General features: G+C 39.3%; 46 protein-coding genes and 2 tRNA genes. 23 read left to right on the forward strand and 25 right to left on the reverse strand.

What is annotated here, in order from left to right:
* Positions 1-83: 83 nt before the first annotated feature.
* The 3 genes from RM549_RS16900 to RM549_RS16910 form a co-directional block, all read right to left on the reverse strand.
* The gene (locus RM549_RS16900; protein WP_311686955.1) at positions 84-1,544 is read right to left on the reverse strand and encodes a glutamate synthase subunit beta; all 1,461 of its coding nucleotides are present in this window, start codon (positions 1,542-1,544) and stop codon (positions 84-86) included.
* A gap of 3 nt (positions 1,545-1,547) precedes the next feature.
* Positions 1,548-6,071, reverse strand: a complete 4,524-nt coding sequence (gltB, locus tag RM549_RS16905; protein ID WP_311686957.1) for a glutamate synthase large subunit — start codon at positions 6,069-6,071, stop codon at positions 1,548-1,550.
* 325 nt (positions 6,072-6,396) lie between these two features.
* A complete protein-coding gene (locus RM549_RS16910; protein ID WP_311686958.1) occupies positions 6,397-7,539 on the reverse strand; it encodes an acyl-CoA dehydrogenase in 1,143 nt (380 codons plus the stop codon).
* 90 nt (positions 7,540-7,629) lie between these two features.
* Between RM549_RS16910 and RM549_RS16915 the strand changes: the two genes are divergently transcribed.
* The 8 genes from RM549_RS16915 (at position 7,630) to RM549_RS16950 (ending at position 13,521) form a co-directional block, all read left to right on the forward strand.
* Positions 7,630-8,694 (forward strand): anhydro-N-acetylmuramic acid kinase, encoded by a 1,065-nt coding sequence (locus tag RM549_RS16915; RefSeq protein WP_311686959.1) that lies wholly within the window; start codon positions 7,630-7,632, stop codon positions 8,692-8,694.
* A 57-nt stretch (positions 8,695-8,751) separates the two neighbouring features.
* Positions 8,752-9,978, forward strand: a complete 1,227-nt coding sequence (locus RM549_RS16920; protein ID WP_311686960.1) for a Glu/Leu/Phe/Val dehydrogenase dimerization domain-containing protein — start codon at positions 8,752-8,754, stop codon at positions 9,976-9,978.
* 134 nt (positions 9,979-10,112) lie between these two features.
* Positions 10,113-10,814, forward strand: coding sequence for a MotA/TolQ/ExbB proton channel family protein (locus RM549_RS16925; protein WP_311686965.1), 702 nt, complete (start codon positions 10,113-10,115; stop codon positions 10,812-10,814).
* 1 nt (position 10,815) lies between these two features.
* Positions 10,816-11,208 (forward strand): ExbD/TolR family protein, encoded by a 393-nt coding sequence (locus RM549_RS16930; protein WP_311686967.1) that lies wholly within the window; start codon positions 10,816-10,818, stop codon positions 11,206-11,208.
* A 1-nt stretch (position 11,209) separates the two neighbouring features.
* Complete coding sequence (locus RM549_RS16935; RefSeq protein ID WP_311686969.1) at positions 11,210-12,034, forward strand: energy transducer TonB; 825 nt, start codon at positions 11,210-11,212, stop codon at positions 12,032-12,034.
* The gene (locus tag RM549_RS16940) at positions 12,035-13,255 is read left to right on the forward strand and encodes a bifunctional folylpolyglutamate synthase/dihydrofolate synthase (RefSeq protein ID WP_311686971.1); all 1,221 of its coding nucleotides are present in this window, start codon (positions 12,035-12,037) and stop codon (positions 13,253-13,255) included.
* Between the two features lie 67 nt (positions 13,256-13,322).
* Positions 13,323-13,397, forward strand: a tRNA-Val gene (locus RM549_RS16945).
* Between the two features lie 49 nt (positions 13,398-13,446).
* Positions 13,447-13,521 (forward strand) — tRNA-Val (locus RM549_RS16950).
* A gap of 126 nt (positions 13,522-13,647) precedes the next feature.
* Here RM549_RS16950 and RM549_RS16955 read toward each other — a convergent pair.
* Positions 13,648-14,316: a DUF8692 domain-containing protein gene (locus RM549_RS16955; RefSeq protein ID WP_311686973.1), complete on the reverse strand. Its 669-nt coding sequence runs from the start codon at positions 14,314-14,316 to the stop codon at positions 13,648-13,650.
* Between the two features lie 183 nt (positions 14,317-14,499).
* On the opposite strand from RM549_RS16955, the gene RM549_RS16960 reads away from it, so the two are divergent.
* Positions 14,500-15,669 carry a PQQ-dependent sugar dehydrogenase gene (locus RM549_RS16960; protein ID WP_311686975.1) on the forward strand — a complete coding sequence of 390 codons (1,170 nt, stop codon included), beginning with the start codon at positions 14,500-14,502 and terminating at the stop codon, positions 15,667-15,669.
* A 167-nt stretch (positions 15,670-15,836) separates the two neighbouring features.
* On the opposite strand, the gene RM549_RS16965 is transcribed toward RM549_RS16960, so the two are convergent.
* From RM549_RS16965 to RM549_RS17000, 8 genes are all read right to left on the reverse strand, one after another.
* Complete coding sequence (locus tag RM549_RS16965; RefSeq protein ID WP_311686977.1) at positions 15,837-16,418, reverse strand: DUF1989 domain-containing protein; 582 nt, start codon at positions 16,416-16,418, stop codon at positions 15,837-15,839.
* A 21-nt stretch (positions 16,419-16,439) separates the two neighbouring features.
* Positions 16,440-17,345, reverse strand: coding sequence for a non-homologous end-joining DNA ligase (gene ligD / locus RM549_RS16970; protein ID WP_311686979.1), 906 nt, complete (start codon positions 17,343-17,345; stop codon positions 16,440-16,442).
* Positions 17,338-17,949 carry a DNA polymerase ligase N-terminal domain-containing protein gene (locus RM549_RS16975; protein ID WP_311686981.1) on the reverse strand — a complete coding sequence of 204 codons (612 nt, stop codon included), beginning with the start codon at positions 17,947-17,949 and terminating at the stop codon, positions 17,338-17,340. Before RM549_RS16975 ends, ligD begins: the two co-directional genes overlap by 8 nt.
* A gap of 16 nt (positions 17,950-17,965) precedes the next feature.
* Positions 17,966-18,583, reverse strand: coding sequence for an FMN-binding negative transcriptional regulator (locus RM549_RS16980; protein WP_311686983.1), 618 nt, complete (start codon positions 18,581-18,583; stop codon positions 17,966-17,968).
* A 3-nt stretch (positions 18,584-18,586) separates the two neighbouring features.
* Positions 18,587-19,288 (reverse strand): guanitoxin biosynthesis heme-dependent pre-guanitoxin N-hydroxylase GntA, encoded by a 702-nt coding sequence (gene gntA / locus RM549_RS16985; RefSeq protein ID WP_311686985.1) that lies wholly within the window; start codon positions 19,286-19,288, stop codon positions 18,587-18,589.
* A gap of 270 nt (positions 19,289-19,558) precedes the next feature.
* Positions 19,559-19,825 carry a SemiSWEET family sugar transporter gene (locus RM549_RS16990; RefSeq protein WP_311686987.1) on the reverse strand — a complete coding sequence of 89 codons (267 nt, stop codon included), beginning with the start codon at positions 19,823-19,825 and terminating at the stop codon, positions 19,559-19,561.
* Between the two features lies 1 nt (position 19,826).
* Positions 19,827-20,351 (reverse strand): DUF421 domain-containing protein, encoded by a 525-nt coding sequence (locus RM549_RS16995; protein ID WP_311686989.1) that lies wholly within the window; start codon positions 20,349-20,351, stop codon positions 19,827-19,829.
* 36 nt (positions 20,352-20,387) lie between these two features.
* The gene (locus RM549_RS17000) at positions 20,388-21,236 is read right to left on the reverse strand and encodes an SDR family oxidoreductase (protein WP_311686994.1); all 849 of its coding nucleotides are present in this window, start codon (positions 21,234-21,236) and stop codon (positions 20,388-20,390) included.
* Positions 21,237-21,462: 226 nt separating this feature from the next.
* Here RM549_RS17000 and RM549_RS17005 point away from each other — a divergent pair, with 226 nt between their 5' ends.
* Together RM549_RS17005 and RM549_RS17010 are read left to right on the forward strand one after the other, a co-directional pair.
* The gene (locus tag RM549_RS17005) at positions 21,463-22,203 is read left to right on the forward strand and encodes a glycerophosphodiester phosphodiesterase (protein ID WP_311686996.1); all 741 of its coding nucleotides are present in this window, start codon (positions 21,463-21,465) and stop codon (positions 22,201-22,203) included.
* 191 nt (positions 22,204-22,394) lie between these two features.
* Positions 22,395-23,609 (forward strand): BaiN/RdsA family NAD(P)/FAD-dependent oxidoreductase, encoded by a 1,215-nt coding sequence (locus RM549_RS17010; protein WP_311686998.1) that lies wholly within the window; start codon positions 22,395-22,397, stop codon positions 23,607-23,609.
* On the opposite strand, the gene RM549_RS17015 is transcribed toward RM549_RS17010, so the two are convergent.
* Complete coding sequence (locus RM549_RS17015; RefSeq protein WP_311687000.1) at positions 23,606-24,082, reverse strand: TspO/MBR family protein; 477 nt, start codon at positions 24,080-24,082, stop codon at positions 23,606-23,608. The two genes, RM549_RS17010 and RM549_RS17015, sit on opposite strands and share 4 nt — an antisense overlap.
* Positions 24,083-24,175: 93 nt before the next feature.
* Between RM549_RS17015 and mvaD the strand changes: the two genes are divergently transcribed.
* The 10 genes from mvaD to RM549_RS17065 all read left to right on the forward strand — a co-directional run bounded on the left by mvaD (position 24,176) and on the right by RM549_RS17065 (position 33,652).
* Entirely contained in the window at positions 24,176-25,267 is a 1,092-nt protein-coding gene (gene mvaD / locus RM549_RS17020; protein ID WP_311687002.1) for a diphosphomevalonate decarboxylase, read from the forward strand.
* A 111-nt stretch (positions 25,268-25,378) separates the two neighbouring features.
* Positions 25,379-25,561, forward strand: a complete 183-nt coding sequence (locus tag RM549_RS17025) for a DUF2442 domain-containing protein (protein ID WP_311687004.1) — start codon at positions 25,379-25,381, stop codon at positions 25,559-25,561.
* Positions 25,558-26,496 (forward strand): mevalonate kinase family protein, encoded by a 939-nt coding sequence (locus RM549_RS17030; protein WP_311687006.1) that lies wholly within the window; start codon positions 25,558-25,560, stop codon positions 26,494-26,496. Before RM549_RS17025 ends, RM549_RS17030 begins: the two co-directional genes overlap by 4 nt.
* 12 nt (positions 26,497-26,508) lie before the next feature.
* Positions 26,509-27,414 carry a geranylgeranylglycerol-phosphate geranylgeranyltransferase gene (locus RM549_RS17035; protein ID WP_311687008.1) on the forward strand — a complete coding sequence of 302 codons (906 nt, stop codon included), beginning with the start codon at positions 26,509-26,511 and terminating at the stop codon, positions 27,412-27,414.
* 102 nt (positions 27,415-27,516) lie between these two features.
* A complete protein-coding gene (locus RM549_RS17040; RefSeq protein ID WP_311687010.1) occupies positions 27,517-28,368 on the forward strand; it encodes a pseudouridine synthase in 852 nt (283 codons plus the stop codon).
* 488 nt (positions 28,369-28,856) lie between these two features.
* Positions 28,857-30,260: an arginine decarboxylase gene (locus tag RM549_RS17045; protein WP_311687012.1), complete on the forward strand. Its 1,404-nt coding sequence runs from the start codon at positions 28,857-28,859 to the stop codon at positions 30,258-30,260.
* 59 nt (positions 30,261-30,319) lie between these two features.
* Positions 30,320-31,195, forward strand: coding sequence for an agmatinase (gene speB, locus RM549_RS17050; protein WP_311687014.1), 876 nt, complete (start codon positions 30,320-30,322; stop codon positions 31,193-31,195).
* Positions 31,188-32,159, forward strand: a complete 972-nt coding sequence (locus RM549_RS17055; RefSeq protein ID WP_311687048.1) for a deoxyhypusine synthase family protein — start codon at positions 31,188-31,190, stop codon at positions 32,157-32,159. The genes speB and RM549_RS17055 overlap by 8 nt, the downstream gene beginning before the upstream one ends.
* A gap of 103 nt (positions 32,160-32,262) precedes the next feature.
* Positions 32,263-32,859 carry a hypothetical protein gene (locus RM549_RS17060; RefSeq protein WP_311687016.1) on the forward strand — a complete coding sequence of 199 codons (597 nt, stop codon included), beginning with the start codon at positions 32,263-32,265 and terminating at the stop codon, positions 32,857-32,859.
* Between the two features lie 127 nt (positions 32,860-32,986).
* Positions 32,987-33,652: a lipid-A-disaccharide synthase N-terminal domain-containing protein gene (locus RM549_RS17065; protein ID WP_311687018.1), complete on the forward strand. Its 666-nt coding sequence runs from the start codon at positions 32,987-32,989 to the stop codon at positions 33,650-33,652.
* On the opposite strand, the gene RM549_RS17070 is transcribed toward RM549_RS17065, so the two are convergent.
* The 5 genes from RM549_RS17070 to RM549_RS17090 all read right to left on the reverse strand — a co-directional run bounded on the left by RM549_RS17070 (position 33,612) and on the right by RM549_RS17090 (position 40,180).
* Positions 33,612-34,997 (reverse strand): MptA/MptB family glycosyltransferase, encoded by a 1,386-nt coding sequence (locus tag RM549_RS17070; RefSeq protein WP_311687020.1) that lies wholly within the window; start codon positions 34,995-34,997, stop codon positions 33,612-33,614. The two genes, RM549_RS17065 and RM549_RS17070, sit on opposite strands and share 41 nt — an antisense overlap.
* 49 nt (positions 34,998-35,046) lie before the next feature.
* The gene (locus RM549_RS17075; protein WP_311687022.1) at positions 35,047-36,513 is read right to left on the reverse strand and encodes a cellulose synthase family protein; all 1,467 of its coding nucleotides are present in this window, start codon (positions 36,511-36,513) and stop codon (positions 35,047-35,049) included.
* A complete protein-coding gene (locus tag RM549_RS17080; RefSeq protein WP_311687024.1) occupies positions 36,513-37,217 on the reverse strand; it encodes a glycosyltransferase family 2 protein in 705 nt (234 codons plus the stop codon). The genes RM549_RS17075 and RM549_RS17080 overlap by 1 nt, the downstream gene beginning before the upstream one ends.
* Positions 37,218-37,292: 75 nt before the next feature.
* Positions 37,293-38,879 (reverse strand): 4Fe-4S binding protein, encoded by a 1,587-nt coding sequence (locus RM549_RS17085; protein ID WP_311687026.1) that lies wholly within the window; start codon positions 38,877-38,879, stop codon positions 37,293-37,295.
* Between the two features lie 14 nt (positions 38,880-38,893).
* Entirely contained in the window at positions 38,894-40,180 is a 1,287-nt protein-coding gene (locus RM549_RS17090) for an NAD(P)/FAD-dependent oxidoreductase (RefSeq protein WP_311687028.1), read from the reverse strand.
* A gap of 97 nt (positions 40,181-40,277) precedes the next feature.
* Here RM549_RS17090 and RM549_RS17095 point away from each other — a divergent pair, with 97 nt between their 5' ends.
* Positions 40,278-40,985 (forward strand): DUF547 domain-containing protein, encoded by a 708-nt coding sequence (locus RM549_RS17095; RefSeq protein WP_311687030.1) that lies wholly within the window; start codon positions 40,278-40,280, stop codon positions 40,983-40,985.
* Positions 40,986-41,119: 134 nt separating this feature from the next.
* Here RM549_RS17095 and RM549_RS17100 read toward each other — a convergent pair whose 3' ends face one another.
* The 7 genes from RM549_RS17100 to RM549_RS17130 all read right to left on the reverse strand — a co-directional run bounded on the left by RM549_RS17100 (position 41,120) and on the right by RM549_RS17130 (position 45,990).
* Positions 41,120-41,677 carry a transposase gene (locus tag RM549_RS17100; protein ID WP_311687032.1) on the reverse strand — a complete coding sequence of 186 codons (558 nt, stop codon included), beginning with the start codon at positions 41,675-41,677 and terminating at the stop codon, positions 41,120-41,122.
* A 171-nt stretch (positions 41,678-41,848) separates the two neighbouring features.
* The gene (gene arsM, locus RM549_RS17105) at positions 41,849-42,817 is read right to left on the reverse strand and encodes an arsenosugar biosynthesis arsenite methyltransferase ArsM (protein WP_311687034.1); all 969 of its coding nucleotides are present in this window, start codon (positions 42,815-42,817) and stop codon (positions 41,849-41,851) included.
* A gap of 3 nt (positions 42,818-42,820) precedes the next feature.
* On the reverse strand, positions 42,821-43,633 hold the full coding sequence (locus RM549_RS17110; RefSeq protein WP_311687036.1) for a purine-nucleoside phosphorylase: 813 nt from the start codon (positions 43,631-43,633) through the stop codon (positions 42,821-42,823).
* Positions 43,634-43,640: 7 nt separating this feature from the next.
* On the reverse strand, positions 43,641-44,255 hold the full coding sequence (locus RM549_RS17115) for a TIGR04282 family arsenosugar biosynthesis glycosyltransferase (protein ID WP_311687038.1): 615 nt from the start codon (positions 44,253-44,255) through the stop codon (positions 43,641-43,643).
* Between the two features lie 15 nt (positions 44,256-44,270).
* Positions 44,271-45,326: an arsenosugar biosynthesis radical SAM (seleno)protein ArsS gene (gene arsS / locus RM549_RS17120; protein WP_311687040.1), complete on the reverse strand. Its 1,056-nt coding sequence runs from the start codon at positions 45,324-45,326 to the stop codon at positions 44,271-44,273.
* A 73-nt stretch (positions 45,327-45,399) separates the two neighbouring features.
* Entirely contained in the window at positions 45,400-45,735 is a 336-nt protein-coding gene (locus tag RM549_RS17125) for an arsenosugar biosynthesis-associated peroxidase-like protein (RefSeq protein WP_311687042.1), read from the reverse strand.
* A gap of 75 nt (positions 45,736-45,810) precedes the next feature.
* The gene (locus tag RM549_RS17130; protein WP_311687044.1) at positions 45,811-45,990 is read right to left on the reverse strand and encodes a hypothetical protein; all 180 of its coding nucleotides are present in this window, start codon (positions 45,988-45,990) and stop codon (positions 45,811-45,813) included.
* A gap of 589 nt (positions 45,991-46,579) precedes the next feature.
* Here RM549_RS17130 and RM549_RS17135 point away from each other — a divergent pair.
* Positions 46,580-47,599: a helix-turn-helix domain-containing protein gene (locus tag RM549_RS17135; RefSeq protein WP_311687046.1), complete on the forward strand. Its 1,020-nt coding sequence runs from the start codon at positions 46,580-46,582 to the stop codon at positions 47,597-47,599.
* Positions 47,600-47,693 lie beyond the last annotated feature (94 nt).

The raw sequence follows: 47,693 nt of genomic DNA on the forward strand, positions 1-47,693 counted from the left end.
CAAATCATTTTTATTTGTCTAAACGAAAAAAGGATCAGCGGTTAACTGATCCTTTTACAATGTATTGCAGAATGTCTTTGTGCTTACACCGCTGGTAAATCCCCTTTTCCTTTTGTAGGGAGTTTGGTGCTTCCCATTAGGAATTTATCTACGTTATATGCGGCTTCGCGTCCTTCGGAAATTGCCCAGACTATGAGTGATTGTCCTCTACGCATATCACCGGCAGCAAAAACGTTTGGTACGTTAGTTTGGTAACTTTCGTCGCCTTTTATATTAGTCCTGTTATCCAGATCAAGACCTAATTGTTCGCTTAACGTTTTTTCTGGTCCAGTAAATCCTAAAGCCAATAATACAAGGTCACATGGCCATTCTTTTTCTGAATTTGGTACTTCCTGAAGTTTAGGTCTTCCGTTTTCACCTTTTACCCACTCTATTTTTACTGTTTTAAGGGCTGTTAGCTTTCCTTCTTTGTCTTTTACAAATTCTTTGGTAGATATACTCCAGTTTCTTTCGACTCCTTCTTCGTGAGAAGAACTTGTTTTTAAGGTGAAAGGCCAGTATGGCCAAGGATTCTCTACAGTACGATCTTTAGAAGGCATTGGCATAATTTCAAAATTGGTCACAGATTTTGCTCCGTGACGGTTAGATGTACCAACACAATCAGATCCTGTATCACCACCACCAATTACAATCACATTCTTCCCTTCGGCATGTAATCTTTCTATGGGTTCGGCCAGACCGTCTACTACTTCATTATTTCTCTTTAGGAATTCCATTGCCTGTACAACTCCTTCGGCATCTGCACCTGGAATTGGTAATGGTCTTCTTTGAGTCGCGCCACCGCAAAGTACGATAGCATCGAATTCTTTTAGTTTTTCGATTTCATAATTGACACCAACATTAGTGTCTGTCAGGAACTCTATCCCTTCTGCTTTAAGAACTTCCAGTCGTCTGTCTATAATATGCTTTTCCATTTTAAAATCCGGAATACCATATCGTAATAATCCTCCAACTTTTTTATCCCTTTCAAAAACTGTAACAGTATGTCCCGCTCTGTTTAACTGCTGTGCTGCGGCTAAACCTGCAGGGCCAGATCCTACTACAGCAACGGTTTTCCCCGTCCTGTGTGTTGGGGGTTCCGGTTTGATCCAGCCTTCTTTAAAGCCTCTCTCCGGAATGTACTTTTCAATCATTTCTATGGCAACAGGAGGTTCTATTATTCCCAGTACGCAGGCAGATTCGCATGGTGCGGGGCATAAACGTCCTGTAAATTCGGGAAAGTTATTGGTACTGTGCAGGATTGTGTTCGCCCTTTTCCACTCGTTCTTATAAACAGCATCGTTAAAATCTGGAATAAGATTTCCTACCGGGCAACCACTGTGGCAAAACGGTATCCCGCAGTCCATACAGCGTGCACCCTGCTCATTTAGATCCTCGTTATCAATTTCTTTTGTAAACTCTGTATAACTCTTAATTCTTTCCGGAATATCATAAGTTTCCTCTTCGACCCTTTCGTATTCTAAAAACCCTCTTAATTTTCCCATTTCCTAAGCCGTTTTAAGTTCTTTTTCCTTCTTCTTCATTTTTTCTTCTTCAATTATTTGTAGTGCCCGTTTGTATTCTTCGGGCATTACTTTTATGAATTTGTTTTGGTTTTCTTCCCAATTGTCCAGGATTTCTTTTGCAAAATCACTTTCAGTATATCGGTAATGGTTTTCGATAAGCTGAAGTAATTCCTGCTTATTTTCTTCAGAAGGCTCTTCAAGATTTACCATTTCCATATTGAAATTATTCGGGTCCTGAACATTATCTGGGTTATATAAGTAAGCAATCCCGCCACTCATTCCGGCAGCAAAATTTCTACCTATACTACCAAGGATAACTGCTATACCACCTGTCATATATTCACAACCGTGATCTCCAATTCCTTCTATTACCGCTTTGGCACCAGAGTTTCTTACGCAGAAACGCTCCCCGCCAATTCCGTTAATATAAGCTTCCCCGCCTGTTGCTCCATAAAGCGCAACGTTACCAATAATGACATTTTCGTTAGATTTAAAAGTAGCTTCCTTAGGTTTTCTGACTGATAATGTAGCTCCTGAAAGACCTTTCCCAAAGTAGTCATTGGTGTTTCCAATAACATTGAGGGTTAAACCTTTTGTAGCAAAAGCTCCAAAGCTTTGTCCTGCAGATCCTGTGAAATTGAGCGTAAGCGTATTTAATGGAAGTCCGTTCTCTCCATGAATTTTCGAGATTTCATTACTTAATATTGCTCCTGTAGTACGGTTAATATTACTAATCGGGAAGTCCAGGCTCATTTTTTCTTTTCGGTATATTGCCGGATGTGCCTTGTTCAGAATTTTGAAATCCAGAACGTTTTCCAGGTTGTGATCCTGCTTTTGTGTACAGTACAGCGGCATATCTTCGTCAATTTTAGGCTTGTAGAGAATTTTTGAAAGATCTATTCCCTGTGCTTTATAATGTTCTATAGCCCTGTTCATATCCAGCTTCTGGCTTTGCCCTACCATTTCATTAATAGTTCTGAAACCAAAGTCTGCCATGATCTGGCGTAATTCCTGGGCAACGAAGTACATGAAGTTAATTACATGCTCCGGAGTTCCTTTAAAGTTCTTCCGTAGTTCCGGATCCTGGGTAGCGATACCAACAGGACATGTATTTAAGTGACAGGCACGCATCATGATACACCCGGAAGCTACAAGAGGAGCTGTTGCAAATCCAAACTCTTCTGCACCAAGGAGACATGCAATTGCAACATCTCTTCCGGTTTTCAACTGTCCGTCACATTCTACAACAATCCTGTTCCTAAGGTTATTTAGCAATAAAGTTTGCTGAGCTTCGGCAATTCCTAATTCCCATGGAAGTCCAGCGTGTCTTAAAGAAGTCAAAGGAGAAGCTCCTGTTCCACCATCGTATCCTGAGATAAGAACCACATCTGCTTTCGCTTTTGCAACTCCCGCTGCAATTGTACCAACGCCAACTTTAGAAACCAGTTTCACATTTATTCTTGCTTCACGATTGGCATTTTTAAGGTCGAAAATGAGCTGTGCCAAATCTTCAATAGAATAAATATCGTGGTGAGGTGGAGGGGAAATTAAACCTACATAAGGAGTAGAGTTTCGGGTTTTCGCAATATCGGGGTTAACCTTGGCTCCCGGTAGTTGCCCACCTTCTCCTGGTTTAGCACCCTGTGCCATTTTTATCTGAATTTCCTGCGCACTGCTCAGGTAATTTATTGAAACTCCAAAACGTCCTGAAGCAACCTGCTTAATGGCACTGTTTCTCCAGTTTCCATCAAGGTCCTTATTAAATCTGTCCGGGTTTTCACCACCTTCACCAGAATTACTTTTTCCCTTCATCCGGTTCATGGCGATTGCCAGGTTCTCATGTGCTTCTTTGCTAATAGAACCAAAAGACATTGCACCGGTTTTAAAACGCTTAACAATCTCTGTCCATGGTTCTACTTCATCTATAGAAATAGGATTTAAATCGCGGAATTTAAACATTCCCCTTAGGGTCATAAGACTTTCTGTCTGTTCGTTTATAGAAGTGGCATACTCCTCATAACTCTTCGGGTTGTTCTGCTTTACGGCTTGCTGAAGTTTTGCTACGCTGGTTGGATTAAACATGTGACGTTCTCCATTTCTCCTCCAGCGGTAATCTCCTCCTATTTCAAGATTTAAACCTATGTCTGTATTTGGAGGGTTAAAAGCAGCATCAAATCTTTTCTGAATTTCTTTTTCAACTTCATAAAGTCCAATACCCTCTATTCTTGTTGGGGTGTTGGTGAAATATTTATTTACGAATTTCTCGTTAAGACCAAGAATTTCGAAAATCTGTGATCCACGATAAGAATGCAGCGTAGAAACTCCAATCTTATTCATAATTTTTACAATACCTTTTCCAATAGCTTTGTTGAAATTCTGCACTGCTACTTCGGGATCTTCAACCGGAATGGTTTTGGATTCTGAAAGGTTGTAGATAATTTCATTAACCATGTACGGGTTAATAGCACTTGCACCGTAACCAAAAAGTAGTGCAAAATGATGCGGCTCCCGAGGCTCTGCAGATTCTATAATGATTCCGAAAGATGATCTTCTTTTATATTTCTTTAAACTGTGATGAACAAAAGAACATGCAAGCAGCGAAGGGATAGGTGCCAATTCTGGTGAAACATTCCTGTCTGAAAGAATAATAGCATTACAGCCGCTATCTACTGCAATCTTGATCTCCTGGATAATTTCATCCAATCTTTTTTCAAGCCCATTCATTCCTTTTTCTGCTTCATATAAAATTGAAATTGAAACAGTGTGAAAATCGGGATGTTCTATATACTTGATCTTGTCAAGATCTTCGTTGGAGATTACAGGATTCTGAATTCTCAGTTTCTTGCAATTCTCCGGGATAATATCAAAAATATTCCTGTCTGCACCTATGGCAAGACTAATGTCTGTTACAATTTCTTCCCTGATTCCGTCTAAAGGCGGATTGGTAACCTGGGCGAATAACTGTTTGAAGTAATTAAAAAGTAACTGAGGCTTTTCAGAAAGTACAGCTAACGGAAGATCTGCACCCATAGAGCCAATTGCTTCCTTACCTGCAGTGGCCATTGGAGTTATAATGGTACTAATATCCTCCAGTGTATATCCAAAGAGCTTTTGTCTTTTAATAAAATCTTCTTTCTCTACAGGAGTCTTGTTTCCTGTATAAGGAACTTCTGCTAACGGAAGAAGGTTTTTATCCAGCCATTTCTTGTACGGAAGTTTAGAAACAATACTACTTTTAACTTCTTCATCACCTAGAATTTTTCCTTCGTTCATGTCTACAAGGAACATTCTTCCCGGTTCTAAACGTCCGTGAAGCTCAACATTTTCCGGCTTTATATCAATTACTCCTGTTTCTGAAGACATGATTACGTAGCCATCTTTGGTAAGTGTATATCTTGAAGGACGCAATCCATTTCTGTCCAGTAGCGCTCCAATATAATTTCCATCTGTAAACGGAATAGAAGCAGGGCCATCCCAGGGTTCCATAATACAGGCGTTGTATTCATAAAAAGCCTTTTTGTCTTCAGACATAGAAGGGTTTTTTTCCCATGCTTCAGGAACCATCATCATAATAGCTTCCGGAAGAGATCTGCCGGTTTGAAGCAGTAATTCCAGGGCCATGTCCATAGATGCGGAATCTGATTTTCCATCCAGCACTATTGGGGTAATTTCTTTTATATCATCACCAAAAATTTCACTTTCAAAAAGCTCTTCCCTTGCTTTCATTCGACTTACATTTCCACGTAAGGTATTAATTTCACCGTTGTGGCACATATACCTGAACGGCTGGGCCAAATCCCAGGTAGGGAAAGTGTTAGTGGAGAAACGTTGGTGTACCAAAGCAAGTTTGGTTACCAGGTCTGGATCGTTTAGATCCTGGTAATAAGTGTTAATATCCTGAGGCATTAGAAGCCCCTTATAAATAATAGTATTGGTAGACATACTGGATAAGTAGAAATATTCTGCTTCCGCCAGTCCGGATTTGTATATTTTGTGTTCTGCAATTTTTCTTGCAGCATAAAGTTTCGCATTAAAAATTTCCGGGGAAATTTCTTCTCCTTTACCAATAAAAATCTGTTCTACAGTTGGTTCAGATAAAGTAGCAATACTACCAAGGCAATTGCGATCAACCGGAACTTTTCTCCATCCAAGGATGCTTAATCCCTGGCGGGTAATTTCCTTTTCAAAAATCTCCTTACATATTCTCTGTTGATTTACAGATTTTGGCAGGAAAGTCATCCCTACAGCATAAGCCTTAAATTCGGGTAAATCAAAATCACAAACTTTCTTAAAAAAATCGTGTGGTATTTCTATAAGTATACCTGCCCCGTCACCTGTTTTGCCATCTGCACTTACTGCGCCCCTGTGTTCAAGCCTAATAAGTATATCAAGGGCTTTGTGTATAATATCATTTGTACGCTTCCCCTTTAAATTACATATAAATCCTGCTCCGCAATTATCGCGCTCAAACTCTGGGGAGTAGAGTCCCTGTTTTTTTGGTGTCATATCCGTCCTTCCTTAAATTAATATTACAAAAATATCTAATTAAGTAAAGAAAATAAAGAGAAGTGACTAAAACAAAATAAGAAATTCTGTATATGGAATTAAAATCCAATTAAATGATAATTTGATATTTATAGAAGCCTCGTGTTATGAGATTCATAAACTTTTCATAATAATTTCGGAAAGAAAAAATAACTGTTTTTGAAGAAATAGCGTTGATTCGCACGATCTATTCCACTTGCTTCTCCTGAAATTTCTGGTAAAAAGTTTCCCGCTTTACGACCAAATGAATGGTTGCAAAGCGGGAGAATTTTAATTACTGAATTGTTTAATCACGAAGGATACTGCGCGAAATCACAATTTTTTGAATTTCTGAAGTGCCTTCGTATATCTGTGTTATTTTCGCATCCCGCATAAGTCGCTCTACGTGGTATTCTTTTACATAACCATTTCCACCATGAACCTGAACCGCTTCCACAGATACATCCATTGCTGTTTTGGAAGCAAAGAGTTTGGCCATAGCACCGGATAAATCATAATTATTTCCGTTGTCTTTGTCCCAGGCTGCTTTCATCACCAGGTGCCGTGCAGCTTCTATGCTCGTATGCATATCTGCAATTTTAAAAGCAATGGCCTGATGATTACAAATTTCGGTTCCAAAAGATTTTCTTTGTTTGGAATACTTTTTTGCAAGTTCGTAAGCGCCCGAAGCGATCCCAAGAGCCTGGGCTGCAATGCCAATTCTCCCGCCAGATAACGTTTTCATAGCAAATTTAAAACCGAAACCATCTTCTCCAATCCTGTTCTCCTTAGGTACTTTTACGTCGTTAAAGTTTAGTGAATGTGTATCACTTCCTCTAATTCCGAGTTTATTTTCCTTTGGACCTATTTCAAATCCTTCAGAGCCTTTTTCAACTATAAAAGCGTTAATTCCTTTATGCTTTTTTTCACGATCGGTTTGAGCAATAACAATGTAAACATCGGCAGAATTTCCGTTGGTGATCCAGTTTTTTGTTCCGTTGAGGATATAGTGATCACCTTTTTCAATGGCTGTTGTTTTTTGGGAGGTGGCATCACTACCTGCTTCGGGTTCTGATAGGCAGAAAGCCCCGAGAGCTTCTCCTGTTGTCAGCTTTGAGAGATATTTTTCTTTTTGTTCCTTAGATCCGAAGGTGTCCAGGCCCCAGCAGACCAATGAATTATTTACCGACATAACCACAGAAGCAGATGCATCTATTTTTGAAATTTCTTCCATGGCAAGAACATAGGCTATCGTATCCATACCGCCGCCGCCGTATTCAGGGGAAGCCATCATCCCGAGGAAGCCAAGTTCGCCCATCTTTTTCACCTGCTCTTTAGGAAACTCCTGCTTTTCGTCCCTCTCAATAACGCCGGGCAGCAATTCTGTTTTTGCAAAATCACGCGCTGCCTCACGAATCATAAGATGTTCTTCTGTTAATTGGAAATCCATATATAATTTTTTTAAGAAAAGATCATTTTTAATACTCAAAGATAACTTTTTGATATTATTTTTCTCATAACATTGAGTATTTTTACGAATATGAAAAAATCGGATTACAAATTGCTAGGAGTCATGTCCGGCACCTCTTTAGATGGGATCGATGTCGCCGTTGTGGAATTCAGTTTCCATGAAAAAATCAATTATAAAATTCTGAAGGCTGAAACTATTCAATATACACCTTATTGGAAGAAAAAACTAAGTGAAGCTATAAATTTTTCTGAAGCAGATCTTCAAGAGTTGAACCTTGAATACACCAGTTATCTTGCAGAGGTTCTCAATAATTTTATCGAAAAGAATAAAGTTGAAGGTCTAGATGCCATTTGCAGTCATGGGCACACCATCAAGCATGAGCCCCAAAAAAGGTATACCCTCCAAATTGGCAATTATCGGCAATTAGCCGAGTTGACTGGCCATACTGTGGTATGTGATTTCCGGGTTCAGGATGTGGAATTAGGTGGCCAGGGTGCACCTCTCGTACCTATTGGTGATCGCTTACTTTTTCCGGAATTTGATTTTTGTCTAAACCTTGGTGGGTTTGCGAATATTTCTACGGAAGTGAATAATCAGAGAATCGCTTATGACATTTGTGCGGTAAATACTGTTTTGAATTTTTATGCTCAAAAACTGGATATGGAATATGACGAAGGTGGTAAAATAGCAGCTTCAGGAGAGTTTAAAGAAGAGCTTTTTAATGAATTGAACCGTCTTAGTTTCTATTCTGAAAAACCACCAAAATCTCTTGGAATGGAATGGGTTAATTCAGAAGTATTTCCGCTTCTGAAGCAATATGAAGATCATATTCCTTCCTTGATTCACACGTACAGCAAACACGTGGCTTTTCAAATTTCCGAAGTTGTAAAATATTCCGAAGGAGTTAAGGTTTTGGTTACAGGAGGAGGAGCGTTTAACGATTTTCTGATTGATGAACTTAAAAAGATCTCCAATGCCGAATTTGTTCTTCCTTCCGAAGCGCTTATAAATTTTAAGGAGGCGTTGATATTTGCCTTTTTAGGGGCATTGCGTTTGAGAGGTGAAAATAACGTATTAAAATCTGTCACCGGAGCGGAAAAAGATCATTCTTCCGGAAGAATATATAATCCATAGAGTAAGATTCGGAATTTCTTTTAAAAAAGTAAATTGGTATCGAATAAAAATCCCACAATGAAAGAATTACTAAAAGTTTATGAAAGCAAAGAGCCTGAAATCGTGTTCAACTGGAAAGATTCAGAAACAGATGCTGAAGGTTGGGTGGTGATCAACTCGCTGCGCGGTGGAGCTGCGGGTGGAGGTACCAGAATGCGCCTGGGACTGGATCTTAATGAGGTTTTATCCCTGGCAAAGACCATGGAAGTGAAATTTACCGTTTCAGGACCTGCTATTGGCGGTGCCAAGTCGGGTATAAACTTTGATCCTAAAGATCCACGTAAAAAAGGAGTGCTCGAACGTTGGTATAAAGTAGTCTCCCCGCTACTAAAAAGTTATTACGGCACAGGAGGGGATTTGAATGTGGATGAGATACATGAAGTTATCCCGATTACTGAAGATTGCGGAGTGTGGCATCCACAGGAGGGTGTCTTTAATGGCCATTTTCGACCTTCGGAAGCAGATAAAATAAACAGAATAGGTCAATTGCGACAGGGAGTAATCAAAGTTCTTGAAAATGTTCGGTTTTCACCAGATGTTAGCAGGAAATATACGGTTGCAGATATGATTACAGGTTTTGGGGTTGCTGAAGCGGTAAATCACTACTATAAAATATACGGGGGCGATATTTGCCAAAAAAAGGCAGTCGTTCAGGGATTTGGAAATGTAGGTTCTGCCGCTGCTTATTACCTCTCGCAAATGGGCGTGAAGATTGTCGGGATTATAGACCGGGTTGGTGGCCTTATAAACGAAAACGGATTCAGTTTTGAAGAGATTAAAGAATTGTATTTGACAAAAGACGGAAATGTGCTGAGGCATCCGGAGCTTATCTCTTTTGAAGAAATAAATAACAGGATCTGGAACCTGGAAGCTGAAATTTTCGCGCCTTGTGCCGCTTCAAGGTTAATTACCAAAGATCAAATAACAAGGATGATCAATTCCCGGCTGGAAGTAATTTCCTGTGGGGCAAATGTTCCTTTTGCCGACAAGGAAATTTTCTTTGGTCCAATTATGGAATATGCCGATGAGCGGGTAAGTGTAATTCCCGATTTTATTTCAAATTGCGGAATGGCCCGTGTTTTCGCCTATTTTATGGAACGCCGGGTGCAGATGACAGATGAAGCAATTTTTAATGATACTTCCATGACCATAAAAAATGCCATTCAGAATACATTCGACAATAATAGCAGCAGGAAAAATATCAGTAAAACCGCTTTTGAAGTTGCTCTAAAGCAATTAGTTTAGAACAATAAATGAACTGTTGACAAGAATTGTTGGTACTCTCCTTTAAAATATTAGAAGCTGCCTTTAATTTTGCTAAATTTGGCGGCAATTAAATTTCTTTTATCACGTTACATTAAAAAACCTAATTAAATAGTATGTTAAACTTTTTTCAGCAGGACGGTGTTGCAGATGCAATGCAGGAAGCAGAACCGATAGTAGAAGAAAAAACCCTTTCGTTATTTGATTTAATGTTTAGCGGAGGCCTTGCAGGTACCGTAATCATTGTGATCCTTTTTGTTCTTCTTTTTGTTGCAGTATATATTTACTTTGAAAGGCTCTTTGCAATTAAATCTGCAAGCGAGGTAGATAAAAATTTCATGTTGCAGATAAAAGATAATGTACTTAACGGCAATATAAAGGCAGCTAAGATGCGCTGTTCACAGACGGACTCTCCGGTGGCGCGCTTAACTGCAAAGGGAATTTCCAGAATTGGAAGTCCGTTGGAAGATATTAACACGGCCATTGAAAATGCAGGAAGGCTGGAAGTTTATAAGCTTGAAAAGAACGTGAGTATCCTCGCAACAATTGCAGGAGCAGCACCTATGATAGGGTTCCTTGGAACAGTAATAGGTATGGTAATTGCTTTTCATGAACTGGCTACCAGTAGCGGACAAGCACAAATGGGAGCACTGGCAGAAGGTATTTATACTGCGATGACAACAACAGTTGCCGGTCTTATTGTAGGTATTATTGCTTATATAGGCTACAACCATCTTGTGGTGAAAACAGATAAAGTTGTACACCAGATGGAAGCTACAGCGGTAGACTTTCTGGATCTTTTAAACGAACCTGCTTAATATGAATTTAAGAGGAAGAAATAAAATTAGTCCCGAGTTTAGTATGAGCTCAATGACAGATATTGTTTTTCTGTTATTGATATTCTTCATGCTAACCTCGCCGGTAATAACTCCTGAAGCTTTAGACCTTATCCTGCCAAAAGCGAAAGGCAAAACAACCAGTAAACAAACACTGGCGGTAAGTATTACTAAAGATCTTCAGTTTTATATAAATGACGAGAGGATTAGCCAAAGCTCTTTGGAGAGTATTCTGAAAACCAGGCTTTCGGGAGAAGAGAATCCCACCATTATTTTAAGAGCTGAAGAAGGCGTTCCTATAGAGAAAGCTGTAAATGTAATGGATATTGCAAATAGAAACAGTTATAAAATCGTATTGGCGGTAAAACCTGAATAAAATGGCAATGTTAAACACAAAACACGAAAAGAAGTCCCTGACGATCACGGTGATCCTGCACGTGTTGTTGATATTGCTATTGCTTTTCTTCGGATTCACTTACCTGGATCCGCCACCGGAAAATGGGATCGCCATTAATTTTGGTACATCTGAGGTTGGTTCGGGAACCGAGCAGCCAACAGAGCCTGTGAAGTCCGCTCCCCAAACTTCGAGTCCGCAGGTAACTCCTCCGGAACCTGAAATAAAGGAAGAAGTGGTAACTCAGGATATTGAGGAGGCACCGGTAATAGAGGAGAAGAAGAAAAAAATTACTACTCCGGTAGAAACTCCACCAGTAGAAAAACCAAAGGAGAAAGAACCACCTAAAAAACCGGAACCAAAACCAGACGAGTCTACCACCAATGCGATGAACAGCATTTTCAACGGTCCGGAAAGGGATGGAACACAAACCGGAGGCCAGGGAAATGATAATGTTGCCGGGGATAAAGGGGATCCCAACGGAGATCCTAATGCCAGTAAATTTTACGGCAGCGGCACAGGTCTCGATGGGGATGGGAATTACCGCCTGGGAGGTAGAAGAGCCGAGAATAAAGCAAAGATTACCCCAGATTGTAATGAATCAGGAAAGGTCGTGGTGAGAATAGAAGTAGATCGATCTGGTAGAGTTATTAGTGCAGACCCCGGAAAGCAGGGGACTACGAACAGTCATCCGTGCCTGATGAATCCAGCCAGGGAAGCCGCTTTGGCAACCCGGTTTAACAGTGATCAGGAGGCGCCTCCAAAACAGGTTGGTACTATTATATACGATTTCCAATTATCTGAATAAGTGAAGACCTATAACGAAACTGTTGAGTGGATGTTTCGGCAGTTGCCGATGTACCAGCGCATAGGGAAATCGGCTTTTAAAAAAGATCTTACCAACACGCTTAAACTTTCGGATCATTTAGGCAACCCTGAAAAGAAATTCAAATCTGTTCATGTTGCCGGGACCAATGGAAAAGGTTCCAGCAGCCATATGCTCGCATCTGTTTTTCAGGAGGCCGGATACAAAGTAGGCCTTTACACTTCGCCACATCTAAAGGATTTTCGGGAACGCATCAAAATTAACGGAGATCTGATTGATCAGGAAGAAGTGGTTCGTTTTATTGAGGAAAATCAGAACTTTCTGGAGGAAAACCAACTCTCTTTTTTTGAAATGACTGTGGGAATGGCTTTTGAATGTTTCGCGCGGCAACAGGTAGATATTGCTGTTGTTGAGGTAGGGATGGGAGGAAGACTGGATTCTACCAATATTATTACTCCGGAAATTTCCCTTATCACCAACATAGGCCTGGATCATACAGCTTTTCTGGGGACAACTAAAGCAGAGATTGCAGGTGAAAAGGCCGGGGTCATTAAAAAAAATATTCCGGTGGTAATTGGAGAAAGGGAAAAAGAGACTCAGCAGGTGTTTTTTTCTATAGCAGAAGAAAAGCAGTCGGAGTTATTTTTTGCTGAAGATTTTAAGTTTCCGAAGTACGAAATAGATTTAAAGGGCAATTATCAGAAAAAGAATTTAAGATCTGTCCTCGCGGTAATTAAGGTTCTTAAGGAGAAGGGCTGGAAGATTCCTGATGCAGCTGTTTTAAGAGGCCTGTCGCATGTAAAATTAAACACAGGACTCCGCGGAAGATGGGATGTTTTACAGCAAAAGCCGAAAGTTATTCTGGACACTGCACATAATGAAGAAGGACTTAAGGTGGTGTTTACTCAAATTAGAAAAGAAATATTTAATCAATTACACATTGTTGTGGGTGTTGTAAACGATAAAGACTTAGCTAAAGTGCTGCCGTTATTTCCGGATAATGCAGTTTTTTACTTTTGTAAACCGGATGTTCCAAGAGGACTTGAAGCTGAAATTTTACAGGAAAAAGCGAAGGAATTTTCCCTGGAAGGGAGAGTATATAATTCGGTTACAGATGCTTACGAAGCCGCTCTGGAGCTGGCTTTAGATGAGGATCTGATTTTTGTGGGAGGTAGTAATTTTACTGTCGCAGAAATAATTTAAATTTTTAAAGAAATTGTTTTGGTGAATTGAAAAAGTAGCCTATATTTGCATCCGCAATCAAGAATAAGGGCGCGTAGCTCAGTTGGTTCAGAGCACTTGGTTTACACCCAAGGGGTCAGGGGTTCGAATCCCTTCGCGCCCACAACAAGTAAAGGCTTCCGATTTCGGGAGCCTTTTTTGGTTAAAATAAAGGGTGATTAGCTCAGTTGGTTCAGAGCACTACCTCGACAAGGTAGGGGTCACTGGTTCGAACCCAGTATCACCCACAAATAAATTTTACGAAACCCTACAGACGCTAAGTTTGTAGGGTTTTTTTATATTTAGGGGCGGAATGAAATGCTTTATTTATAACTGTATAATAACGAATATACTGTTATTCCTAAATTATTTGGTTACATAGGAACCAATAGATAATTAGAAGGCAGCCAGGAAAATATATAGACGAGAATAAAACTTGCTGTAACTAATTCCCCTCCATCTTCAATGATCCCTACTAAAGGATAAATACCTGGATATGGCCTAAGTAGGGTTCCGGTGATATCTACACAAACTCCAAAAAAAATAAGAACGGCAAATAAAAGAAAGAGATGTATTGAAAATTTTCTAAAAATTTTCCCGCCCATAATATAATTGTAAAGCAGCCAGCCTGTAATAATAGTGCCGATAACTGCAAAAAAAACAAGCTCTCCAGAATCCTGTTGATTTAGCCCCAGGAAGGTGATCTCCAGAAAAGTACTTATGTGGTAACCTAGTTTCTCATGTATGGAAAAGGCGTCATCGCAAAGCAGGTAAGCAAACAATAAACCCCAGCTAAGGTATCTACGGTTATCCAGATTTTTAGAGAGGGAAATGAGTAAAATTACAATTCCCAGCCATTTAAAATAGCCATAAATTTCAGCATAACCCATATCCTCCTTTAAGGAAAATAGGGGGTTACTAAGATAGTGCGTATAAAAATTTAAAAGGTGGTTAGCCACAAAAACCAGATCAAGGAGGATTAATGTCTTAAGAAGAAGTGCGGTTTTCTTTTGAGAGAACGCTTCAGAAGAATTGAAGGTCATAATTATAATTCAATAATAGATTATCCAAATATAATATTTAGATCAAGGTTATTATAACTTTTAAGCAGCGATGGTGTTTAACTGGTTCTAAATTTTTATAATCTCCTTAACCCGGCATTAACGGTATTTAGCAGGAGGATGTTTTAACTTCAGCTTTTTAATCAGCTACAAGAAATACTACCAATGAAAAAAATTATTTTACTACTTGCCATTCTTTGTACAGCTTTAATCCAGGCGCAGGACAAAGGTGTAATTTCAGAAGAAAAAGTAGGGCACATCTATAAGCCCGAAAGAAAGGAAGCTACAGAATCCCGAATTAATTCCCTCTCCAAACCCGAAGGTTTTAAGATCACGAAATTTGCTGAAGGTTTAGGCGAACCAAGAATGCTTGCCGTTAGTGAAGCGGGAAATGTATATGTAACCCGTAGGGCAGGTGATGTGATGATGTTTAAAGATGCCGATAAAGATGGTAAGGCAGAATTCCAGGAAACTGTAGTGACTAAAGAAGGAGCCCATGGTATTGCCATTAAAGACAATACATTTTACCTTATTACCGTAAACGATATTTTTAAAGCTGAAATTAATAATGACGGTTCTATAGGTGAACTGGAGAAATTTGTAGAGAATTTGCCTGATGGCGGGCAGCATCCTAACCGCACAATCCGCTTTGCACCAAATGGCGAATTATTTGTTTCTGTGGGAAGTACCTGTAATGCCTGCCCCGAAACCCGCGAAGAAAATGCCACAATGCTGCGTGTAGATCCTGAAACCGGCGAAAGAACAATATTTGCAAAAGGACTTCGGAATACTATTGGGTTTGACTGGCATCCGGAAAGTGGAGCTCTTTTTGGAATGGATCATGGAATAGACTGGCTGGGTGATGATGATCAAAAAGAAGAATTAAATAAAATTGAAGAAGGTGGGAATTACGGTTGGCCGTATGTTTATGAAGACGGAAAAGCCAACAAATCTGATGAGCCACCAAACAATTTGTCATGGGAAGAATATGCAAAGGAAACCACCTTTCCACAAATGTTATTTACAGCCCACAGTGCTCCAATGGACTTTATTTTCTACCGTGGAGATATGTTTCCTTCAGAATACAGGAATAAAGCTTTACTGACTTTTCATGGTTCATGGAATCGTAAACCGGCTTCTGGATATAAATTGATGACCGTGGATTTCGAAAATGGAGAGGCATCACAATCCGAAGACTTTATTACAGGATTTTTAACTGAAGAAGGAACTGCCAGATTTGGGCGTCCTGTTGGATTGGTGGAACTTCAGGATGGTTCGGTATTATTTTCTGATGACCAAAACGGAATAATCTACAGGATTTCTTACCAAAAATAGAATTCGCTAAGTCGATTAATAAAACTTGCTTTTATCCATTTTGGGCGCTGTCGCAAACTTTAAGCTTCAGGTTCTTTAATCCCCTGAAGCTTCCTTAATTTTAGTTGCTATGCCTCAAAAAGCTAACCTTCAAAAATGTCAATTATCGGCATTGATGCCGAAAAAGCTTAATCGGTTACTTCGTAATGGATGGGCTTAAAACTTCCGTTGTTGCTGTCTTCTGCAGAGCAGGCAGTGAGGGCCACGATAAGATCCATTTTTGCTTCAAACAGAACAAAATCCCCGGCCTTGCTTAAAGGAGGATCTACGCTTAATTTCCCGTTCTTATCAAACTGAACATTCATAAAGATATTAAAGGCAGTAGGGACATCATCTGGTTCGATATCGAACTGGCGAAGGTTCGTGTAAAGATTTTCGAAGCAACTGGGATGATAATCGGGATTATTGTACATGATCTGGAACGTTTCAGGGCTGCAGGGAGCCAGTAAAAAGTCATTTCTACCGTTGGTGTCCTCCAGGATTTCCATCATTTTCCGGCTTCGGTTACTCCAGAGGAAATTTCCGCTGGAAATAAGAATACTTTCTTCAAAATCGAGGGTTTTTCCGCTGGAAATCTTTTCGCGCTTATCTTCAGCATTAAATAATACCATATCACTAACCTGCTGGCCTTCGGGATCTGTAACTTTAAGTCGCTGTCCTTTTTTTATTCTGAAGGCTGCCCCGGTTTGTTTTTCAATTACTTTAGTCATTCGTTTTTTTATTTTTTTCTATCAGCAATTCGCTGAAGGTTTTTTTTGCAGATTTAAGGGTGGTCGCTTTTTTGGCAATTTTCGACCATGGATCTTCTTTCCTGGCCAGTCTCTAAAGATATTTTTTAAATTATATTTTTGAGCAGAATCTAACGAATTTAATTCGTCCCAATCTATAGGAGTTGCGATGGGAGCGCCTTCTATTGGTCGTACGGCGTAAGGAGCGACCGTGGTTTGGCCAAATCCGTTTCGCGCCACATCCAGAAATATTTTATTTTCCCGTTTGTTCTTTCTTATTGCGGTAGTATAGTCTTCCGGAAACTGACCTTCCAAATATCCCGCAATTTCCTGGGCAAAATCCCTTACTTCATCAAAGTTCTCTTCAGGTTTCAGCGGAACAACTATATGCAAACCCTTTGAGCCGGTGGTCATTAGAAAAACCGGAAGCTTTAGCTGCTTTTCCAGTAAACTGCTGATTCTTTTTGCTGCAGTTTTAACTTCGGAAAAGTCATCTCTGGAAGGATCGAGATCAAAAATCATCCTGTCGGGATACTCTGGTTTATCCTTTTTGCTCAGCCAGATATGCGGAGTAATGCAAGCCTGATTCGCCAGATAAACCAGGGTTGCGGTATTATTGCAGATCACGTAATTTGTGGTTCCGCCTTCCTGTTTTTCTATTTCTAAAGTTTCTATCCATTCAGGAAAATAATCGGGCGCATCTTTCTGAAAAAACTTCTGGTCTTCAATTCCGTTGGGAAATCTTAACATTGTTATTGGACGATCCTGAAGATGGGGTAGCATAACTTCAGAAATCTTTTCATAATAATCGATTATTTCCCCTTTAGTAACTCCGGACTTCGGGAAATAAACTTTATCCCGGCTGCTAATCCCGAATTGGTGCTCTCCTTTGTACGTTTCTTCAGCCATTTTTTTCAGAGTCTTTCCTGATTTCTTCCATGCTTCTTCCGGTAAGTACAGAATTCTTCTCTGTACTCGTGGGATTTCTACGCGCATCTGCATCGGAGTCTTTCACCTTCTTGAGCAGCCAGTTTTCGGTTTTGCCCTTCTTTAATCGGATAAGCGAATATGCACCTTTTAGTTTCTTGCCTTCAAGAATAACAGTAGCACGACCTTTCTCCAGTTGTTTTTCCATGGGAATGGAATTTCCCTTTTTATCTGTTTTTTGGGATTTATAGGTGCCGGCGTCCCAAACCATCACCGTTCCACCGCCGTACTGATCTTCGGGAATTCCGCCTTCAAAATCAGCATATTCTAGCGGATGATCTTCAGTTCTTATCGCAAGTCTTTTCTCATCGGGATCGGTAGACGGGCCTTTGGGTACAGCCCAGCTTTTTAAAACTCCGCTCACCAGCAACCGGAAATCATAGTGCAAATTTGATGCGTCGTGCTTCTGAATAACGAAAATTGGCTTTTTTGTACCTCCTTCAGAATTTTCGCTTCCGAAGGGTTCCGAAGAAATATCAAAATCCCGCTTCTCGTGATATTTTTCCAATAATCCTTTTTCTGCCATCGTTCCGGTTTTTTTATTAGCTCATCTTATTTTCCTTTTCGATATCTTTTTTCAGCTGAAGGTTAACAGGATCGCCGCTTTCCTGGAGGTGTTTGGTAACCGACTTTAGATCGTCTTTTTCAAAACCCTGGTGAAGTTTGGCAATAGCCTCAATTTTTACCGGCTCACACCAGAAACCTGTAATCAAAGGCAAATGATCCTGAAGCATCTTTTTTGGCAGATCTTTATAAAAAACAGGATTTTTCTGATCCTTTTCAAAATGTGCTACCAGCTTTTCCAGGGACTCTTCCAGTTCCTGATTTGTCTGAAGTTTTAGGGTTACATTTACATGTACGGCAGAATAATCCCAGGTACTAATATCTGTATCTTTATACCACGAAGATGAAACATAGCCATGAGCTCCCTGGAAGATCATCAAAGCTTCAGCGCCATCCTTTAAATATTGATATTGTTCACTGTTATAAGCAATATGGGCATAAAGAAGAAAATCATCTTCATTACCCTCTATAAGCACAGGGATATGAGTGGCTAATAATCGTTCGCCCTTCAGGACAAAAGTGGCAAAAGGATGTGCTTTTATAAACTTGTAAATATATTTTTTGTCACGTTTTTTGTAACTGTCCCGCTGGTACATGTTTTAATTTTTGCTGTTAAGAAAAGGACATTTCCACTCTTCTCCAACCTTTCTTCCACTATATTGCCTGGCTTCGCTGTTTACACCAAAATCACGCAGCATTGGATTAATACTTCCCTGTAGCTCGCTGTCGCGTTCTCTAATTTTATTTCTTACCGTGTGGTAAGTGCCCATTTCCCGGAGTTTCTCAAACTGCCAGTGTAAATTAAAGGCTATTGCCGGATAAGGCGTTTGTCTCGCCATCCTGGAACTGTTGGGGTGAAGCCCCACAATATAAAATGCCCTTCCTCCAAGGCTAAAGCTAAAGTTTCCATCCTCTGGATCGTCACTTACGTTTTTATCCCAGGCGGTATCATCTACTTTGTGAAGAAAATTTAGTTGCTGCCAGAGAAGTTTTTCGAATTCCTCTTCGGTGTATGATTCATTGCCTTTAAAGGCTGCAAGAAAAGTGAAGAAATCGTTCGATTCGAAGTCATATTTTGCAATATATTTTTTCAAATCTTCAAGAATTTCTTTTGCCGCCTCTTTTGAGCCAAAATTATTATAGGCATGAAAATCTACATGGTCCATACTAAAAACCGTTTGAGCCATCACGCATGGATGATCGTCTGCAATTATAAAATCATGAAAATCTTTTTCCAGATCCTTTTCAGAATTATCAGTAACAGGTGGATTTTTTTCTATTTTTTCCTTTTTCACCAACATAAAATTGAACTTTTGCTAAATTTAATTGTTAAACTGAAAATTGAAAAGTCTTTAAGAATTTATTAGTGCTTATTTATGGAAGATTAACTCCTAAAAACCTTTGCCGTTAAGTTTTTGGCGATTACCGTTACTTTTAACGGGAGTCCGAGAATGAGTGTAGTTGTAAGGGAGGTGTATTTCACAGGCCCGGTCAAGGAATGAAGAATTAAAGGAAATCCGTTTTAAAATTTTTTATGTTTCCTGTCTCTCGCTTCTTGTCTCAGTTTAAACTTACTTCTTCTTTTTCCGATATCGAAGCATCAGGTAGAGCATAAACGAATTTAATGCAAGCGAAGCACCATTTGTTACAATTATCGGCAAATCATCTTGTGTTATTCCGTAAATCACCCAAAGTCCAACACCAAGCATTAAGGTGGCAAACATTCCCGGTGAGACGTCGTCTACTTCTTTCGTTTTCCAGGCTTTGCGTATCTGTGGGATCACCGAAGCTGTTGTGCAAATCCCGGCTACGATTCCTAAAACATCAGTCCACTCCAAATTATTTTCGCTTTACGTCCTTAATAAGCCAGTCTTCAAAAACCTCATTTTCGTCCTGACTGTGCAATACAGAAATATCCCCGGTAGTCTCAAAAATTACTGCCCTTACCTGTGATAGATTAAGCACATTTGCTTCTCTTAATTTTGAACGTAAATCACCTTCAGTTACCCTGGCTTTTTTAAGGTTGTCCTGAAGAATTTGCTTTCCGTCCATCAGCAGCAAAGGAGAGTTATCTACATGATTGCTTACCACCTTAAATCTCCGCAGGAAAGCAACAGAAATTTGCAATGAATAAATCGCAGCCAACCCAACAATTCCCTGGATAAGCGGAACAGAAGTCGTCAAGAGCGTCGAGGCAATGATGGACCCGACAGCCACCGTCATGGCAAAATCGAAACTGGACATCTTGGAAAAACTACGTTTTCCAGCAATGCGGGTAAAAATAATTACTGCTCCATAAATACCAACTGCAGTTATACATATTGCTACCAGTGATTCCCAGGAGCTGCCGAACCATTCTTCCATCAGTTTAAATTTCTATCAAGTTACAACAAAGAAAAATTATCCTCCAATTTGCTCACCTCCGTTAATATGGATGACCTGACCCGTCATATAGCTGCTGTCTTCTGAAGCTAAAAACACGTAAGCCGGTGCGACTTCAGAAGGCTGTCCGGCCCTGCCCATCGGAACCTTTTTTCCGAAGTCCTTTACATCGTCGAAGGTTGAGGGAATTAACGGAGTCCAGATTGGCCCCGGCGCAACAGCATTTACCCTTATTTTTTTATCTACCAGCATTTGTGAAAGCGACCTGGTAAAAGTGGTAATGGCACCCTTGGTACTGGAATAATCCAGCAGGTGACTACTGCCGCGATAAGAAGTGACAGAGGTGGTATTTATCACGCAGTCGTTCTCTTTAAGATGCTTAACCGCTTCTTTTGCTATAAAAAAGTACGGATAAATATTCGTTTCAAAAGTTTCCTTTATCTGCGCTGTGGAAACATCTTCTATGTTACTCTTCGGAAATTGCACCGCGGCATTGTTCACAAGGATATCCAGCTTTTTAAATTCTGAAACGCACTTTTGTAAAGCTTTTTTGCAGAAGGATTCATCTTTAAGGTCGCCTTCAATAATTAAACATTTTTGCCCCTCGTCTTCCACCATTTTTTTGGTTTTAAGAGCGTCCTCATCTTCTGCGAGGTAAACAATGGCAACATCAGCACCTTCCCGGGCAAAGTGTACGGCAACACTACGGCCAATTCCGCTGTCACCGCCAGTAATAAAAGCTGTTTTTCCTTTCAGTTTTTCGCTTCCTTTGTAATTGTCCCTGATAATTTTTGGCTCGGGATTCATTTTATGCTGATCTCCCGGCTGAGATTGATCCTGTTCGGGGAAATTTGTTGATTGTGTCATATTTTTAATTTTATTCTGAATTATAGCAACATGCCTTTTTTAAGAGCAGGTCGATATTTTCCAATTTTCGACCTTCTCTTAAATTTCTCTCCAAAGCTAAACCCGAATTTAAGAAGTGTTCCACCAAAAAAAATGTTAAGCGGTACTAAGTCTTTCTAAAACATCGGTGGCAGATTCAGGAACTTCAGTTTCTTTTATTTAGAAGCTAATTGAATACCTTTGCGGAATGGATTCAGTATTAAAAATCGGACATCGAGGTGCTAAAGGGCATTTAGCCGAAAATACGCTCGAAAGTATTCAGCTGGCGCTGGATTTTGGGGTTGACATGATTGAAATTGACGTGCACAGGTGCAATTCCGGGGAAATTGTGGTGATTCATGATTTCACGCTAGACCGAACTACTAATGGCAGTGGTGAAATTGCCAATAAGGATTGGAGTACGCTGAAAGAGCTGAAAGTAGCGGGAGCTTATAAGATTCCGTTGCTGACTGAAGTGCTGGATTTAATCGAAGGAAAATCTGCGATAAATATTGAGCTGAAAGGTTCAAACACGGCTGAAGCTACCTGCAAAATTGTTCAGGATTATGTTGAAAATAGAAACTGGAATTATTCGGACTTTATTATTTCAAGTTTTCAGGTAAACGAACTTTTTGAAGCCAGGAAATTCAGCGAAAAGATTCCGATAGGCGTTTTAAGTAAAGCGAGTATTTCCGAAGCTATTAAAATCGGGAAAGAATTAAATGCGTTGGCCATCCATCCTTCTATAGGAATTGTGACGAAAGATAAGATCCTGCAAACAAAAAAAGCAGGTTTTAAAGTGATTGTCTGGACGGTAAACGAACCCGATGCTATTGCCAGGATGCAGGAATTTGGTGTCGACGGGATTATTTCAGATTATCCGGATAGGTTAGTAAAGGTTCAATGTTTAAAGTTAAAAGGAAAAGTTAAAAGTGAAAAAAAAGCCTAAATATGGGAAAAATTGAGAGATTTTTCTAAAAGATTGCGAGCCTTTGGCGAGCAATCGAACTGATAACTGATAACTGATAACTGATAACTGATAACTGATAACTGATAACTGATAACTGATAACTGATAACTGATAACTGATAACTGATAACTGATAACTGATAACTGATAACTGATAACTGATAACTGAGTATGCAGTATGATATTTTAATAATTGGAGGAGGGGCCGCGGGTTTTTTTGCGGCTATAAATGCTGCAGAAATGAATCCCGGGTCGAAAATTGCCATTTTGGAACGTGGAAAAGAAGTACTCTCTAAAGTACGGATTTCCGGCGGTGGCCGCTGCAATGTTACTCACGCCGAATTTCTTCCGAAAGAGCTGGTGAAAAATTATCCGCGGGGAGAAAAGGAACTCCGTGGGCCTTTTCATCAGTTTATGACGGGAGATACGATCGCCTGGTTCGAAGAAAGGGGTATTAAGCTGAAAATAGAGGAAGATGGGAGGATGTTTCCGGTTTCAGATACTTCAGAGACGATTATCAACTGCTTTTTATCAGAAGCTGGAAGGCTCAAAATTCAGGTTCACAAAAGCGAAGCTGTAAAAGCAATTATGTGGAAAGATTCACTCTGGGAAGTCGGCACTCAAAAAAGCACATTATCGGCCTCTAAGGTTCTTATAGCCACGGGAAGTAATCCAAAGATCTGGAAACTTCTGGAAAAGCTCGGTCATAGCATTTCACCCGCGGTTCCCTCACTTTTTACTTTCAATATTAAGGACAAAAGAATTGCTGATCTTCCGGGAATTTCCACACATGCCGAAGTTAAAGTGCAGGGAGGAAAACTTCAGGATGAAGGTCCCGTTTTGATAACACACTGGGGATTGAGCGGACCTGCAATTTTGCGATTATCGGCTTGGGGGGCACGGGAACTTCATGACCTGGATTACAATTTTAAAGTTGAGGTAAATTGGTTACCCGGATTTTCTTCCGAAGAAATTCTAGAGAAAATGAAAGCTATAAAATTTGAACTTGCAAAGCAGCAGGTGCTAAAAAATGCCCAATTTGAACTTCCGAAGCGATTATGGCAAAACCTGGTGATTGCCGCCAACATAGAACCTGCCGCGACCTGGGCAGACCTTAATAAAGAGGAGCTGGTTGGGCTTTCGCAGCAGCTTACTACCGCTGTTTTTGAAGTAAATGGTAAAAGTACATTTAAAGAAGAATTTGTGACTGCCGGCGGGATCGATCTTAAAGAAGTAAATTTTAAAACCTTTGAAAGTAAGCTTCACAATAACCTGTTTTTTGCAGGCGAAGTTTTAAATATTGATGCGGTTACGGGAGGCTTTAATTTTCAGAATGCATGGACGGGAGGCTTTCTCGCTGCAAAAGCAATGACTTCTAAAACTTAATTAAGCCTCCAGATTTCAAAATTAATTATCGCAGCAAAAAGTACCCAAACGGCATAGGGAACCATTAAGTAAGCCGCACGGTCACTTATAATTTTAAACCATTTTATAGTAATAAGCACCAGGATAAAAAGTGCAATTATGTCGAGTAAAGCCAATAAAGGCTGATGGAGTCCAAAAAATAAAATGGACCATGAAGCATTTAGTAATAATTGAAACCCAAAGTGGTAAAGCGCCACTTTTACCCATTTATGGTAAAAACCTTTGTGCCAAACAATCCCGGCGGCGATGCCCATAAGAATGTACATAAGTAGCCAGACTGGCCCAAAAATCCACTCCGGCGGATTGAATGATGGTTTGTCCAGCTGCGAGTACCAATCTGTAATTCCGGTTTGCGTGGCCAACGAAGCTATAAACCCAAAAAGCAGGCAGATTGCTACGGTTATAGAACTTCGTATGATTAAATTCTGGCTCATGCTAATGGTATTCTTTACTAAAATAGAAATTTATTTGAATTTCTTCTTTATACACTGCCAACATAAAAGATTATATTTGTTAAAATTTTCAAGATGACGGAAAAGGATTTTGTTCCGAAGAAATATTCAGAAATTATTGAGCAGGGAACTGTCTCCTGGCAGGCGCCAAGTAATATTGCTTTGGTGAAGTATTGGGGTAAAAAGGAGCATCAGATTCCCGCAAATCCATCGGTAAGTTTTACACTGAAGAACTGTAGGACAATTACCAAACTTGATTTCTCAAAGAAGGATGGTCAGGAAGATTTCGAGTTCGAAGTTTTTTTTGAAGGAAATAAAAAAGAAGATTTTAAACCGAAGATCAGGACGTTTTTCGAAAGAATTGTGCAATACTCTCCTTTTCTGAAAGACTACCAATTCGAAATACATTCAGAAAATACTTTTCCGCATAGTAGCGGAATTGCTTCTTCCGCAAGCGGAATGAGTGCACTGGCGCTGTGTGTTATGAGCCTGGAGAAAAAGCTAAATCCGGAAATGTCTGAAGATTTCTTCAGAAAAAAAGCATCTTTTTTGGCGAGGCTGGGATCGGGAAGTGCGTGCAGAAGTATTGAGGGTGATCTTGTGGTTTGGGGCAAGCATAAGGAAATCAAAGATAGCAGCGACTTGTTCGGAGTAAATTATGCTGATGAGGTTCACGATAATTTTAAAAACTTTCAGGACACGATTCTCCTGGTTGACAAAGGAAGGAAAGAAGTCAGTAGCAGTGTTGGTCATAATTTGATGCACGGTCATTCTTTTGCTGAAGCCAGGTTTGCGCAGGCTAATGATAATCTTGCCAAATTAAAGCCAATTTTTGCTGAAGGTGATCTCACGAAGTTTATCGAAATTGTGGAAAGTGAAGCCTTAACTTTGCATTCGATGATGATGAGCAGCCGCCCATATTTTATGCTTATGAAACCCAACACCCTGGAGATCATTATTAAGATATGGGGCTTTAGAAAGCAGACGGGATTACCGGTTAGTTTTACACTTGATGCCGGTGCGAACGTGCATGTACTCTACCCGGAAAAAGATAAAGTGAAAATTTTTGAATTCATTAAGAATGAGTTGGTTGCGTATTGTGAAAATGGGCACTATATTTGCGATTCGGTAGGAAGCGGAGCGAAGCAATTGTCAGAGGAAAATTGACAACGGATTATTGCGGGGTTCTTAGAAAAGAATGAATAAAGTTTTGGATTCAAATATCAAAATTGCGCAGGTTTTCTTTAGAGATGAAAAAATTTTCTTTCTTTTGGAAGATTGCAGAGAGATTGGCACACCCCTAGCTGGTACCCAAAACTGGAAAAAGCTACGGAAGCCGAGCGATTAAATTTTTCCATATCACCTGGAGGTTACGGGGTGCATTGGGAAGCGCTTGATGAAGATCTTTCCGCTTACGGAATGCTTTATTACGGGGAGGAATTAAATACACAACTTACATGAAAGGACCTTTATTTTATTCTAAAATTCTACTCTTTGGTGAGTATGGGATCATCAAAGATTCCAAAGGTTTGTCTATTCCTTATAATTTCTACAATGGTGCTTTAAAGGTATCGGAAGAACCTTCTGAAGAAGCTAAGAAATCCAATAACAATCTAAAGAATTTTGCCGGCTACTTAAAAACGCTGGAGGAGAAGCTTCCTGAGCTTGTTCATTTTGATCTTGAAAGTCTTAATGCAGATATAGAAAAAGGAATGTACTTTGATTCCAGTATTCCGCAGGGCTATGGAGTAGGGAGTAGTGGTGCTCTTGTTGCCGCGATCTATGATAAGTATGCGACAGATAAAATAACTGTTCTTGAAAATTTAACCCGTGACAAGCTTTTAAAACTGAAGAAGATCTTTGGTGAAATGGAATCGTTTTTCCACGGAAAATCTTCAGGGCTGGATCCGCTGAATTCTTATTTAAGTATTCCTATTCTTATTAATTCCAAAGATAATATTGAACCGGCGGGCATTCCTTCTCAAACAGAGAAAGGAACAGGTGCCGTATTTTTGCTTGATAGCGGTATTACCGGTGAGACCGGGCCAATGGTGAGTATTTTTATGGAGAATATGAAGCAGGAGCCTTTCCGGAAAATGCTAAAAAATCAATTTGTTAAGCATACCGATGCCTGTGTGGATGATTTCCTAAAGGGTGATGTAAAATCGCTTTTCACTAATGTTAAAAGTCTTTCCAACGTAGTTTTGGATAATTTTAAACCAATGATTCCGGCTAAATTTCATAAAATTTGGAAACAGGGAATTGACACTAACGATTATTACCTCAAACTTTGCGGTTCCGGCGGTGGTGGCTATATATTAGGCTTTACTGAAGATATAGAAAAAGCAAAAAAAGCCCTTAAAGGTTATAATTTAGAAGTAGTTTATAACTTCTAAAATTCTATTTACATGGCGGCCTTAATGAACAAACGCTTTTTGTTGAAGCTGCTAAGTTTGTTCTCGGTAGTACGTGGTTACAACATTTTAATTGTGGTAATTGCACAATATCTTACTTCAGCATTTATCCTTGCACCCGAGCTTCCTTTGAGACAGGTGCTTTTTGATGATAATTTGTTCTTTTTGATCCTTTCTACTGCAACAGTTATTGCTTCGGGGTATATCATTAATAATTTTTACGACAGCGAAAAGGATCTTATAAACCGGCCAAAAAAAACAATGTTGGATCGTGTTGTGAGTCAGCGTACCAAACTTTCTGTTTATTTTATCCTGAATTTTGCGGCAATATTTTTCGCCAGTTATGTGTCATTTAGGGCTGTGGTTTTTATTTCACTATACATTTTTGTAATCTGGTTTTATTCCCACCGGCTTAAAAAAATCTTGTTCTTAGGAAACCTGGTGGCTTCCATTCTTACCATTACTCCTTTTTTTGCAATTTTTATCTACTATAAAAATTTTGAAACGGTTATCTTCATTCACGCTACCTTCCTTTATTTAATGATCGTAATGCGGGAACTGGTGAAAGACCTGGAAAATATGCCGGGCGACATGGCACAGAATTATCGTACCATCCCGTTGGTGTATGGCGAGAAATGGAGCAAATTTTTCCTGGCTATCCTCACAGTGATAGCAATATTTCCAATACTTCTTTTAACCACAAGGTTCGAAATAGGCTACATGGATTATTTTTTTTATGTTTCTTTCCTGCTTTTGGTCCTGTTTCTCTTGTTTCTTTACTTCAGCAGAGCAAAATGGCAATATTTATTACTACACAATATTCTAAAATTAATAATTGTTGCGGGAGTTTTCAGTATCCTTCTAATAGATATAGACGAAGTTCTCAGCAGGGTGTTCTAGAAAATCTCTCCGGAAGAAAAACGAAATATTTCCAGTTTAAAACTTTTAAGAATACTTTAGTTAACTCACAATCTAACCAGTATCTTTGCAAAAAATATCAGTATGAGCAGGAACGACAAATCTTCAGGAGGAAAAATGAGTGGAAGACAAGGTGGTGGTGAACGAAAGAAATCTTATTCCAGGGGAAATGCTCCCGTTAAAAAGAGTACAGAGGCTAAAGAGAAATCTAAATCTTCTTCAGCTTCCGAAGGAATTCGTTTAAATAAATACATCGCTAACGCTGGAGTCTGTTCAAGACGTGATGCCGATATTTATATTTCTTCCGGAAATGTTACTGTGAACGGAAAAACCGTAACCGAAATGGGTTACAAGGTTCAGCTAAATGATGATGTAAAATTTGACGGGCGCAGTTTAAATCCGGAAAAACCTGAATATTTTCTACTGAATAAACCAAAAGGCTTTTTTACTACCGGAAGTGTGGTGAAAGGAGGACGTACCGTAATGGACATTATGAGTAAGGCTTCCAAGTCTAAACTGGATCCTATAGGGAAGCTGGATACGCAGGCCATGGGTCTTTTGCTTTTTACAAATGACGGTACTTTGGCTAAAAACCTGGCAAAGCCAAAGAACGGAATCAGGCAGATATATCATTTAGAACTAAATAAAGTCCTTAGCCAGGAAGACCTGGAGAAAATAAGGGAAGGTGTTTTTGTGGATAAGACAAAGCTAACTGTCCAGGATGTGAGTTATGTAACCGATAGGCCTAAGAATGAAGTCGGACTGGAAATAAAGAGCATAAAACCACATATCGTTCAGAAGTTGTTTAAAACCCTTGGCTATGAAATTGTGAAAATGGACAGGGTGGTTTACGGCGGACTTACAAAAAAGGATTTACCAAGAGGACACTACCGTTCCCTCACACAACAGGAATTAATCAACCTAAAAAACCTTTAGTTAAAAATCCTGTAGGTCGATAATTGTCATTTTAATGCATCATTATTAAAGTTTAAATTCTAAATTTTAAATTGTTTTAATCCCGATAATTGATATTTTGAGAGGTCATTCAAATTTTAAAATGCAGAATTCAGAATTTTTTCATTACAGAACACAATAGAGGTTGATAATTGCCATTTCTGAGCACTGCTTTGGGGCGATGATTTCAGTTTAAAATAATTCCTTTTAGATTATTTACTTTTTATACATTTGCATCAGTTTTATTTCAATATAAAAGCTAAAACTACTGATGACTAACATTTTAAAGGATTGAGAATTCTCTTTTTCATCCAGAAAAATACTTTCTATGTATGGAACCCGGTTTCGCGTAAAGCGGAACACTGCGGCAGTTTATACACTCAAATTTTTCTTAACAATAATTTATAAATCTATTTTCCCGGTACTATAAATTAATGCCTAATTTTTACTTTTAAAATTAAATCTACCCATTGAATACTAAGTACAGCGATCTCATAGACCAAACCTATTATTTCCCACAAGAGGAATTTAAATTAGAAGAAAACAGTCTGCATTTTCACGATATCGATCTCATGGAACTTGTTGAAAAATACGGTGCACCCTTAAAATTCACCTATTTGCCCAAGATTTCTGAAAATATTGGCCGCGCTAAAGCATGGTTTAAAGAAGCGATAGAAAAGCACGACTATAAAGGCAAGTACAATTATTGCTATTGCACGAAAAGTTCACATTTTGAACATGTTCTAAATGAAGCCCTTAAAAATGATATTCATATCGAAACCTCTTCGGCCTTTGATATCAATATTGTGGAAAAACTGAAGGCTTCAGGAAAAATTACCGATGATACGTATGTGATTTGTAATGGATTTAAGAGGGACCAATATATTTCCAATATCTCAGGTTTAATCAATTCAGGACATAGAAACTGCATCCCGATAATTGACAATTATGAGGAAATAGATCTTCTTTCAGAAAATATAAACGGCGATTTTGAAGTCGGGATTAGGATTGCTTCAGAAGAAGAGCCAAAATTTGAATTTTATACCTCCCGGCTTGGGATTGGCTATAAAAATATTGTTCCGTTTTATAATCAGAAGATTAAGGACGACGAGCGGGTAAACCTAAAAATGCTGCACTTTTTTATTAATACAGGAATCCGCGATACGGCCTATTACTGGAACGAGCTCAACAAATGTTTAAAGGTGTATACCAGCCTTAAAAAAGTATGCCCAAGCCTGGATAGTCTTAATATTGGCGGAGGCTTTCCTATAAAAAACTCCCTGGCGTTTGATTATGACTATGCCTATATGGTAGATGAAATTATTAATCAGATCAAACTTGCCTGTGAAGAGGCAGATGTGGATGTACCGCATATTTTTACAGAATTCGGTAGTTTTACCGTAGGCGAAAGTGGCGGTGCTATTTATGAAATTCTTTATCAGAAGCAACAAAACGATCGTGAAAAATGGAATATGATAAATTCTTCATTTATCACCACACTTCCTGATACCTGGGCAATCAGTAAGAAGTTTGTGATGCTGGCGGTTAACCGGTGGAATGAGGAATATGAGCGCGTACTCTTAGGCGGATTAACCTGCGACAGCGACGATTATTACAATTCTGAACAAAACACCAATGCGATTTACCTTCCGAAGTTTAGGAGGGACAAGCCGCTTTACATCGGATTTTTCAATACAGGCGCCTATCAGGAAACCATCGGTGGCTTTGGAGGCTTGCAACATTGCCTTATTCCGCAGCCAAAACATATCCTTATTGACAGGGATGAGAATGGAGCACTTACCACCGAAGTATTCAGCAAACAGCAAAATGTAGAAGATATGCTGAATATATTAGGTTATGCTTCAGGCAATTGAATTAAAAATTTATAACTTAGTTCTCATAAATTTCAGTTTAAAACAATCAACAACTAGCAATGAGCAAAAAGAATTACGCAGGCATACCAGATAAATACGCACGTATAGACGATGCAAAAGTGGTATTAATTCCTGTTCCTTATGATGGGACCAGTACCTGGCAAAAAGGAGCAGACAAAGGTCCTGATGCATTTTTAGAAGCTTCAGAAAACATGGAGCTTTATGATATCGAAACCCGGAGTGAGGTTTACAAGAAAGGAATTTATCTTGCACCCCCGGTGACCGAGGATTCTTCTCCCGAGAAGATGGTTGAGGCGGTTTATAAAACCACTAAAAATTACATTAAGCAGGATAAATTTGTCACCCTTTTTGGTGGTGAACATTCTATTTCCATAGGTTCTATTCGTGCTTTTAACGAATCTTTTGAAGAATTAACCGTTGTACAGTTTGATGCTCATGCAGATTTGCGGCCCGAGTATGAAGGTTCTAAATGCAACCATGCCTGCGCTGTTCACGAAGCAAGTAAAAACACTAACCTTGTGCAGATTGGAATCCGCTCTATGGATATTTCTGAAAGTGATCATATGGATGAGAATCAGGTTTATTTTGCACACGATTTATATGAAGATTGGCAGGATGATGCTATTGGCCAGATGACGCCAAATGTATTCATTACAATAGATTTGGATGCTTTTGATCCATCTATTCTACCTTCTACAGGAACTCCGGAGCCGGGAGGTTTGTTCTGGTACGAAACGCTGGAATTCCTGAAAACAATGTTCAAAAAGAAAAATGTTGTAGGCTTTGATATTGTAGAGTTGAACCCAAATGAAAGTGATAAATCCTCAGATTTCCTTGCGGCTAAACTTTATTATAAAATGTTGAGCTACAAATTTAAATATGCAAATTTTAACGAAGAAGACGAAGATGAGTAAAGGAGCGATCTCCCAGTTTATAGAAAAATATTATTTACACTTTAATTCCGCAGCGCTTGTAGATGCTGCTAAAGATTACGAAAAGCAGCTCGAAAGCGGTTCCAAAATGCTGGTTTCACTGGCAGGAGCAATGAGTACGGCCGAGTTGGGTAAAATCTTTGCTGAAATGATCCGGCAGGATAAGGTACAAATCGTTTCCTGTACGGGAGCCAACCTGGAGGAAGATGTGATGAACCTCGTCGCGCACTCACATTACAAGCGGGTGCCTAATTACAGGGATCTTACCCCAAAAGAGGAGTGGGAGCTGTTGGAAAAAGGTTTAAACCGGGTGACCGATACCTGTATTCCTGAAGAAGAAGCTTTCCGCAGAATTCAGCAGCATATTGTAAAAATATGGAAAGATGCTGAAGAAAAAGGAGAGCGTTATTTTCCGCATGAGTTTGTTTATAAATTGGTACTTTCCGGAGTTTTGGAAGAGTATTACGAAATCGATCTGAAGGATTCCTGGATATATGCGGCTGCAGAAAAAAACCTGCCAATGGTTGTTCCCGGTTGGGAAGACAGTACTTTAGGTAATATTTTCGCATCGTATTGTCTAAAGGGAGAGCTGAAGCCATCCACAATGAAATCTGGGATTGAGTACATGACTTTCCTTGCCGACTGGTATACAGATAATTCCAAAGAGGGAATCGGATTCTTCCAGATTGGCGGTGGTATTGCCGGGGATTTCCCTATTTGTGTAGTGCCAATGCTTTATCAGGACATGGAAAGAACAGATACTCCATTCTGGAGTTATTTCTGCCAGATTTCAGATTCCACTACCAGTTATGGATCTTATTCCGGTGCTGTCCCTAATGAGAAAATTACCTGGGGAAAGCTGGATATTAATACTCCGAAACATATTATTGAAAGCGATGCTACCATTGTAGCGCCACTGATTTTTGCATATTTGTTGGATATGTAGATTTGCTTTTAAAATAAACCAGGGGTCTAAAAGGCACAATATCGTCCTGCTGAAGATTTCAGCCAGATGAAAGTTCCTTTTAGATCCTTTTTTATTTATTGAAATGAAGAAAATATTGTGCAATAGCTGTTTAGTCCTTTTACTTTTTCTCACTTCCTGCCATATTCCTTCCTATACTTTTGATCTACGATCTACCAGGTCTGCCATAAAATTTGAAGAAGGCAAATATCTTCTGAATGATATCAAGGCTACGGAAAGTATAAGGGAGAAGCTCGAAGGAATGGTTATAGAAGAATTTTCACCGTATCTGCAGGATGATCTTACATTAGTAAGAAATGCAAGGGGAGTCTTTATTCCTTTTACTATTCCCGAAAATCCCGATACAGAATTTCTTGAACGCTTAAAAACGGGAACATCTGGTTATGACTATCTGGTAAATGTGAAAACAGAGGTTCTTAGTGAGGATATAAGTGATGTAAAGGTGGGGAACATCCAAAATTCCGAAGAGAACCTGGTGACTGTTTCTTTGGAGATATTTGATTTAGAGTCCGCTCAAAGTATCTATTTTCAGAAGGTTACAGGCCGCCTTTCTGCCCAGGATGACAGTAAGGATTTCTCGTTCGCCAAAGGGGCAAAAAACATGGTTGTTAAAAGCCTGAAGAAAATCCTGAAAAGGATCGAAAAAAACCGCATTCTCTAAAGAAAAATATTCCGGTTCTCTTAACAGAGATTAACCAGGCTTTAGGAATTTTCAATAAAGCTTTTTGTCTATTATTGAGCCATTATTGTGACTGGCGCAGTAGCGCTCGTATTCTATTATATAAAACATGAACAACTGGATTATTTTCTCAATTGGTTTCCTGGCTCAGCTGCTGTTTTCAGCGAGACTAATCATGCAGTGGTTTTTGTCTGAGAAGGCAAAAAAAGTAGAAACTCCTGTTCTTTTTTGGAAACTTAGTTTGTTCGCTTCGGTCTTACTTTTTGTCTATGGTTATTTAAGAGAGGATTTGGCTATCATGCTCGGCCAGTTCCTCATTTACGGTGTTTACTGGAGAAATCTTGAAATCCAGGGAGAATGGAAGAATAGGAACATCTTCTTCAAATTATTTGTGATAGTTTGTCCTTTTCTTATAATAGCTTATCTCGTATTTTTTGGAGAATTGAACTGGGCAGATCTTGTAAAAGGGGAAAACCTTGCTCCCTGGTTAATTGTGCTTGGAATTATTGGTCAAATAATTTACACAGCCCGATTCTATTATCAATGGTATTACGCCGAAAGAAATCATGAATCTTCCCTGCCACAGGGATTTTGGATTTTGAGCCTGATTGGATCTTCGCTTTTGCTTACCTACGGAATCTTCCGGTATGATCCTGTATTAATTGCCGCGCATTTCTTTGGTGGTTTAATTTATATGCGGGATTTGTACCTTTCCCGAAATTCTGAAGTTGAGGTTAAACCGTTGTCTGCTTCTTCTGAAGAATCTCCCAAATAAGAACGGCAAATACCGCGAGGTATTCAAACGTTACCAGCCATAGATTCTCATCGAATTGCGGATTGTCGTACGCCGAATAACTCAAAATCACAACTAGCGTCCAGATTATTACATACCGATAATTGCCAAAAACCGATAGTAATAAAGGTGTGGCCAGATACCAGGGATGAATGGTGGTGCTTAAGAATAAATAAACTGAAACACCGAACATCATGCTGCTCATTAAAATTTTAAATCTTTCATTTCTTCGGAAGAAGGCAAGCCAGATCAGGATAATTACAGTTATTATCGGGAGTATTATTCCGGCGTAGGTGATAATGTTAAAGCCGGCCAGTTTAAATCCAATCCACCGAAGCACGTAGAAAACACTGGCATTAAATTCAAATTTCTGAAACCACAGACCAATGCTCTGGAAAAAATTCTGAAAAAATTCTGAAGACAAAAATGGAAGAAAAGTACTTGCGGCTGTTACCAGGGCAATCAGGTAGAATCCGCTGAGTCTTTTAAAGTCAATCTTTTGAAAAAAAGAGTAATTTATGTTCTCAATTTCCTGCTCCGGATTTTTAAAGTACCGCAGAAATGGCGGAAGAAAGAGCAGGGGCAAGAGCTTTACAGAAATTGAAATCCCCAGCAAAGCAGCACTGGCAATCCATCTTTTCCGATGCAGGAGATAGAGTGACCATACAAGGAAAAACAGCATGACACCTTCAAAATGTAAATTCCCGGTAAGTTCTATGATGATAAACGGATTGAGAACGTACCAGAAAATCCTGTGTGCTGGCAAATTTAAACGTAGTATTAATTTTCTTCCGAAGTAAAGCGTACCAAGATCTGCAGCGATTATAAAGCTGCGCATTACAACTACAGAAGTTAAAACGGTTTTTCCTGAAATCCATGAGGCCGCAGCAAAAACCAGCTGATTCAATGGCGGATAACTGGTATAATTCCCTGCACTAAGGCTACCCATTCCGTCAATTAACTTTTGCTGCATTGCAGCCCCGGCGGGAAATATGTTACGGAATTGCGATGGAACCTCTAAATAAGGATTTAAGCCTTCGGAAACTAAAGTGCCGTCCCAGATAAACCGGTAGAAATCCTGTGATAAATTCGGTAAGGCTACTATGAAAATGAGTCGGAAAATTACAGCGGCTATTGCCAGAATCCAGAAATTCTGTTTTTCAAGCTGAATAAGTTTAAAACTAACAGCAAAAAGCGCGGTGTAGAGTGTAATTAGTTTGATAAAATCTGTCCGCTCCAGGGCGTAAGCAAAACTCAAATAGAAGGCAATTCCTGCCAGAAGGAGCAGGATTGAAAACTTATGATATTTCAGAAATTTTAAGGTCATTTAGATGTTTACATGCCTAATCATTTAAAAAACCTCTCCGTTCAACTGGTCAAATTTTTACTGATTTAAATACTACAAACCCAAAACCTGCGAAGAGCATTAAATGGAAGATCAGTAGTCCGAAATCATTCAGCGCAAAGGCGCTGTAAATTCCAAAACCAAAGTAGAGAAATAGCAGGAACTCGATTATTAAGTTTGCTGAAAATTTTCTGCTGATGTATTTATTGTTTTGTATCGTAGACTTCAGCGAATCAAGATTAAACTTAGGCGTTCTTATAAAAGCTGATTTTTTACCAAAATGGCCTTCCAGAACTGCAAGGGAATTGTGCACCGAGAATCCCATAGCGACAGAAAAGAAGATAAAAAACATTCCGATAAAGCGAAAGAAGCTTTTAATGCCTTTTCCGTGGATTTTTGAATAGGCAGCGTAATAACAAAGGAAGAAAATAACTGTGCTTACCGAAAAAACAGCGATGACATTAAAAAACCAGCTAAATTGCGGATTGTTATTTTTTATAAAAAGGACGGGAACGCTCCATACAGCCAGCAAAAGAACAATCAGGAACATACTGGAATTCAGTAGATGGAAGAAGGCATGGAATTTTGTTCTTCCCGAAACTGTTTTGCTTTTAAAGATTGTCCAGTAGTTTTTCCTGAAATTTTCGGCGGCACCTTTATTCCATCGGAACTGCTGAGACTTTGCAGCGCTCATTACCACCGGAAGTTCAGCTGGGGTTTCCACTTCTTCAAGGTATTTGAATTTCCAATTTTTAAGTTGTGCTCGGTAGCTTAAGTCCAGGTCTTCGGTTAGCGTGTCGCCGCTCCAGTTTCCAGCTTCCAGAATACAGCGCTTCCTCCAGATTCCGGCGGTTCCGTTAAAGTTTATAAAGTGTTTTCCGAAATTTCTGCCGGTTTGTTCCAGGATAAAATGAAAATCAAGGGCAAAGGCCTGGATTTTGGTAAGCAGCGAATAATCGCGGTTCAAATGGCCCCAGCGGGTTTGGACCACCCCAATTTCAGGATTTTTAAAATGCGGAACTGTCTTAAGCAGCCAGTCTTTCTTCGGCATAAAATCTGAATCAAAAATGGCTATAAATTCGCCTTTTGCAATTTCCAACCCCTCTTTTAAAGCACCGGCTTTAAATCCTGTACGATTTGTTCGGGTAATGTGAATAATATCGAGTCCGTTTTCTTGGAGTTTCCGAACAATTTCAGCGGTTTTTGCTAAAGATTCATCAGTAGAATCATCCAGAACCTGAATTTCAAATTTTTCTGAAGGATATTCAATTTCAGCTATATTCTTAAGAAGACGATCTACAACATACATTTCGTTGTAAAGCGGAAGTTGAATTGTTACAAATGGAATTTCTTCAGCATTGGAAAAATCTAAAACTTCAGAAGTATCAACAGTTTTTTTCGCCTTCAGATAATTCAGCAGTAATTGAAGCTGCGAGATGCTGTAAAAGAAAATCAGCAGCAGTGCAAGTGTGTAAAGTATGATAATTGCCAAATCCATTATTTGAAGCTATATTTAAAAATCCAGCCCAGAATTTTCACTCCTGCAAAGATAGCACCTTTGACCGTCCCTGAAACTTTTGAGACGCCAATGCGGTTTTTATAATGTACAGGAACTTCGGTATACGAAAGGTTTTGCCGAAGTGCTTTCAGCTGCATTTCTACGGTCCAGCCATAAGTTTTGTCCTGCATCTTTAGCGCCAGCAGTTTCTCGTATTTTATTGCCCGGAAGGGGCCGAGATCTGTAAATTTCGCATTGAAAAAGAGCTTCATTAAGGAAGTAGCGAGCCAGTTTCCGAAGATTTGAGGGAAAGTCATAGAACCTTTTTCACGCCATTTCTTTACTCTTGCACCAACCACAAAATCTACATCTTCTTCTATAATCGGTTTTACGATATTTGCCAATTCTGAAGGGTAGTCACTGTAATCGCCATCCAAAAAAGCCACAATATCGGGTTTGGTGTGGGACGTTTTAAAATTAGTCGCAATATATTCCATGCCTTTCAGACAGGCATAGCCGTAACCCTTCCTGTTTTCTGAAAGTACAGTGGCTCCGGCGGCTTTTGCGTTCTTTTTTGTGTCATCTGTGGAGTTATTGCTCACCACGATAACCTCATTTACAAACTCAGGAACCTCAGCGACCACTTTCCCAATGGACGCCTCCTCGTTGTAGGCAGGAATAATAACTTTAATTAGGTGAGGCATCTAAAATGGCAATTTTCGAACCTTCATTTAAGAAATGGCTGAATTTTTACACAAATAAAAGGCTTTACCTGCAAATTACCTGCTTTTCTGATTAATCAAATCCATCAGGTCCACATCATTTCCCAAAAGAACTTCTTCAGAATTAATCCTGCCTTCCTGTGGGCCATTTTCAAGCTTTAGAACTCCGCGTGGGCAAACAGCAGAGCAAATTCCGCAGCCTACACAGCTGGAACGAACGATATTCTCTCCTTTTTGCGCATAAGCCCGCACATCTATTCCCATTTCGCAATAGGTAGAGCAATTTCCGCAGGAAATACATTGCCCACCGTTGGTAGTAATCCTGAAGCGCGAAAACAATTTTTGCTGCATTCCTAAAACAGCAGCCATAGGGCAGCCAAACCGGCACCAAACGCGATTACCGAAAATTGGATAAAATCCCACTCCGACAACTCCCGAAAAAGCAGCGCCTATTAAAAAGCCGTACCATTCCCGAAGTTGCCCACCATGGAAGAAAAAAATATTGCTATTGCCGCTAAAGTAGTTAATGCTGATAATGGCCAAAATCACCACCAGAAAACCTACAGCGGCATATTTTGCATCTTTAGCCAGTTGATCTCTTTTGAAGATCATGATAAGTGCAAAAAGAAGCGTAAGAAACCCAGCCGAGCCCCAGAGAAAAACGTCCCTGGTAAGCCATGATTCTGAAGGATTTTCACTTAAAAAACTGTAGACAACCGCGATAGTCATCACCACGACAAATACGAGGACACTGTGAATCATCCAACGTTCCAGTTTCCACGAAGCGAGTGATTTATCTGAAAGGTGACGGTAAGGGTCGCCGGCTGTTTCTGCGAGTCCGCCACAGCCACAAACCCATGAACAATACCAGCGTTTGCCATATTTGTAGGTGAGGATAGGGGTTATAATAAAAACGGAGGCAATTCCGAAGAACAGCATGAGCAGACCAACATTTCCTGCGGAAAAGAAGCCTTCCAGCTTATAATCTGCAAAAAGATCGTAATTAAGCGGCCAGATATTCGCCGGATTAAAATACGGCTGATTTAACCGCATCAGGATTTCCGGAATTAAAAATGCAAAACCCAGCTGGAAAAACATTACTGAGAAAGTGCGCAGTACTTCGTAGCGGTTGTGGCGGTATTTCAGAATAAATTTATAACCGAATATGAGAATCGCCAGGGTGTAAAGTGTTCCGTAAACAAACCATTGGCTCGCGGGTTGGCCGCTAATTAGCTGACTTAAGGGGTCAAAAAGAGCAACGATTCCGGTATTTTCGCCATCAGCATTTAATCCCAGATATTGCGGAAACCAATAGAGCACGATGTAAAAAATAGTTAGCCCAAGCCCAAGGATCCAGGCCCAGAGTCCGCGGGAAGTTAGTGGCTTAAACCATAGTCCGTCGTTTTTTATTCCGGCATGTTTCCCCAGATAAGCATCATTGGCAAAAACAATGGTGCCGGTTGCTATTAGGCCAATGGCTAAACTTAGGAAGAGGGTTTTATTCGGGAAATTAACATTAAGGGTGGCTAGTAAGAGAATAAACAAACCGGTAAGTCCTATTCCTGAAGCCACTTTTTGGGTGGTGGAAATTGTTTCCGGCGGTTCTCCCGTGAGGGCCATGCTGTGGTGTATTTTGTCGCTCATTGTATTTTTAATTGTTACGCCCTCTCAAGTTCATTCTTAAAACTTCTAAAGATATCTTTTTCATGACGCGTATAGAATTCAGGATCGAAATTAGCTTCTTTGAGGTTAGCCAATACATAGCCAATACTCCTTTTTTCATTTAACCAGCGGTCAAAAAATTCGTGTCGCATTCTTATTCCGAAGGTATTTATTCCGAGAAACTGACTGGTTTCGGTATTAAAAGCAATCGTAATTGCTTTCGTATTGTCTTTATGCTGCCAGTGGAAATGTTGTTCGTTTCCTTTAGGTTGCGGCCATACCCAGCCGTAGGTTTGATATTCAATATCAAAAAACTTCGCACTGTTAAACCAGTTTCCGGGGTTATATTTCAATCTGTTTCCGGTAAGTGTTTGTGCAAGGGTTTCGCCCATCATTCTGCCGGTATACCAGACGGCTTCCACAGCTTTTCGCTGCCCGATGATTTCCCGTTGCTGCGCGCAATCGCCAATCGCGTAAACATCGGGAATATTGGTTTCTAAATAATTATTGACTAAAATTCCTTTGTCGGTTTCAAGATTTGTTTTCTTTAAAAAATCAATGTTCGGTTTTACGCCGGCGCAAAGGCCTACAAGCTGACATTCAATTTCTTCCCCGTTTTTGGTGGTAACTCCTCTAACTTTTCCATTTTCGTCTGACAGGATTTTATCCAATTCGTTTTCATGTTTTATTGTGACTCCGTGGGAAATAATATGCTGCGAAATCATTTTGGCATCTTCATCAGGTAAAACGTTTCCCCAAAACGCTTTTTCGCGTACCAGGATAGTCACTTCAGTTTTCCTGGTGCGCAGCATTTCAGCAAGTTCAACGGCAATTAATCCGCCGCCGATAATGATCGCATGCTTACATTTTTCTGAATTCTTTTCTAGTAATTCAAGATCCTGTTTGGAAACCAGTCCCTGCACACCCTGCAGATCTTCACCTTCCCAACCGAATTTATTATAAACAGAGCCTGTGGCAAGCACCAGCTTGTCGTAGCGCAAGGAGTCTCCTGAAGAGAAGTGTAATTCTTTAGATTCGAAATCTACTTCCTTTACTCGCACCGACTTTAAATTAATTCTGTTCTTCTCCCAAAACCAGTCGGCATAAGGTTCCAGATGTTCCCATTTCATATGCCCCATATAAACATACATAAGGGCAGTACGCGAAAAAAAGTACTCGTTCTCGTCAGAAATAACGGTGATTTTTTTCTGGGAATGCTTCCTGATATGCCTGGCTGCAGTAATTCCCGAAATTCCGTTACCTATAATGACGATGTGCTCCATATTTTTTATAGTTTTAAAGGCGCTGCAGGATGGTTCGATTATTGAAAGTATAAAAAATTAGACGCAAAAGTTGAAATCACCTTAATTTTAAGATTTGATGAAGCATTTAACCCTTTTATTCCTGTTGTTTTCCGCAGTTCTCACCGCGCAAGATACACCTGAATTCTTTACAAAAGCCGACAATTTTCTTAAGACTTATGTTGAAAATGGTAATGTAAAATATGCTGAAATTAAAGAAAATCCCGAGGATTTAAAGCAGTTATTGAACCTGGCGAAACGTTTCGAAACAAATCCTGAAGAGGAAGAAATTTTTAAAGCTTTCTGGATCAATGCATATAACCTCGGAGTAATTGACGGAATTGTAAAAAATTACCCTGTAAAATCTCCGCTGGAAATTGAAGGTTTTTTTGATAAACAGCCGCATAGCCTGGGATTAAAATCGGTTACTTTAGACGAGATTGAACACGAATTGGTCTTTGGTAACTTTCCGCAAGAGGAAAGATTCCATTTTGCGTTGGTTTGTGCCGCAAAAAGTTGTCCGCAGCTAATTTCTGAAGCTTATATGCCGGGAATTTTGGAGCAGCAGCTTCAGGAGCAGACTTTAAATACCCTGAATGATCCTGAATTCATCAGAATAAACGGAAATCAAGTTTTGCTTTCAGAAATTTTTAATTGGTACAAAGAAGATTTTACGAGCAAAGGACAAAGTTTCATTCAATACGTAAATCAATTCCGTACAAATAAGATTTCCGAAAGAAAGACGGTTGACTTCTATGAGTATAACTGGGAATTAAATGATTTATAGAAGAGAATTGGCTTTAAGATTTCGAGCATTATATTTTGTGTTAAATGCTAATAACCAAGTTCTTGGAGGGTAATAAAAAAGTGGGTTTAAACCTGACAGGTTTTGAAAAACCTGTCAGGTTTGGCTACGGTCGATTACTCAAAAGTAAGTGCTTTTAAGACCTCATTATTTATCGTTTTGGAATTGCGATGAACAAACTCAAAGTTACTTTTATTGTCAAACAAATTCATCACTTCTGCTCTTGCCAAAGAAGTTTCTTTAGCACTTAAAAGAGATAAAAAAGAAGAATAAGGATAATCCTGAAAATCATCAATTAGATTATGTGCTTCAGGATTGAGGTGAATGTAGACTATAAGTTGTTTCAGATAATCTTCATTGGTTAATCTTTTTCGTTTGAATGGTCGTTGAAAGAGACTTCCGGTTCTGTTGTACTTTTTGTTTAAGGCTTTAGTATATGCATTGAAAAGATTCGAAAGGTTCTTTGAGGGATGAACAGCTTCTTCTTTTATTCTCACCAGAATATGAAAATGATTTTTAAGTAGGCAGTAGGAATAAACATCTGCGACGGGCAATAGATGGGTTTTCAGAAGCTTTAGAAAATGTAGATAGTTTTCTTCTTCAAGAAAAAGGTCCTGTTTGTTATTTCCTCTATTGTAAATATGATAGAAAAAATCATTTTCCAATTTCTCCATTTAGCTTATTTCTAATTCATGATTTGTGATCATTAGAAGTTGTAATTTAGATAAAATTAATTTTGATCACACATTACTTTGATATTTAGATGTTTAAACCTGACAGATTTCGAAAACCTGTCAGGTTTGAGGCGCTAATCAAAAACTAAATAGATCTATGAAATAAAAAACCTAACAACATCCACCACCGTCATAGTGAAAAGTAGATTCGCTAATAAAAATATCTTCCCTGTTTAAATTGGCCAGCGCCCCGGCTGTTTTATCACAAACGGCCAACGGCTGATTTTGCAACAGCACATGTCCTTTTTTATCATCAAAATAGTCCTCATCTCCGTAATAAATTGCTGCTTTTCCTGTAAATACACAGGGGCCGTCTTCGGGCATAGGATCTTTAATAGCAGCCACTTCAACAGATTCAATGAAAATTAATTCGTCTGTAGGATAATGTTTGGGATCGAGGATGCGATAAGGTTTCCTCGCGCGTATTTCTATAGTTCCGAAGCCAACATCGGTGAGCGCTTTTACATAATCGTTAAGCGGAAGGGAGCCGCTAAGGCATAAAGCCCTTAAACGCTCGTCATTCCGAAGTTCGTCATTCATTGGCTGTTCGCAGATGGGATCACTCATCACCAATCTGCCATGGGGTTTTAGCACCCGGTACATTTCTTCCAGTGCTTTTTTAAGATCTTCGGTTTTAAATATATTGAAGAGACAATTTTGGGCTGCAACATCAATGGAATTATCAGCTACCGGTAAATCCAGCGCATCACCTTTTTTTAATTCTACAAAATCACTCTTAAACCAATTATTCTGAAGTTCGGCTTCAGTGAAGTTTTTCCTGGAGGCTTCCAACATTTCATCTACAGAATCCACTCCAATAACACCGCTTTTTGTTCTGGAGAAATAAGCGAACTGAAGCAGTTCCATTCCTCCTCCAACTCCTACGTACAAAATTTTCGGATTATTTGAAAGATCACGGGGATGTACCGTACTGCCGCAGCCGTAATTCATCTCCTGCATGATCTTCGGAATTTTTAGCCCCGGCAATTCCCAGATAGGATTTGTAGTGCAGCATAAACCCACATCTGGTGTTAGAGCGGCATCACGGTAAACATTTCTGGTGGTTTCGAGATAACTCATGTTCTATAGATTTTTAATTACTTCCCTGAAAAGGGTGATCATATTAGGCTCAGCCTTTTCGGCCATAGCGATTATATCTTCAATGTTCACCGGCTCCAGGTTGTCCGGATCACCTTCATCTGTAATGACAGAAACTGCCGAAACCGGTATTTCAAGGTGATTGGCTACAATAACTTCAGGAACAGTGCTCATTCCCACGGCATCTGCGCCAATAATTTTAAGATAACGGTACTCTGCTTTTGTTTCCAACTGCGGCCCAAGCACCGAGGCATAAACCCCCTTGTGCAGGGTGATATTGTTCTTTTTAGCCGATGCTTCCAGAGCTTTATTCATCTCAGGATCGTAAGGCTGGCTCATATCCACAAACCTTTCCCCAAGATGCTCCACTCCGTAAAAGGCGAGGGGAGAGCCGCCCAGGAGGTTAAGATGGTCTTCAATAAGCATGATTTCCCCTTTTTTGAAGTCCAGGTTTATTGATCCGGAAGCATTGGAAACCAATAATTTCTGAATGCCCAGATGCTTCATTACCCTCACAGGATAGGTGACATCCTGCAGCGTATAGCCTTCGTATAGATGAAAGCGCCCCTGCATCACCACTACTTTTTTGCCTTCCAGGCTTCCGTAGATAAGTTTTCCTTTATGAAATTCTACCGTGGCAGTTGGAAAATAGGGGATATGGTTGTAGCTGACTTCTGCTTCTATTTCAATTTCATCAATTAATTTTCCCAGGCCTGTGCCAAGTATAATTCCTATTTCCGGAGCAGCAAATCCACGGGAAATAAGAAAGTCTGTAGATTCTTTTATTTGTTTTATCATAATGGTGTTATTTCAGGAATTGCTGAAAAGCCGGATTGTTCCTGATGTCATCGAGAGTATCGACATCATTCCTGGTTTTAAGCAATTTTACCTGATGGTCTTGTAAATCTTTTAATGTGTCGTGAAGAACGGAATCTGTTCCCCAGTTTTTTTCTGAAAATAAGCTGCAATTTAATGATTTCATCCCTAGAAAATAATAGCCGCCATCTTCAGCGGGACCAATTACGTATTCGTTCTTCTGAAGTTCCTCAAAAGCTTCTTCCAAATCTTTTTGCTGAATGTCAAACAAATCACTGCCGATAATTGCAATTTTTCGATACCCATCCTGAAAGCCTTCTTCAAAGGCATTTTTCATGCGCTCACCTAAAGAACTGCCTTTTTGAATTCTTTTCTCGAAAAACGCTTTTTCCCAAATGTCATTTTGCTGACTTTCTTCAGAATAATATACTCTTTTGGTGATTTTTAGCTGTTTTGTAACCGAAACAGTGTGCTTTAGAAGAAATTTATAGATTTCCAGAGCAGTTTTGTCTCCTGTATCTTTTGCGAGACGGGTTTTGACCTTCCCAAACTCAGGATTTCTGGTAAAAATAAGAAGTAGATTGTCCTTTAAATTTTTCTGCATCGAAAATTGGCATTTTTAGGCCACCGTTCCCTGGCAGCTACTGCCTGCACCAGCCGTACAACCGTAACAGTGTTGGGAAATTAAAATTTCTCTGTCATTAAGCAAATTTTCATTATAATTGCTAATGTGCTTCACCTTACTGTTCACCTTTAAATCCAGCATCTGGTTAAAATCACAATCGTAAAGCCATCCATCCCAGCTAATGGAAATGGTATTGGTGCACATCACATTTTCTACAGCCGCGGGATTATAAGCTTCCACAAGCGCGTACATATAATCTTCATAATTTTCTGAAGCTATTAAAAACTCCAGAAACCGGCTTATTGGCAGGTTAGTGATAGCAAAAAGGCTATTGAAATCGATATCAAAATCCTTTTTTAGAGCGGTTTTGAAATCCCGTTCCATAGCCTCCTGATTGGTAGGTAAAAAAGCTCCGGAAGGATTATAAACAAGATCCAGTTTTAAACCTGTGCCTTGCTGGGCATAGCCAACCTGGTTGAGCATTTGCAGTGCTTTTATCGATTTGTCAAAAACTCCGCTGCCGCGCTGTTTATCGGTTTTCTCCTTTTTATAAAAAGGCAGAGAAGAGATCACATGTACATTGTGCTTTCTGAAGAATTCCGGTAAATCGTGGTATTTCTTGTTTGCCAGAATAATTGAAAGGTTGGAACGGACGATAAAATCTTTAATTCCGGCTTTGGAAGCTTCTTCCACAAACCAGCGAAAATTCGGATTCATTTCGGGAGCGCCTCCGGTTAAATCCAATGTATGGGCTCCGGTGTTTTTAATCACTTCCAGACACTGGTGCATTGTTTCAACTGTCATGATCTCTTGGCGATCTGGCCCGGCATCTACATGGCAGTGTGAACAAATCTGATTACACATATATCCCAGATTAAGCTGAAGGATTTCCAGTTTTTTTGGCTTTAGAGGAAGTTGGTTTGTTTCGGCAATTTTATCTTTAAACCGCGGAAGCTCTCCATCTTTAAAAATTCCGTTGTTTAGAAATTCCAGTTGTTTTGTAGGGCTGGAAAGATCGTCTTCTCTCGCTTTCAGGGATTTTAAAGGCATACAGAATTATTCGGTTTGTAAGGAAAAAAAATTGGATGTTGTTCGGATTTTAGACGAATAAGTTCAGAAGAAATTACATACTGAGTTTCTTATACTTATTCATCATTTGTACCCCATGCACAAGTGTAGCCCCGCTTTCTATAGCAGCTCCTGCATGTACAGCCTCCATCATTTCTTCTTTGGTAATTCCTCGTTGCAGTCCGTCTTTGGTGTAGGCATCTATACAATAAGGGCATTTTACCACATGGGAGACGGCAAGTGCTATAAGTGATTTTTCGCGGGCGGTAAGTGCTCCTTCTTCAAAAACTTTTCCGTAATAATCAAAAAATTTAGTTCCAAGTTCTTCACTCCATTCGGTAATTTCACCAAACTTCCTGAGATCTGCCGGGTCGTAATAATTATTGGCCATAATTCCTTTTTTTGCAATAAAGGTAAGGGATTATATGCAGCTCTTTGGGAACAAACAAAAGAAAAAAGCAGCGGGCTAACCAATAATACCGGCAAAAACGAGAATAATTAATACTACAAATATCAAGACAATAATTAAACCTATAATTTTTATATTGCTGGAAGAGCGTTCTACTTCTGTAGACTGGTTTCTTTCGTGTTTTTTATTGTCCCGGTCAGTAGGGTACGGCGCCGAATTTTTATCTTTTGTGCTCATGCTTTCAGTTTCAGTTTTATTTGAAGTTAATTAAAAAAAAGGAATTGTAAAAGCAGGCTCAGCCTTAGATAAGAGGAGGCTAGTAAAATTAACGATAATTGGGAAAATGGCGTGCTTGACCTGGATAAAAAAATTCTAAAAAGATTTCTCTTTATTCTTTCTTACCAATTTAATCATCTTCCTTATAAGGATATAAGAAACCACGAGGACGACAACTACTTCTAATCCTAATAATATGTAAACCAGAGTCATATACGGTAATTTTAGAAACAGAAGAATTGTATCCGCCACTATTTTAGGAAATAAAGATCATATATTTGATAAAATTTGATTACTGTTATTCGAATAAATGTTAATTCAAATGTTCAAAATATCTCCGGTTGTTAAAATTTTAGGAAGTCATCAGAAGCAAATAACGTTTTTCCCACTAGTATTGTCCTATTAAACATTATATTTTATGGGAGTTACTGTAAAAGTCGGCAAATACTAATTTTACATTTTACTCCAAAAATAAACGATAGCTTAATATAATATTAATAATTAAAAGTCTTCTGTGGCTTTGTTATAAGTGGCTTCACGCCTCAACAGAATGAGAATAGACGTTAAAACCTTACCTGTAGATGAAATTATTCAGGACATTGCAGAATCTATAAATGCTGCTACAAGAAATGGAAGCGGAGAAATTACACTGGACATTCCTGAAGAAATTGGTGAGGGGTTTATAAGAGGATCAAGTTTTGAATCTGGAATAGGATTTATTGCATATAATTGTAAATTTTATCAGGATGTTCAGATATGTTTTTCTCTAAACACGGTGCACCCCTTGAAATTTATCTTTTGTTCAGAAGGTAGTGTAGGGCATTCTTTTCAGGATTCAGAAAAGATCCATACTATTGAAACATATCAAAATATCATTGTCTCCAGCAGTGGCTACAATGGCCATGTTCTGCATTTTAAGGCCAACCAGCGAACGCATGTTTCGAGCCTGGAAATTATAAGAACAGCCTTTAGTCGCAGACCAAATTACGATTTTAAGGATCTTGACCCTACCCTCACAGGCCTTTTTAAAGATGAAGTGGCCGAACAGCAATTTTTTTACCAGGGAAACTACAGCATAAAGGCGGCAGATCTTATGGACGAAATAAGCCAAAAGGACTTAACCGGATTTTTGCGTTCTATCTTTCTTGAAGGGAAGGCCTTTGAGATGCTGGTAATTCAAATTTCGCAATATCAGGATGATGAAGATGAGAACAGGTTACCTCAAATTTTAAGAAAGTCTGATATTGATAAAGTAGATTATGTGGCAAAAAGAATTCAGGGGGATCTTGGCAGTAATTTAACCGTGGAATCTTTGGCGAAAGAAGCCGGGACAAACGTAAATAAACTTCAGGAAGGCTTTAAATACGTTTATGATCTCACGGTGAATAAATATATGCAGCACATTAAGCTGGAAGCAGCAAAGGAAATGCTCATAAATTCTGAAAGAAATATTTCTGAAATTGTTAGTGCTATCGGTCTTAATAACCGAAGTTATTTTTCCAAAATTTTTAAGGAAAAGTACGGAGTGAACCCGAAATATTTTCTGAAGACGAGAGGAAAACAGGATTAATTTTCTCCCAATTTTCCTAAAGTGACTTTACCCCTACTGCAGGCCGAAAATTGCCATTTTTTGTAGTACACCTTTTTAAAATATTTTCACGATA

This window comes from Autumnicola patrickiae, from assembly GCF_031846525.1.
Lineage (GTDB): Bacteria > Bacteroidota > Bacteroidia > Flavobacteriales > Flavobacteriaceae > Autumnicola > Autumnicola patrickiae.

What these genes read in the sequence shown, in the direction of transcription:
- RM549_RS16900 (WP_311686955.1), bottom strand. Translation starts at nt 1,544, where the DNA reads ATGGGAAAATTAAGAGGGTTTTTAGAATACGAAAGGGTCGAAGAGGAA.
- gltB (WP_311686957.1), bottom strand. Translation starts at nt 6,071, where the DNA reads ATGACACCAAAAAAACAGGGACTCTACTCCCCAGAGTTTGAGCGCGAT.
- RM549_RS16910 (WP_311686958.1), bottom strand. Translation starts at nt 7,539, where the DNA reads ATGGATTTCCAATTAACAGAAGAACATCTTATGATTCGTGAGGCAGCG.
- RM549_RS16915 (WP_311686959.1), top strand. Translation starts at nt 7,630, where the DNA reads ATGAAAAAATCGGATTACAAATTGCTAGGAGTCATGTCCGGCACCTCT.
- RM549_RS16920 (WP_311686960.1), top strand. Translation starts at nt 8,752, where the DNA reads ATGAAAGAATTACTAAAAGTTTATGAAAGCAAAGAGCCTGAAATCGTG.
- RM549_RS16925 (WP_311686965.1), top strand. Translation starts at nt 10,113, where the DNA reads ATGTTAAACTTTTTTCAGCAGGACGGTGTTGCAGATGCAATGCAGGAA.
- RM549_RS16930 (WP_311686967.1), top strand. Translation starts at nt 10,816, where the DNA reads ATGAATTTAAGAGGAAGAAATAAAATTAGTCCCGAGTTTAGTATGAGC.
- RM549_RS16935 (WP_311686969.1), top strand. Translation starts at nt 11,210, where the DNA reads ATGGCAATGTTAAACACAAAACACGAAAAGAAGTCCCTGACGATCACG.
- RM549_RS16955 (WP_311686973.1), bottom strand. Translation starts at nt 14,316, where the DNA reads ATGACCTTCAATTCTTCTGAAGCGTTCTCTCAAAAGAAAACCGCACTT.
- RM549_RS16960 (WP_311686975.1), top strand. Translation starts at nt 14,500, where the DNA reads ATGAAAAAAATTATTTTACTACTTGCCATTCTTTGTACAGCTTTAATC.
- RM549_RS16965 (WP_311686977.1), bottom strand. Translation starts at nt 16,418, where the DNA reads ATGACTAAAGTAATTGAAAAACAAACCGGGGCAGCCTTCAGAATAAAA.
- ligD (WP_311686979.1), bottom strand. Translation starts at nt 17,345, where the DNA reads ATGGCTGAAGAAACGTACAAAGGAGAGCACCAATTCGGGATTAGCAGC.
- RM549_RS16975 (WP_311686981.1), bottom strand. Translation starts at nt 17,949, where the DNA reads ATGGCAGAAAAAGGATTATTGGAAAAATATCACGAGAAGCGGGATTTT.
- RM549_RS16980 (WP_311686983.1), bottom strand. Translation starts at nt 18,583, where the DNA reads ATGTACCAGCGGGACAGTTACAAAAAACGTGACAAAAAATATATTTAC.
- gntA (WP_311686985.1), bottom strand. Translation starts at nt 19,288, where the DNA reads ATGTTGGTGAAAAAGGAAAAAATAGAAAAAAATCCACCTGTTACTGAT.
- RM549_RS16995 (WP_311686989.1), bottom strand. Translation starts at nt 20,351, where the DNA reads ATGGAAGAATGGTTCGGCAGCTCCTGGGAATCACTGGTAGCAATATGT.
- RM549_RS17000 (WP_311686994.1), bottom strand. Translation starts at nt 21,236, where the DNA reads ATGACACAATCAACAAATTTCCCCGAACAGGATCAATCTCAGCCGGGA.
- RM549_RS17005 (WP_311686996.1), top strand. Translation starts at nt 21,463, where the DNA reads ATGGATTCAGTATTAAAAATCGGACATCGAGGTGCTAAAGGGCATTTA.
- RM549_RS17010 (WP_311686998.1), top strand. Translation starts at nt 22,395, where the DNA reads ATGCAGTATGATATTTTAATAATTGGAGGAGGGGCCGCGGGTTTTTTT.
- RM549_RS17015 (WP_311687000.1), bottom strand. Translation starts at nt 24,082, where the DNA reads ATGAGCCAGAATTTAATCATACGAAGTTCTATAACCGTAGCAATCTGC.
- mvaD (WP_311687002.1), top strand. Translation starts at nt 24,176, where the DNA reads ATGACGGAAAAGGATTTTGTTCCGAAGAAATATTCAGAAATTATTGAG.
- RM549_RS17030 (WP_311687006.1), top strand. Translation starts at nt 25,558, where the DNA reads ATGAAAGGACCTTTATTTTATTCTAAAATTCTACTCTTTGGTGAGTAT.
- RM549_RS17035 (WP_311687008.1), top strand. Translation starts at nt 26,509, where the DNA reads ATGGCGGCCTTAATGAACAAACGCTTTTTGTTGAAGCTGCTAAGTTTG.
- RM549_RS17040 (WP_311687010.1), top strand. Translation starts at nt 27,517, where the DNA reads ATGAGCAGGAACGACAAATCTTCAGGAGGAAAAATGAGTGGAAGACAA.
- speB (WP_311687014.1), top strand. Translation starts at nt 30,320, where the DNA reads ATGAGCAAAAAGAATTACGCAGGCATACCAGATAAATACGCACGTATA.
- RM549_RS17055 (WP_311687048.1), top strand. Translation starts at nt 31,188, where the DNA reads ATGAGTAAAGGAGCGATCTCCCAGTTTATAGAAAAATATTATTTACAC.
- RM549_RS17060 (WP_311687016.1), top strand. Translation starts at nt 32,263, where the DNA reads ATGAAGAAAATATTGTGCAATAGCTGTTTAGTCCTTTTACTTTTTCTC.
- RM549_RS17065 (WP_311687018.1), top strand. Translation starts at nt 32,987, where the DNA reads ATGAACAACTGGATTATTTTCTCAATTGGTTTCCTGGCTCAGCTGCTG.
- RM549_RS17070 (WP_311687020.1), bottom strand. Translation starts at nt 34,997, where the DNA reads ATGACCTTAAAATTTCTGAAATATCATAAGTTTTCAATCCTGCTCCTT.
- RM549_RS17075 (WP_311687022.1), bottom strand. Translation starts at nt 36,513, where the DNA reads ATGGATTTGGCAATTATCATACTTTACACACTTGCACTGCTGCTGATT.
- RM549_RS17080 (WP_311687024.1), bottom strand. Translation starts at nt 37,217, where the DNA reads ATGCCTCACCTAATTAAAGTTATTATTCCTGCCTACAACGAGGAGGCG.
- RM549_RS17085 (WP_311687026.1), bottom strand. Translation starts at nt 38,879, where the DNA reads ATGAGCGACAAAATACACCACAGCATGGCCCTCACGGGAGAACCGCCG.
- RM549_RS17090 (WP_311687028.1), bottom strand. Translation starts at nt 40,180, where the DNA reads ATGGAGCACATCGTCATTATAGGTAACGGAATTTCGGGAATTACTGCA.
- RM549_RS17095 (WP_311687030.1), top strand. Translation starts at nt 40,278, where the DNA reads ATGAAGCATTTAACCCTTTTATTCCTGTTGTTTTCCGCAGTTCTCACC.
- RM549_RS17100 (WP_311687032.1), bottom strand. Translation starts at nt 41,677, where the DNA reads ATGGAGAAATTGGAAAATGATTTTTTCTATCATATTTACAATAGAGGA.
- arsM (WP_311687034.1), bottom strand. Translation starts at nt 42,817, where the DNA reads ATGAGTTATCTCGAAACCACCAGAAATGTTTACCGTGATGCCGCTCTA.
- RM549_RS17110 (WP_311687036.1), bottom strand. Translation starts at nt 43,633, where the DNA reads ATGATAAAACAAATAAAAGAATCTACAGACTTTCTTATTTCCCGTGGA.
- RM549_RS17115 (WP_311687038.1), bottom strand. Translation starts at nt 44,255, where the DNA reads ATGCAGAAAAATTTAAAGGACAATCTACTTCTTATTTTTACCAGAAAT.
- arsS (WP_311687040.1), bottom strand. Translation starts at nt 45,326, where the DNA reads ATGCCTTTAAAATCCCTGAAAGCGAGAGAAGACGATCTTTCCAGCCCT.
- RM549_RS17125 (WP_311687042.1), bottom strand. Translation starts at nt 45,735, where the DNA reads ATGGCCAATAATTATTACGACCCGGCAGATCTCAGGAAGTTTGGTGAA.
- RM549_RS17130 (WP_311687044.1), bottom strand. Translation starts at nt 45,990, where the DNA reads ATGAGCACAAAAGATAAAAATTCGGCGCCGTACCCTACTGACCGGGAC.
- RM549_RS17135 (WP_311687046.1), top strand. Translation starts at nt 46,580, where the DNA reads ATGAGAATAGACGTTAAAACCTTACCTGTAGATGAAATTATTCAGGAC.